The organism is Exiguobacterium sp. s21, from assembly GCF_018617975.1.
GTDB classification, from domain to species: domain Bacteria; phylum Bacillota; class Bacilli; order Exiguobacteriales; family Exiguobacteriaceae; genus Exiguobacterium; species Exiguobacterium mexicanum_A.
The window spans coordinates 57,672-107,679 of record NZ_JACSLF010000011.1 but is presented as its reverse complement, the minus strand read 5'-3'; the positions used below and the strand labels follow the sequence as shown (position 1 = coordinate 107,679).

General features: G+C 52.3%; 51 protein-coding genes and 14 tRNA genes (1 of these 65 running past the window's edge). 51 read left to right on the top strand and 14 right to left on the bottom strand.

Annotation, left to right across the window (positions count from 1 at the left end; all coding sequences use genetic code 11):
- Nucleotides 1-14: 14 nt before the first annotated feature.
- The 13 genes from KNP06_RS12415 to KNP06_RS12355 all read left to right on the top strand — a co-directional run bounded on the left by KNP06_RS12415 (nt 15) and on the right by KNP06_RS12355 (nt 1,153).
- Nucleotides 15-89 (top strand) — tRNA-Asn (locus KNP06_RS12415).
- Between the two features lie 13 nt (nt 90-102).
- A tRNA-Ser gene (locus KNP06_RS12410) sits at nt 103-193 on the top strand.
- A 19-nt stretch (nt 194-212) separates the two neighbouring features.
- Nucleotides 213-287, top strand: a tRNA-Glu gene (locus KNP06_RS12405).
- Nucleotides 288-305: 18 nt separating this feature from the next.
- Nucleotides 306-379, top strand: a tRNA-Met gene (locus KNP06_RS12400).
- Nucleotides 380-387: 8 nt separating this feature from the next.
- A tRNA-Asp gene (locus tag KNP06_RS12395) sits at nt 388-463 on the top strand.
- Nucleotides 464-490: 27 nt separating this feature from the next.
- Nucleotides 491-566: transfer RNA gene (locus tag KNP06_RS12390), tRNA-Phe, on the top strand.
- Between the two features lie 3 nt (nt 567-569).
- Nucleotides 570-653 (top strand) — tRNA-Tyr (locus KNP06_RS12385).
- A 3-nt stretch (nt 654-656) separates the two neighbouring features.
- Nucleotides 657-727 (top strand) — tRNA-Trp (locus KNP06_RS12380).
- An 18-nt stretch (nt 728-745) separates the two neighbouring features.
- Nucleotides 746-821: transfer RNA gene (locus KNP06_RS12375), tRNA-His, on the top strand.
- Between the two features lie 6 nt (nt 822-827).
- Nucleotides 828-902, top strand: a tRNA-Gln gene (locus tag KNP06_RS12370).
- Nucleotides 903-906: 4 nt separating this feature from the next.
- Nucleotides 907-981: transfer RNA gene (locus tag KNP06_RS12365), tRNA-Gly, on the top strand.
- Between the two features lie 8 nt (nt 982-989).
- Nucleotides 990-1,063, top strand: a tRNA-Cys gene (locus KNP06_RS12360).
- A gap of 9 nt (nt 1,064-1,072) precedes the next feature.
- Nucleotides 1,073-1,153 (top strand) — tRNA-Leu (locus KNP06_RS12355).
- A 164-nt stretch (nt 1,154-1,317) separates the two neighbouring features.
- Here KNP06_RS12355 and KNP06_RS12350 read toward each other — a convergent pair.
- The gene (locus tag KNP06_RS12350; protein WP_214712593.1) at nt 1,318-1,977 is read right to left on the bottom strand and encodes a DUF6241 domain-containing protein; all 660 of its coding nucleotides are present in this window, start codon (nt 1,975-1,977) and stop codon (nt 1,318-1,320) included.
- Nucleotides 1,978-2,271: 294 nt separating this feature from the next.
- Here KNP06_RS12350 and desA point away from each other — a divergent pair, with 294 nt between their 5' ends.
- From desA to KNP06_RS12320, 6 genes are all read left to right on the top strand, one after another.
- Nucleotides 2,272-3,291 carry a Delta(5) desaturase DesA gene (gene desA / locus KNP06_RS12345; RefSeq protein ID WP_034776483.1) on the top strand — a complete coding sequence of 340 codons (1,020 nt, stop codon included), beginning with the start codon at nt 2,272-2,274 and terminating at the stop codon, nt 3,289-3,291.
- A 225-nt stretch (nt 3,292-3,516) separates the two neighbouring features.
- Nucleotides 3,517-3,587, top strand: a tRNA-Gly gene (locus tag KNP06_RS12340).
- A gap of 78 nt (nt 3,588-3,665) precedes the next feature.
- Nucleotides 3,666-4,814, top strand: a complete 1,149-nt coding sequence (gene queG, locus KNP06_RS12335; protein WP_138860337.1) for a tRNA epoxyqueuosine(34) reductase QueG — start codon at nt 3,666-3,668, stop codon at nt 4,812-4,814.
- A complete protein-coding gene (locus tag KNP06_RS12330; RefSeq protein WP_052090199.1) occupies nt 4,804-5,238 on the top strand; it encodes a methylated-DNA--[protein]-cysteine S-methyltransferase in 435 nt (144 codons plus the stop codon). Before queG ends, KNP06_RS12330 begins: the two co-directional genes overlap by 11 nt.
- Nucleotides 5,239-5,248: 10 nt before the next feature.
- Nucleotides 5,249-5,722 (top strand): tRNA (uridine(34)/cytosine(34)/5-carboxymethylaminomethyluridine(34)-2'-O)-methyltransferase TrmL, encoded by a 474-nt coding sequence (trmL, locus tag KNP06_RS12325; protein WP_034776487.1) that lies wholly within the window; start codon nt 5,249-5,251, stop codon nt 5,720-5,722.
- A 226-nt stretch (nt 5,723-5,948) separates the two neighbouring features.
- Nucleotides 5,949-6,506: a DUF5366 family protein gene (locus KNP06_RS12320; protein WP_021066738.1), complete on the top strand. Its 558-nt coding sequence runs from the start codon at nt 5,949-5,951 to the stop codon at nt 6,504-6,506.
- 57 nt (nt 6,507-6,563) lie between these two features.
- Here the strand turns inward: KNP06_RS12320 and KNP06_RS12315 are convergent, their stop codons facing one another.
- Complete coding sequence (locus KNP06_RS12315; protein ID WP_251129754.1) at nt 6,564-8,351, bottom strand: transglycosylase domain-containing protein; 1,788 nt, start codon at nt 8,349-8,351, stop codon at nt 6,564-6,566.
- Nucleotides 8,352-8,503: 152 nt separating this feature from the next.
- On the opposite strand from KNP06_RS12315, the gene KNP06_RS12310 reads away from it, so the two are divergent.
- The 4 genes from KNP06_RS12310 to KNP06_RS12295 are packed head-to-tail and all read left to right on the top strand — an operon-like array spanning nt 8,504 to nt 14,699.
- Nucleotides 8,504-9,658 (top strand): glucose-1-phosphate adenylyltransferase, encoded by a 1,155-nt coding sequence (locus KNP06_RS12310; protein ID WP_114166439.1) that lies wholly within the window; start codon nt 8,504-8,506, stop codon nt 9,656-9,658.
- A 34-nt stretch (nt 9,659-9,692) separates the two neighbouring features.
- Nucleotides 9,693-10,793 (top strand): glucose-1-phosphate adenylyltransferase subunit GlgD, encoded by a 1,101-nt coding sequence (gene glgD, locus KNP06_RS12305; protein ID WP_214712591.1) that lies wholly within the window; start codon nt 9,693-9,695, stop codon nt 10,791-10,793.
- Between the two features lie 11 nt (nt 10,794-10,804).
- Nucleotides 10,805-12,244: a glycogen synthase GlgA gene (gene glgA / locus KNP06_RS12300; protein WP_214712590.1), complete on the top strand. Its 1,440-nt coding sequence runs from the start codon at nt 10,805-10,807 to the stop codon at nt 12,242-12,244.
- A 22-nt stretch (nt 12,245-12,266) separates the two neighbouring features.
- Entirely contained in the window at nt 12,267-14,699 is a 2,433-nt protein-coding gene (locus tag KNP06_RS12295; RefSeq protein ID WP_214712589.1) for a glycogen/starch/alpha-glucan phosphorylase, read from the top strand.
- A gap of 17 nt (nt 14,700-14,716) precedes the next feature.
- On the opposite strand, the gene KNP06_RS12290 is transcribed toward KNP06_RS12295, so the two are convergent.
- Nucleotides 14,717-15,535: a sulfurtransferase gene (locus tag KNP06_RS12290; protein ID WP_251129753.1), complete on the bottom strand. Its 819-nt coding sequence runs from the start codon at nt 15,533-15,535 to the stop codon at nt 14,717-14,719.
- A gap of 99 nt (nt 15,536-15,634) precedes the next feature.
- On the opposite strand from KNP06_RS12290, the gene KNP06_RS12285 reads away from it, so the two are divergent.
- The 3 genes from KNP06_RS12285 (at nt 15,635) to KNP06_RS12275 (ending at nt 18,893) form a co-directional block, all read left to right on the top strand.
- The gene (locus KNP06_RS12285; RefSeq protein WP_214712587.1) at nt 15,635-17,362 is read left to right on the top strand and encodes a phospho-sugar mutase; all 1,728 of its coding nucleotides are present in this window, start codon (nt 15,635-15,637) and stop codon (nt 17,360-17,362) included.
- A 125-nt stretch (nt 17,363-17,487) separates the two neighbouring features.
- Nucleotides 17,488-18,246, top strand: coding sequence for a transporter substrate-binding domain-containing protein (locus KNP06_RS12280; RefSeq protein WP_034776504.1), 759 nt, complete (start codon nt 17,488-17,490; stop codon nt 18,244-18,246).
- Nucleotides 18,243-18,893 carry an amino acid ABC transporter permease gene (locus KNP06_RS12275; protein ID WP_214712585.1) on the top strand — a complete coding sequence of 217 codons (651 nt, stop codon included), beginning with the start codon at nt 18,243-18,245 and terminating at the stop codon, nt 18,891-18,893. The genes KNP06_RS12280 and KNP06_RS12275 overlap by 4 nt, the downstream gene beginning before the upstream one ends.
- A gap of 46 nt (nt 18,894-18,939) precedes the next feature.
- On the opposite strand, the gene KNP06_RS12270 is transcribed toward KNP06_RS12275, so the two are convergent.
- Nucleotides 18,940-20,040, bottom strand: a complete 1,101-nt coding sequence (locus KNP06_RS12270) for an ABC transporter ATP-binding protein (protein ID WP_034776508.1) — start codon at nt 20,038-20,040, stop codon at nt 18,940-18,942.
- A gap of 103 nt (nt 20,041-20,143) precedes the next feature.
- Nucleotides 20,144-21,001 carry a PucR family transcriptional regulator gene (locus KNP06_RS12265; protein ID WP_308162323.1) on the bottom strand — a complete coding sequence of 286 codons (858 nt, stop codon included), beginning with the start codon at nt 20,999-21,001 and terminating at the stop codon, nt 20,144-20,146.
- A 70-nt stretch (nt 21,002-21,071) separates the two neighbouring features.
- On the opposite strand from KNP06_RS12265, the gene KNP06_RS12260 reads away from it, so the two are divergent.
- The 6 genes from KNP06_RS12260 (at nt 21,072) to KNP06_RS12240 (ending at nt 25,023) form a co-directional block, all read left to right on the top strand.
- A complete protein-coding gene (locus KNP06_RS12260) occupies nt 21,072-22,163 on the top strand; it encodes a DUF445 domain-containing protein (protein WP_214712602.1) in 1,092 nt (363 codons plus the stop codon).
- Nucleotides 22,164-22,198: 35 nt separating this feature from the next.
- The gene (locus KNP06_RS12255) at nt 22,199-22,570 is read left to right on the top strand and encodes a YlbF/YmcA family competence regulator (RefSeq protein ID WP_034776512.1); all 372 of its coding nucleotides are present in this window, start codon (nt 22,199-22,201) and stop codon (nt 22,568-22,570) included.
- 128 nt (nt 22,571-22,698) lie between these two features.
- Nucleotides 22,699-23,691, top strand: coding sequence for an SLC13 family permease (locus KNP06_RS15345; RefSeq protein WP_251129751.1), 993 nt, complete (start codon nt 22,699-22,701; stop codon nt 23,689-23,691).
- The gene (locus tag KNP06_RS15340) at nt 23,655-24,470 is read left to right on the top strand and encodes an SLC13 family permease (RefSeq protein ID WP_308162322.1); all 816 of its coding nucleotides are present in this window, start codon (nt 23,655-23,657) and stop codon (nt 24,468-24,470) included. Before KNP06_RS15345 ends, KNP06_RS15340 begins: the two co-directional genes overlap by 37 nt.
- 58 nt (nt 24,471-24,528) lie before the next feature.
- Nucleotides 24,529-24,678, top strand: coding sequence for a hypothetical protein (locus tag KNP06_RS12245; RefSeq protein ID WP_214712581.1), 150 nt, complete (start codon nt 24,529-24,531; stop codon nt 24,676-24,678).
- A gap of 15 nt (nt 24,679-24,693) precedes the next feature.
- Nucleotides 24,694-25,023, top strand: a complete 330-nt coding sequence (locus tag KNP06_RS12240; RefSeq protein ID WP_214712578.1) for a hypothetical protein — start codon at nt 24,694-24,696, stop codon at nt 25,021-25,023.
- Between the two features lie 32 nt (nt 25,024-25,055).
- On the opposite strand, the gene KNP06_RS12235 is transcribed toward KNP06_RS12240, so the two are convergent.
- The 3 genes from KNP06_RS12235 to KNP06_RS12225 form a co-directional block, all read right to left on the bottom strand.
- On the bottom strand, nt 25,056-25,274 hold the full coding sequence (locus KNP06_RS12235; protein ID WP_029595983.1) for a YhzD family protein: 219 nt from the start codon (nt 25,272-25,274) through the stop codon (nt 25,056-25,058).
- A gap of 39 nt (nt 25,275-25,313) precedes the next feature.
- Nucleotides 25,314-26,405, bottom strand: coding sequence for a DNA polymerase IV (gene dinB / locus KNP06_RS12230; RefSeq protein ID WP_251129749.1), 1,092 nt, complete (start codon nt 26,403-26,405; stop codon nt 25,314-25,316).
- A gap of 61 nt (nt 26,406-26,466) precedes the next feature.
- Nucleotides 26,467-27,384, bottom strand: a complete 918-nt coding sequence (locus tag KNP06_RS12225; RefSeq protein ID WP_214712576.1) for a magnesium transporter CorA family protein — start codon at nt 27,382-27,384, stop codon at nt 26,467-26,469.
- 172 nt (nt 27,385-27,556) lie between these two features.
- On the opposite strand from KNP06_RS12225, the gene KNP06_RS12220 reads away from it, so the two are divergent.
- Nucleotides 27,557-28,429, top strand: coding sequence for an HD domain-containing protein (locus tag KNP06_RS12220; protein WP_371816325.1), 873 nt, complete (start codon nt 27,557-27,559; stop codon nt 28,427-28,429).
- Nucleotides 28,430-28,466: 37 nt separating this feature from the next.
- Here the strand turns inward: KNP06_RS12220 and KNP06_RS12215 are convergent, their stop codons facing one another.
- Nucleotides 28,467-29,465, bottom strand: a complete 999-nt coding sequence (locus KNP06_RS12215) for a peptidylprolyl isomerase (protein ID WP_034776518.1) — start codon at nt 29,463-29,465, stop codon at nt 28,467-28,469.
- Nucleotides 29,466-29,616: 151 nt separating this feature from the next.
- On the opposite strand from KNP06_RS12215, the gene KNP06_RS12210 reads away from it, so the two are divergent.
- The gene (locus tag KNP06_RS12210) at nt 29,617-29,955 is read left to right on the top strand and encodes a DUF1878 family protein (protein ID WP_308162321.1); all 339 of its coding nucleotides are present in this window, start codon (nt 29,617-29,619) and stop codon (nt 29,953-29,955) included.
- Here the strand turns inward: KNP06_RS12210 and KNP06_RS12205 are convergent.
- Nucleotides 29,939-30,502 (bottom strand): HTH-type transcriptional regulator Hpr, encoded by a 564-nt coding sequence (locus tag KNP06_RS12205; RefSeq protein WP_021066715.1) that lies wholly within the window; start codon nt 30,500-30,502, stop codon nt 29,939-29,941. The genes KNP06_RS12210 and KNP06_RS12205 overlap by 17 nt on opposite strands.
- 60 nt (nt 30,503-30,562) lie before the next feature.
- Nucleotides 30,563-30,919, bottom strand: coding sequence for a hypothetical protein (locus KNP06_RS12200; protein ID WP_235420126.1), 357 nt, complete (start codon nt 30,917-30,919; stop codon nt 30,563-30,565).
- Between the two features lie 174 nt (nt 30,920-31,093).
- On the opposite strand from KNP06_RS12200, the gene KNP06_RS12195 reads away from it, so the two are divergent.
- Nucleotides 31,094-31,423, top strand: a complete 330-nt coding sequence (locus KNP06_RS12195; RefSeq protein WP_251129748.1) for a hypothetical protein — start codon at nt 31,094-31,096, stop codon at nt 31,421-31,423.
- A gap of 50 nt (nt 31,424-31,473) precedes the next feature.
- Here KNP06_RS12195 and KNP06_RS12190 read toward each other — a convergent pair whose 3' ends face one another.
- Nucleotides 31,474-31,902 carry an HIT family protein gene (locus tag KNP06_RS12190; RefSeq protein ID WP_214712566.1) on the bottom strand — a complete coding sequence of 143 codons (429 nt, stop codon included), beginning with the start codon at nt 31,900-31,902 and terminating at the stop codon, nt 31,474-31,476.
- Between the two features lie 131 nt (nt 31,903-32,033).
- Between KNP06_RS12190 and KNP06_RS12185 the strand changes: the two genes are divergently transcribed.
- Nucleotides 32,034-33,083 (top strand): hypothetical protein, encoded by a 1,050-nt coding sequence (locus tag KNP06_RS12185; RefSeq protein ID WP_214712559.1) that lies wholly within the window; start codon nt 32,034-32,036, stop codon nt 33,081-33,083.
- Nucleotides 33,084-33,129: 46 nt separating this feature from the next.
- Here the strand turns inward: KNP06_RS12185 and KNP06_RS12180 are convergent, their stop codons facing one another.
- On the bottom strand, nt 33,130-33,384 hold the full coding sequence (locus tag KNP06_RS12180; protein ID WP_034776523.1) for a GlsB/YeaQ/YmgE family stress response membrane protein: 255 nt from the start codon (nt 33,382-33,384) through the stop codon (nt 33,130-33,132).
- A 167-nt stretch (nt 33,385-33,551) separates the two neighbouring features.
- Between KNP06_RS12180 and KNP06_RS12175 the strand changes: the two genes are divergently transcribed.
- Nucleotides 33,552-34,289: an ABC transporter ATP-binding protein gene (locus KNP06_RS12175; RefSeq protein WP_214712558.1), complete on the top strand. Its 738-nt coding sequence runs from the start codon at nt 33,552-33,554 to the stop codon at nt 34,287-34,289.
- A complete protein-coding gene (locus tag KNP06_RS12170) occupies nt 34,286-35,416 on the top strand; it encodes an ABC transporter permease (RefSeq protein ID WP_214712557.1) in 1,131 nt (376 codons plus the stop codon). The genes KNP06_RS12175 and KNP06_RS12170 overlap by 4 nt, the downstream gene beginning before the upstream one ends.
- 39 nt (nt 35,417-35,455) lie before the next feature.
- Here the strand turns inward: KNP06_RS12170 and KNP06_RS12165 are convergent, their stop codons facing one another.
- A complete protein-coding gene (locus KNP06_RS12165; protein WP_214712554.1) occupies nt 35,456-36,754 on the bottom strand; it encodes an ammonium transporter in 1,299 nt (432 codons plus the stop codon).
- Between the two features lie 128 nt (nt 36,755-36,882).
- On the opposite strand from KNP06_RS12165, the gene KNP06_RS12160 reads away from it, so the two are divergent.
- The 13 genes from KNP06_RS12160 to KNP06_RS12100 all read left to right on the top strand — a co-directional run.
- Nucleotides 36,883-37,188: a MerR family transcriptional regulator gene (locus tag KNP06_RS12160; RefSeq protein ID WP_214712552.1), complete on the top strand. Its 306-nt coding sequence runs from the start codon at nt 36,883-36,885 to the stop codon at nt 37,186-37,188.
- Between the two features lie 115 nt (nt 37,189-37,303).
- Nucleotides 37,304-38,353, top strand: a complete 1,050-nt coding sequence (gene hemE, locus KNP06_RS12155) for a uroporphyrinogen decarboxylase (RefSeq protein ID WP_214709926.1) — start codon at nt 37,304-37,306, stop codon at nt 38,351-38,353.
- Nucleotides 38,350-39,279 carry a ferrochelatase gene (gene hemH / locus KNP06_RS12150; RefSeq protein WP_214712549.1) on the top strand — a complete coding sequence of 310 codons (930 nt, stop codon included), beginning with the start codon at nt 38,350-38,352 and terminating at the stop codon, nt 39,277-39,279. The genes hemE and hemH overlap by 4 nt, the downstream gene beginning before the upstream one ends.
- Nucleotides 39,272-40,657, top strand: a complete 1,386-nt coding sequence (gene hemG / locus KNP06_RS12145; RefSeq protein WP_214712547.1) for a protoporphyrinogen oxidase — start codon at nt 39,272-39,274, stop codon at nt 40,655-40,657. The genes hemH and hemG overlap by 8 nt, the downstream gene beginning before the upstream one ends.
- Nucleotides 40,658-40,746: 89 nt before the next feature.
- Nucleotides 40,747-41,634, top strand: coding sequence for a Cof-type HAD-IIB family hydrolase (locus KNP06_RS12140; RefSeq protein WP_251129747.1), 888 nt, complete (start codon nt 40,747-40,749; stop codon nt 41,632-41,634).
- Nucleotides 41,635-41,702: 68 nt separating this feature from the next.
- Nucleotides 41,703-42,692 (top strand): lipoate--protein ligase, encoded by a 990-nt coding sequence (gene lplA / locus KNP06_RS12135; RefSeq protein ID WP_214712542.1) that lies wholly within the window; start codon nt 41,703-41,705, stop codon nt 42,690-42,692.
- Between the two features lie 157 nt (nt 42,693-42,849).
- Nucleotides 42,850-43,323 carry a PTS sugar transporter subunit IIA gene (locus KNP06_RS12130; RefSeq protein ID WP_214712538.1) on the top strand — a complete coding sequence of 158 codons (474 nt, stop codon included), beginning with the start codon at nt 42,850-42,852 and terminating at the stop codon, nt 43,321-43,323.
- A 103-nt stretch (nt 43,324-43,426) separates the two neighbouring features.
- Nucleotides 43,427-44,974: a fatty acid--CoA ligase family protein gene (locus KNP06_RS12125; protein WP_214712536.1), complete on the top strand. Its 1,548-nt coding sequence runs from the start codon at nt 43,427-43,429 to the stop codon at nt 44,972-44,974.
- 95 nt (nt 44,975-45,069) lie between these two features.
- Nucleotides 45,070-45,372 (top strand): metal-sensitive transcriptional regulator, encoded by a 303-nt coding sequence (locus tag KNP06_RS12120; protein WP_034776552.1) that lies wholly within the window; start codon nt 45,070-45,072, stop codon nt 45,370-45,372.
- A gap of 12 nt (nt 45,373-45,384) precedes the next feature.
- On the top strand, nt 45,385-47,496 hold the full coding sequence (locus tag KNP06_RS12115) for a heavy metal translocating P-type ATPase (RefSeq protein WP_034776553.1): 2,112 nt from the start codon (nt 45,385-45,387) through the stop codon (nt 47,494-47,496).
- Complete coding sequence (gene copZ, locus KNP06_RS12110; RefSeq protein WP_029595964.1) at nt 47,493-47,699, top strand: copper chaperone CopZ; 207 nt, start codon at nt 47,493-47,495, stop codon at nt 47,697-47,699. The genes KNP06_RS12115 and copZ overlap by 4 nt, the downstream gene beginning before the upstream one ends.
- 346 nt (nt 47,700-48,045) lie before the next feature.
- Nucleotides 48,046-48,708: a response regulator transcription factor gene (locus tag KNP06_RS12105; protein WP_034776554.1), complete on the top strand. Its 663-nt coding sequence runs from the start codon at nt 48,046-48,048 to the stop codon at nt 48,706-48,708.
- Nucleotides 48,705-50,008 carry the 5' portion of a sensor histidine kinase gene (locus KNP06_RS12100; protein ID WP_214712533.1) on the top strand. 70 nt of this gene lie beyond the right edge of the window, so only the first 1,304 of its 1,374 coding nucleotides appear in the window; the start codon lies at nt 48,705-48,707; its stop codon lies beyond the right edge, outside the window. The genes KNP06_RS12105 and KNP06_RS12100 overlap by 4 nt, the downstream gene beginning before the upstream one ends.

The following is a 50,008-nucleotide window of genomic DNA, read 5'->3' as shown; positions in this document are numbered from 1 at the left end:
CCAGGCAAGATCGTTCCGCAATAGCTCAGTGGTAGAGCAACCGGCTGTTAACCGGTAGGTCGTAGGTTCAAATCCTACTTGCGGAGCCACTTTTCTCTTTTTGGAGAGCTGTCCGAGTGGCCGAAGGAGCACGATTGGAATTCGTGTAGGCGGCAAAACCGTCTCAAGGGTTCGAATCCCTTGCTCTCCGCCAGTTTTTCAATCCAAGATATGGCCCGTTGGTCAAGCGGTTAAGACACCGCCCTTTCACGGCGGTAACACGGGTTCGAATCCCGTACGGGTCACCATTTAAAGTTTTATATCGTCGCGGGGTGGAGCAGTCTGGTAGCTCGTCGGGCTCATAACCCGAAGGTCGTTGGTTCAAATCCAGCCCCCGCAATTATCAGTGGTCCTGTGGTGTAGTGGTTAACATGCCTGCCTGTCACGCAGGAGATCGCGGGTTCGAATCCCGTCAGGACCGCCATTTTTTTAATTAAATTACTACATACATGGCTTTGTAGCTCAGTTGGTAGAGCAAAGGACTGAAAATCCTTGTGTCGGCGGTTCGATTCCGTCCAAAGCCACCATGTGGGGGGGTAGCGAAGTGGCTAAACGCGGCGGACTGTAAATCCGCTCCCTTGGGTTCGGCGGTTCGAATCCGCCCCCCCCCACCACTTAGGGGCATAGTTTAGCGGTAGAACTACGGTCTCCAAAACCGTCAGCGCGGGTTCGATTCCTGCTGCCCCTGCTTCTTAATATCATTATGGCGATTGTGGCGAAGTGGTTAACGCACCGGATTGTGATTCCGGCATTCGAGGGTTCAATTCCCTTCAGTCGCCCCATTTTATTGGGCTGTAGCCAAGTGGTAAGGCATCGGATTTTGATTCCGACATGCGTAGGTTCGATCCCTTCCAGCCCAGCCATTATGCGGAAGTAGTTCAGTGGTAGAATACGACCTTGCCAAGGTCGGGGTCGCGGGTTCGAATCCCGTCTTCCGCTCCATTCAATTTGGCGCCATAGCCAAGTGGTAAGGCAGAGGACTGCAACTCCTCTATCGTCGGTTCGATTCCGACTGGCGCCTCCAACATAATATGCCGGTGTGGCGGAATTGGTAGACGCGCACGACTCAAAATCGTGTTCCTCTGGAGTGTCGGTTCGACTCCGACCACCGGTATCCGTAGATCCTAGCTGAGGCTAGGGTCTTTTTTTGTGTATCTAAAACCAAGAAGAATGGAGAGAGGGAAACGACGCATAAAGAATAGGGCAGAAGTGTTAAGAAGCTGAACTATGAAAGGTACACTCGTGTTAGAGCTTTTTGCATCAATCAAAAAAGAATCATCATTGAGATGATTCTTTATATGACGTGTACGTCGTTTCTTCCAACGTGTTCAAGTATTCAGGTCCGAAGTTGTTCAAAATAAAGAGTTCTTCTTCATTCTTGGTAGCTAATCCATTCGAGAACCCTCTACTCGCTTGGAGGAAGTGCAACAAACGATCTTGTTCCTTGTCTGCTTGAGAGAAGTCACCTTGCGACCAGTGATCGAGCATCGTTTTCAATTCCGAGTACATACTGTCACCAATTTTGAATTTAGTTTTTAGGAGCTCCAAATAGTCAGCGGACTGTTGTATATTGTCTGGGGTCATCGGAATCGCTCCCCATTTGGAACGGGCCGATATTTTTTGATGTGTCATCAAGTGCATATTTTTAATCAATCCAGTTCGGCTCGGTTTCTCTTCATTGAAGGAGACCTCCAATTCAACACGCGTCTTTGCGGTGGAGTTGCCTCTCCGATCTAATGGGTCTTCTTTAGAAACTTCGATTTGTAACTCTTTGACTCGCTTTGCATATTTGTCATCAAGGTCTTTATTTTCGACGCCTTGACTCAAATTTTTATAGAACGTATAGCTGACAAAGAAGACTGGGATAAGCAAGATAAAGACGCTCGCCATGATGATCAATCGCTTAGGTGTGATCAAATTTTTTATTTTCTGAAACAATAACATTTCCTCCTATCTCTACATAATTGGAGTCTAACACACTTTATATATTAATAGTTCCATATAAGGAATTTTAATGGGAATTATTGAGACTGAAATAATAATTGATTCAATTACTGTTATGGAATGAACGATTTATTCTATATGATGTGATATAATTACCTGGTAATAATATTTTTATGACAAATTGATTCTTATGGCGATGGATGCCGTCGTCACTATCATAGTGTGGTTGGTTTCATATTTCATTTTTGTTGTCGTCAACGCTGTATGCAATTGAGGAGGAAGTTGTACATGAGTAAAGAAAAAATCGCCCAGCTCCGGAAACACGTCTCGCCGTTTGAAAAGGCCGATGTGAAGAAGAGCGTCCGGCAGATGATCAACACGATCCTGCCGTTTCTTGCCGCCTGGATCCTTGCCTATCAGGCGCTCCAAATTTCGGTCTTCTTGACCATCCCGCTCGCCATCGTGGCAGCAGGCTTCGTCGTCCGGATGTTCATCATTTTCCACGACTGCACGCACGGTTCGTTTTTCAAAAATAAGAAAGCGAACGCCATCGTCGGAACGATCATGGGTATCTTGACGTTATTCCCGTATGAGAAGTGGAAACGAGAGCATTCGATTCACCATGCCTCGAGTGGGAATTTAGATAAGCGGGGAGTTGGTGACATTTGGGTCATGACAATCGAAGAATACGTCGAAGCTTCGAAGTGGACTCGTCTCCAATATCGTCTCTATCGTAACCCGCTCGTCATGTTCGGCCTTGGACCTTTGTTCCTGATCCTTATCACGAGCCGCTTCAACCGGAAAGACGCACGTAAGAAAGAGCGCAACAACACGTATCTCATCAACTTGTCTCTCGTCGTGCTCTACGCACTCGTCATCGCGCTCGTCGGATGGAAAGCATTCTTGATCGTTCAAGGAACGACGATGTTCACGGCAGGTGTCCTCGGGATTTGGTTGTTCTATGTCCAACATACGTTCGAAGACTCGTATTTCGAGGACGAGAGCGAATGGGATTATGTGAAAGCAGCAATTGAAGGGAGCTCGTATTACGAGTTGCCTAAAGTGTTGCAGTGGGTGACAGGAAACATTGGTTTCCATCACGTGCATCACTTGAGCCCACGAGTACCGAACTATAACCTTGAACAAGCCCATACGGCGACACCGCCGCTCCAGAAAGCGACGACGATTGGTCTGTTCTCTAGTTTGAAATCGCTGCGCTATAAGCTATATGATGCTAAAAATAAGACGTTCGTCACGTTCCGAGATATTAAACATTTGCTTCGGGAACCAAAAACATCGTCATTGTAATAGAACATCCTGCCGACAGAGTCGGCAGGATATTTTTATACCGCGACGTTTATCTTATAGTGAGATATGGTTTGAAGAAGAGAGATAAGGGAATTATATGTATTCATACACCATAAGTATAGATTTCATAAGCTATCAAATAAATTTCTTCAAAAGTATTGACTTCCTAAAGGTATAGATGTATATTGATTGTAGTCGCTTTTACAGACGACTCATTTGAACCATGCGGGTGTAGTTTAATGGTAAAACCTCAGCCTTCCAAGCTGATGACGAGAGTTCGATTCTCTTCACCCGCTTCATCATCTCTCTGCCGACTGGCGGGGAGATTTTTTGTATGCGAAAATAGACACGAAAGAGGTGATTCGATGAACGGGATGGACCCGGAGACACTCAAACAGAAGATTGTAGCATATGCGACGACGATCGGGATTGACGAGTTGAAAGTGACGACCGCCGACCCGTTCATCGTCATGAAGCAACGTCTCGTGAAGCAGCAAGAGAAGGGATTCGCCTCGGGGTTCGAGGAGCCTGACTTGGACAAACGGACGACGCCGACGCTGTTGCTCGACGAAGCGCAGTCGATCATCGCCATCGCCATCGCGTATCCGAGCAAATTGAAAGATGCGCCGCGAAGTGTTGCCGATGAACGACGGGGCTTGTTCGCCCGGGCATCGTGGGGGCTCGACTACCATCGCGCCGTCGGCTCAAGGCTCGAGCAGCTGCAAGCGTATATTGAACAGCTCGTCCCGGGCGTCCGGACACGCTCGATGGTCGACACGGGAGAACTCGTCGACCGTGCCGTCGCCGAACGGGCCGGAATCGGCTTCAGCGGCAAGAACTGTTCCATCATTTCGCCCGAGAAGGGGTCGTACCTTTATTTAGGGGAGATGATCCTGGACACATACTTACCACCGGACGAGATGATTGAGGACGGCTGTGGCGAGTGTACGAAATGTATGACGGCTTGTCCGACGACGGCACTCATCGAACCAGGTGTTCTCGATGCCAAACGTTGTATCGCCTATTTGACGCAAATGAAGACACTTATGCCACGCGAGTTTCGTTCGAAGCTCGGTGGGCGGCTTTACGGTTGCGACACGTGCCAACAAGTCTGTCCGTATAATCGGAAAAAAGATTGGCGCCATCATGAGGAACTGCTTCCTGAAGCTGAAATCGTCAAACCGTTGCTCGTCCCGTTACTGAACTTGAGCAATCGGGAGTTCAAAGCGAAGTTTGGCCATCTGTCTGGCGCATGGCGCGGCAAAAAGCCGATTCAGCGAAATGCGATTTTAGCGTTGGCCCATTATCGGGAACCCTCGGCCGTGCCGGTGCTCGAAGATTTTATTCGACAAGATGAGCGCGAAGACATGCGGGCGACGGCCGTCTGGGCGATTGGTGCGATTCTCGGAGCCGAAGCCGAGACGATTTATCGACAAATCGAGTCGACGGAGACGTCTGAGCTCGTACATGAAGAGATTCGATTGTTCCGAGAGGAGTGGGACCGTGAAGACCGTGTCATCTAAATGGGGTACATTGGCGTATGAATTGAACGCGCAAGGGAAGCTATGCGCGTTAGACTTTGCGGAGACGGAAGCAGATGACGGATCGGCGCCGAGTTGGCTGACCGACCTGATTGAACGCGTGGAGCAAAATGGACTTCAACCGTCTGACCGCGAGTGGATCGAGATGAAGGGGACCGTCTTCCAACAAGAAGTATGGGACGCGTTATTGACGATCCCATTCGGGGAAACGCGTTCGTATAAACAAATCGCTGAACAAATCGGCCGCCCGAAAGCGGTTCGGGCGGTCGGCCAGGCGCTGAACCGCAATCCGTTGCCCGTCATTTTCCCATGCCATCGCGTCGTCGGCAGCGGAGGGCAACTGACCGGGTTCGGAGGCGGCCTTCATCAAAAACAACGATTACTTGATCTCGAACAAGTGAAGTGAGGAGTAGATTATGGCAATCCATGTAGTAATGTTCCAACCAGAAATCCCGGCAAATACGGGTAACGTCTCGCGCACATGTGCGGCGACGAATTCCGTGCTCCATTTGATTCGTCCGTTAGGTTTCTCGACGGACGACAAAATGCTCAAACGGGCCGGGCTCGACTATTGGCAATTCGTCGACGTCCGTTATCACGATTCGCTCGATGAACTGTGGGCCAAACACCCGGACGGAGAGTTCTTCTACATTACCAAGTATGGGGAACAGTACCCAAGTGACCTCGATGTGTCTGCGGTCGATAAAGACTATTTCTTTGTCTTCGGACGCGAGACGAAAGGGTTGCCGATGGAAGTGATCGAGGACAACCTCGACCGCTGCATCCGTTTACCCCAATCGAACCTCGTTCGGTCGCTCAACGTCTCAAACACGGCGGCCATCATCGTTTATGAGGCGCTCCGTCAACAAGGATATGCTGGATTGAAATAAAAAAAAAGCCGGATTCGTGAGAATCTCGGCTCTTATTGATTACCTTCAGGTTTTCTGTTGTATCCAGCTGTGAAGATAGCTGCGAGGAAGACGACGCTGATTCCGACCATTAGTAACAAACCCATCTAAAAATCCCCCTTTTGTTCTCCGTGACTACGAATATTATAATATACTTGATAATAGATTTGCACTGAATATAAGAAATTCTTGTGAAATTGGAGCCGATATGAAAACAAACGTGTACTTGTTAAGCTATGCCCCGTTGATTGGGATCATTCTATTCTCGATGTCGCTCGCCATTGCCACGAGTGAGTATGTGATTCAATGGCTGACGCGTGTCGGCGTGTACAGCGAAATCATCGCCTTGTTGTCCGTCCAAGAGTCGAAAGTGCTCGTGCTCGTCGTGTTCTTTACCATTTACTTTATGCTGTTCAGCGCCTTCAAGCTCGTCGCCGATACGTTCAACCAACTCGGATTCGCATTCTTTGCGCGTGAGACGAACGGTAGCTCGTTGCATCGGTTGAAGCCAGGGGCGACGATTTTTCTCGTCGGCTCAGGGATTAGCTTCTTGTTTTTAAATTCGTTGCTTGCCGTCATTGCGGTACTGCTCGGCACGTTCGTTCTCTATTTGTTCTATTACATATGGCAAGTCAGCCAGTTGATGTCGACGTTTCGTGCCATCGGTCTACTGTTAATTCAAGCGATGATGTGGGCGATTCTTTTGAGCGGCCTCGCTTGGGCCATGCTCCGCTTGTTTAACTCGGTCGGGGATATCATTTTATGATGATATAAGCTGAATCGACGACCATAAAAAGCCAGGGACAATGCCGTCCCTGGCTTTTTAGCGATGTGCTTCCGTCCAAATGATGGCAGGATAGGCCCGATTGGCGAGTTCCGGGAACGGCCGCGGGGTATCGGCACCGAGCCAAATAGCCGTGATTGTCTCATCGGTCAAGCCGACGTACCACATGTCCTTATGCGAGTTCGTCGTACCGGTCTTGCCGCCGACATAAGGACGTTTGATTTGACCGGCATACCGTCCGGTCCCGTACGTCGTGACGGCGGACAACGCCTCGCGCATCGTCGCGACGGTCGCTTTCGACCAGACAGCCTGTTTTGTCACGCCTGGCGTGAGCGTTGGGGCTCCCGACTCGAAACGAATCTGTTTGATGGTTTGACCTGACACGTACACCCCTTGATTTAAGAACGGCGTATAGGCGGCGGCGAGTTCTTTCGGTGACACACCTTGGGTCAATCCGCCGAGCGCACTGGCCAGGCTGTTATCCGTTTTAGCATCCCATTGGCTGAACATTAGGTCGGCCGTGGCGAACGCCGTTTCCTGGTCAATCGCGGTGAAGGCAGCGAGCGCCGGCGTGTTGTAAGAATACGCGACCGTATCACGGAACGATACATCGCCGAGGACGCGATTGCCGCTGTTCGTCGGACAATAGGTTCCGTAACAGACCGGCCGGCCGTCAAGGATCGTATCGAGTTTCGCACCGGTCTCTTCGATGAAAGGCGCGAAGACGAGGACCGGCTTGATGGCCGAGCCGGGTTGACGGAACGCTTGCGTGGCCCGGTTGAATTCGCCGCTTCGGGTCATCTCTGAATCCACGAGAGCGATGATTCGGCCTTTCGGCGTCACTTCGGCATAGCCGCCGTTTAGACCGGTCGGCAGCTTCGTCATGACTTGTTTTGCTTGCTTCTGCCGAGCTACGGACAGGTAGGTGTCAATTGTAGCTTGGTTGGTCGCTAAATAGTCTTTGGCAGCTTCTTCATCAAGGTCATAGCGTGAGCGGACGAGTCGGACCGCTTCTTTCATGACCGCATCCATATAATCGGGATAACGGACGACATGCTGGCGATAGGTAGCCTTCAGCTTCACACCGTGGTATGTCTCGTAAGCTTGCTTCGATAGAACGCCGGCATCCCGAAGTTGAGTGAGGATTCGGTCTTTTCGTTCGTAAAACCTAGCCGATGGTTCGAGCGGGTCATATAAAGACGGATTGTTCGGAACGGTCAATAAGTAGGCGATTTGATTCCAGTTCAAATCTTCGAGTGAACGATCGAAGTACGTATCGGCCGCTGCCTGGATGCCATAAACGTTATGGCCAAAGAAAATGACGTTGCTGTAAGCAGTCATAATTTCTTTTTTGCTATATTGTTTTTCGAGCGCCCGAGCAAGCAATAATTCTTTCACTTTTCGCTCATACGTTCGTTCGTGCGTCAAATAGACGTTACGAGCCAGCTGTTGCGTGATTGTGCTCCCGCCCTGTAAGGAAGATTCATTAGCGTTGTGAATGAACGCCCGGGCGATTCCGCCGAGATCGTATCCTGGATGGGCGTTGAACTTACGATCTTCGATGACCATGATTGCTTCGCGGATATGAAGCGGGAAGCGAGCGATGGAGACGTCATCTCGTCGGCCGTTTAAATAAAGCTGTTCTGTCCCGCCTTTATACGTCAATGTGACGGCATGCTTCGAAGCGAGCGGGGCCGCATCGACCGTCTTTTCGCCCCACATCAAAATCTGCTTCGTCTGTTCAATCTCTTCTTTCAACGCCCCGCTGATTGCCAGACCGGTGGCTAGCAAACCGGCAAAAAATAGTGTCCCAATCCACGCTCGCATCGTCTCACCTCTCTCTATATTCATTATATCGTCAATCTTTAGATAAAATTCAAAATGTAAACGTTATCATATAATAATTTGAGCAGGAATACATTAGGAAATAGAGAAAGAGGGTAATAGATGATTATATTATGAATTTAGGAGGCTGTACTATGAAGCAAGAAATGGTTGCGATGCTCCTCGCAGGAGGAGAAGGGAAACGACTCGGGCCTCTCACACGGAAGACAGCGAAGCCTGCTGTCCATTTCGGAGGGAAGTACCGAATCATCGATTTTCCATTATCGAACTGTACCAATTCGGGAATTACGACGGTGGGAGTGTTGACACAATACGAACCGCTTGAATTGAACCGCTACCTAGGCATCGGGTCGGCCTGGGACTTGGACCGCCGCAATGGAGGCTTGGCCATCTTGCCGCCATACCAAGCGCAATCGGGTAAAAATTGGTACGAAGGTACGGCCAATGCGATTTATCGGAACTTGAGCTACATCGACGATTATGATCCGGAGTATGTGTTGATCCTGTCGGGGGACCACATTTACAAGATGGATTACGAGAAGATGCTCGATTTCCATAAAGAGAAGCAAGCAGACGTCACCATCTCAGTCATGGAAGTCCCTTGGGACGAGGCACCTCGTTTCGGAATCTTGAACACAAGCGATGACCTTCGCATTAAAGAGTTTGAAGAGAAGCCGGAGAAACCGAAGAGCAACTTGGCTTCGATGGGAATCTATATCTTCAACTGGAAAGTGCTACGGGAGCACTTGATCCAAGATGCGGAAGACGAGACATCAAGCTTCGACTTCGGGAAAAATATCATTCCGAACACGCTCCTCGACGGTTTAGACGTGTTTGCGTATAAATTTAAAGGCTACTGGAAAGACGTCGGGACGATTCAATCGCTTTGGGAAGCCAACATGGACTTGCTCGAAGAAGATCCGCCGTTCGACCTCTATGATCCGGACTTTAAAATCTACTCGGTCAACCCGAACCAGACACCTCAGTTCATCGGCAAAGATGCATGCGTTGAACAGTCGGTCATCAATGAAGGATGTCGAATCGAAGGCGAAGTCCAACATTCAGTCTTGTTCTATGACGTGCGCGTCGGTGAAGGGTCGCTCGTCAAAGACTCGGTCATCATGCCGGGAGCACGAATCGGAAAAGATGTAACCATTCACAGAGCCATCGTCGCGAGCTGTGCCGTCATTGAGGACGGGGCGACTGTCGGCGAGCCGGGTGGTGAGATCGTTGTCATTGAACCACACGAAAATATCGAGAGCGGCACAGTCTTCAAACAACGTGCTTGATTTAAAAAAAGACCGACGCAAGGAGGCGTTACTGTTGACGAATGATTTGTTAGGGGTCATCAACTTAGGGACCGAAGAGGGCTTGTTTCCAGAGTTCACGGGGCATCGCAATTTAGCGGCTGTCCCGTTCTCTGGGCGTTATCGCCTGATTGATTTTACATTGACGAACATGATTACCCAAGGCATCAGCCAAGTGGGTATTTTCACGCTCGATAAGTATCGCTCGCTCATGGACCACTTGGGTTCAGGGAAAGAATGGGATTTGGACCGTTCGCAAGGGGGGCTACACATCTTCCCGCCGGCGCTCAAGCCCGACGGGGAAGCGTACCTCGGCGACTTGGCCAACTTCTCGATGCACCGCGAACACTTCGTACGCAGCAAACAGCCGTACGTCGTGATTACCGGATCGAACGTGTTGACGACGATCGACTTCCAAGACATGCTCGACCATCATAAATCGATGGGTGCGGACATCACACTCGGTTATGCCGCTCACGAACAAAAATGCGGGTATTGCCGCCCAATCCGTCTCGGTGAAAACGACCGTGTCGTCGGTATCGGTGAGCGCGGATACAGCCCGGACGATGAGTACACGTATACCGAGACGATTATCATGTCGAAGAATTTGTTCCTTCGTCTCGTCGACGAAGCGACGTCAAAAGGCGAGTACGACTTGCTTGACGGGGTCATCCGTCCGCAGCTTCACCGTCTGCACGTGCATGGTTATCACTATACTGGCAAAATGCAGGTGATTCATTCTGTCCTTTCATACTATAATGAAAGTATGCGCTTACTTCGTCAGGAAGGAATCATTTATGACTTCCCGCATATCTATACGAAGATCAAACATGAGCCGCCGACCCGTTATTTGAAAGGGTCGAAAGTGAATGAGGCGCTCGTCGCAAACGGCTGTAAAATCAGCGGAGAAGTTCAAAACAGCATTCTCTTCCGCGGTGTCGTCGTCAGTGAGCATGCCCGTGTTAAAAACTCAATCATTTTATCTAAGTCGATTATCGAGGAAGGCGCTGTCGTCGAGAACGCCATTTTAGATAAAGAAGTGGTCGTCAAACGGGGACAAGTCATTCGAGGTACGATCGACGAACCGATCGTCATCGGAAAACGGACAACGGTGTAAAGGGGGATATTATGAAAATATGGTATGTCGCTTCAGAAGCCGCACCGTTCATGAAAACGGGGGGGCTTGCCGATGTCATCGGCTCGCTCCCTCAAGCGGTGTCTGGACTCGGTGAAGAGGTGAGTGTCATCATGCCGAAGTATGGCGCGATCGCTCAGGAATATGTGGACGAGATGGAGTACATGTTCGACCTGATCGTCCCGGTCGGATGGCGCAAACAGTTCGGTGCCGTCCTCAAACTTGAACGAGATGAGATCACATACTACTTTATCGACAACGAATATTACTTCAAACGGGAAGGCGTGCTCTATGGCCATTACGATGATGCCGAGCGCTTCGCATTCTTCTCACGTGCCGTTCTCGAGATGATCGGAAAGCTCGAAGCGGAAGAGGTGCCCGACGTGCTCCACTGCCATGATTGGCAGACCGGTGTCGTCCCAGCCTTCTTGCGGATTCATTATCAACACCTCGAGGCGTATCAACGCATCCGTACCGTATTCACCATCCATAACCTGCAATATCAGGGCATCTTCCCAGAAGCGGTCCTCGGCGAGCTGTTACAGTTTGGTCCGGAGCACTTCACGGCGGAAGGGATTCAACATAACGGTCTCGTCAACTACATGAAGGCCGGCATTGTCCACTCCGATCAAATCACAACGGTCAGTCCGTCGTATCGCGACGAGATTATGGAACCGTACTACGGGGAAGGACTCGACGCGGCGCTTCGATACCGGTCAGTTGACGTCCGGGGCATTTTGAACGGCCTTGATTTGGCGACGAACGACCCGAGCACGGACAAGCGCATCGCGCAAACGTATGACCTCGATACGGTGAAGGAAGGGAAGCTCGTCAACAAGCGCGTCCTGCAAGAGCGGTTTGGTCTCGAAGTACGTGACGACATCATGTTGATTGGCTTTGTCAGTCGACTCGTCGAGCAAAAAGGGCTCGATTTGATCGAAGCCGTGAGTGAAGAGCTCGGAAACTTGGACTGTCAGTTCGTCTTCCTCGGATCGGGTCAACCCGAATACGAGGGCATCGTTCACGAGATGACGGCGACGCATCCAGGCAAGGTCGGGTCGTATATCGGCTTCGACATTGAACTCGCACACTTGATTTACGCGGGATCGGATGCATTCCTCATGCCGTCGCGCTTTGAGCCGTGCGGTCTGAGCCAACTTATCTCGATGCGCTATGGGACGCTCCCGATCGTCCGCGAGACGGGGGGGTTACGCGACACGGTCAAGCCGTATAATGAGTACACACAAGAGGGTACGGGATTTGGTTTCTTGAATTACAACGCCCACGAGATGCTCGCGACGATTGAGAAATCGATTCGTGTCTTCTACGACGACAACAATTGGAACGCGCTCGTCCATCAAGCGATGACCGCGGACTTCAGCTGGAAACAATCTGCAAAGCAATACCGTGAGTTGTATCACCTATTCGCATGACTGGAAGGAGTTTTACACACATATGTTTACAGATAAACAGAGCTTCGTCACTTCATTTCAAGAGAGATTCGTCGCATTAAACGGGAAGTCGTTTGATGAAGGGACCGAGCAGGAAGTGTATCAAACGTTGGCAACGATAGTGCGCGAACAGGCGATCCCGAAATGGATCAACACCCGCGACAAGCACGAAGAAAAACAGAGTAAACAAGTCATTTATTTCTCACTTGAATTTTTACTCGGCCGTTTTCTGTATAACAACCTGCTCAGCATGGACGTCTTAGAAGTCGTTCAAGAGGGGTTAGACGAACTTGGTTTCAACTTCACCGACATCACGGAATATGAACCGGAACCGGGTCTCGGGAATGGCGGGCTTGGTCGTTTGGCGGCATGTTTCCTCGATTCACTCGCCGCGCTCAGCCTGCCTGGGCACGGGAACGGGATTCGTTACCGTTACGGCTTGTTCAAACAAAAGATCGTCGACGGCTATCAAGTCGAGTTGCCGGACAACTGGCTCCGTGATGGCAACATGTGGGAGACACGCCGGACTGACCGAGCTGTCGACGTCAATTTCGGCGGTTGGATCGAGATGCGACAAATTGGGGACCGGCTTCGCGTCGTCCACCATCCGGATGAAGTCGTCCGAGCCGTGCCTTACGACATGCCGATCATCGGCTACAAAAACGATGTTGTCAATACGCTCCGTCTTTGGAACGCCGAGTCACCGTTTGATGACGAGGAGTACATGGAACGGACGAAAGGTTCGTACAAAGACTTGCTCAAATACAAGCAGTCGATTGCGACCATCTCTGAGTTCCTCTACCCGGACGATACGACATATGAAGGAAAAGTGTTGCGCTTGAAGCAACAGTACTTTTTCGTTTCGGCGGGCGTTCAGTCAATGATTGCGTCTTACTTACGTCATAATAAATCATTGAAGCACTTAGGCGACCATTACGCCGTCCACATCAATGACACGCATCCGGTCGTGGCCATCCCCGAACTCATGCGCATCTTGATGGACGACCACGGTTACGGATGGGATGAGGCTTGGCGTGTGACGAAGAGCGTCATGTCATTCACGAACCACACGCTTCTCGCCGAGGCACTCGAGAAGTGGCCGGTCGAGATGTATGAACGGCTATTGCCGCGCATCTATCAAATTATCACGGAAATCAATCGTCGCTTCTGTAAAGATGTGCTCGTCAACTATCCACATCTCGAGCCGCACATGGGCGAGATTGCGATCGTGTCGAACCAACACATCAATATGGCGAACCTTGCCGTCGTCGGCTCGCACTCGACGAACGGGGTCGCCCGCATCCATACCGATATTTTGAAGCAACGTGAGATGCGTCATTTGTATGAGATGTTCCCGCTGCGCTTCAACAACAAGACGAACGGGATCACGCATCGTCGCTGGCTCCTCAAGTCAAATCCGCGACTCTCGAACTTGATCACCGATGCGATCGGTTCGTCATGGATCGAACACCCGAACGATCTTGAGAAGTTGATGGACGTGTCAAAAGACGCGAGCTTCCAAGAGCAAGTCATGAACGTGAAGCAACAGAACAAACTTGACCTCGCCGGCTACATTCAAGCAGAGACGGGCATCGCCGTCGACCCGGAGTCGATTTTTGACGTTCAAGTCAAGCGGCTCCACGCTTATAAACGTCAATTGATGGACGCGATGCATATCCACGCGCTCTATCAGAAGATTCAAGCGGACCCGACGTTCACGATGGTGCCACGGACATTCATCTTCGGTGCGAAGGCGGCGCCGGGCTACTATTACGCGAAAGAAGTCATTCGCTATATCAACGCGCTCGCGGCCATGATCAACAACGATAAGCGGGCGAGCCGCTTCATCAAGATCGTCTTCCTCGAGAACTACCGCGTCTCGATGGCGGAGCGAATCTTCCCAGGTTCGGATTTGAGTGAACAGATTTCGACGGCGAGCTACGAGGCGTCAGGTACCGGCAACATGAAGTTCATGATGAACGGTGCGCTTACAATCGGGACGCTCGACGGGGCCAATATCGAGATTCGCGATGCGGTCGGGGACGATCACATCTTCATCTTCGGATTGACACCGCAAGAAGTCATGAACTACAAGAAGTTCGGCGGTTATCATGCGGCCGACATCTACCATGCGAACACGGAAGTGCGTAATGTCGTCGACGCCCTCGTCAACGGAACGTTCGACAAGGTCGGAGAATACCAATTCCAAGCCATCTTCGACTCGCTTCTCGTCTATAATGACGATTTCCTCGTGTTGAAAGATTTCGCGTCTTACATGCAGGCGCAACGACGCGTCGACGAGGTGTTCTCGGACAAAGCACGCTGGGCCGAGAGTTCAATCGTCAACACGGCCAAATCGGGAATCTTCTCGAGTGACCGGACGATCACGGAATACGCGAACGCCGTCTGGAACATCAAACCGACGAGCGTGAAATAAAAAAAGCGATCCACCCGTTACGGGTGGACCGTGTTTTCTGGATAACTGATCCAATCAGAGTAAGACCCTGGGTACAGCCGGACGTCGTCCTTCCCGAGGGCATGCAACGCCAAAATGTTGACGCAGGCGGTGACCCCGCTCCCGCAATAGAAGATGGGATTTGGGACATCGAGGACGTTGGCGTACAGCTCTTTCAAGTCATGGAAATCTTGGAGCGTGCCGAGGTCGGTGACGGCCTCGGTGTAGGGACAGAGCACGGCGTTCGGGATATGACCCGGTGTATGATCAATCGGTTCATAACTGCCGTCGTACCGGTCGGCCGTCCGTGAATCATAGAGCCCGCCCGTGACCGTGGAGGCACGGACGTCTTCGATCGTCGCAATCATCTCGTCTTGGAACGCTGGGACGTAATCTGAGGCGGGGTAGGACGGAACGTCCGTCGTCGTCTCGCCGCAGTAAGTGATTCCGGACTGAATCCCGCCCTCGAGCACGATGACACGCTCATGGCCGGCCCATTTGAATAACCACCAAGCACGGGCGGCATAAGGGAATCCGTCATCGTAAATGATGATCAAGTCATCTTTTTGAATCCCGATTCGGCGAAGCGTCTCGGTCCATGCTTCTTTTGACGGCAGTGGATGGCGCCCACCGTGTTCGGACACGGGACCAGATAAATCTTCCATCAAATCGAGGAAGACGGCGTTCGGGAGATGCCCCTGTCGATACACATACTTTCCGTATGAGGCGTCGTTTAATGAATAACGACAATCAATAAAGCGAATCGAGTCCGTATGGACGATGTGTTTCAATTCTTGGGCACGCATAGTTGGAAACATAGTATCACCTCGAAGTTTCGTTACTCCCATCGTATACAAGATGGAACAAATTGGCGAGTACTTCGATTGAATTTTTGAATGTCGAAAGGGGAACTGACCATGACATGGCAACAGACATATGACCGATGGAAACAACACGAGGCGCTCGAACCGCACTTGCGCGCCGAGCTTGAGGAAATGGAGCAAGACGAGACGTCGCTCGAGGACGCCTTTTATAAGACGCTCGAATTCGGGACGGGCGGTATGCGCGGGGAAATCGGACCAGGTGCGAACCGGATGAACATATATACGATTCGTAAGGCATCGCAAGGATTCGCGGACTTTATCGCTGCCTCGGGCGAAGAAGCGAAACGTCACGGCGTTGTCATTGCCCACGACTCACGTCACTTCTCGCCGGAGTTCGCGCTCGAAGCGGCGCGTACGCTCGCCTCGAACGGGATTAAGACATACTTGTTCCCAAGCCTGCGGGCCACACCAGAGTTGTCGTTCGCCGTCAGACATTTAAACGCATTTGGAGGCATCGTCATCACGGCGAGCCACAACCCGCCAGAATATAACGGTTTTAAAGTATACGGTGCCGATGGCGGACAGTTGCCACCGGCTGAGGCCGATGAGCTCGTCTCGTACGTCAACGCGATTGAAGACGAATTAAAGATCGAAGTCCAAGATGAAGCCCCACTCCGCGCCGACGGCACGCTCGTCACCGTCGATGCGTCGGTCGATGCGGCTTATATGGAGGCCCTTCAATCGATTCGCATTCATACGGATGTGCAAGGAGACCCGCTTAAAATCGTCTACTCGCCACTCCACGGGACGGGACGTCGCCCGGTCATGGAAGGGTTGAAGGCGTATGGATTTGAACATGTCACCATCGTCGAGGAGCAGGCCGAGCCAGACGGGTCGTTCCCGACGGTCAGTTATCCGAACCCGGAAGAACGGGCCGCGTTTGAGCTCGCGATGCAGTACGGCGACCGCGTCGGCGCCGACTTGCTCATGGCGACGGATCCGGACGCCGACCGTGTCGGTTTCACGGTCCGTGACCGCAACGGCGAATGGTTCGTCTTGACGGGGAACCAGACCGGGGCGCTCCTCATGGATTACATTCTGTCTCAAAAAGTCGAGACGGGGACGCTTCCGACGAACGGTTTCGTCGCGAAGACGATCGTCACGTCTGAACTTGGGGCGGCCATCGCTAAGGCGTATGGGGTTCACCTCGAGAATACGCTCACCGGCTTCAAGTTCATCGGTGAGAAGATCAAACAATATGAAGAATCTGGTGAATATACGTTCTTGTTCGGCTACGAAGAGAGCTACGGTTATTTGATTGGAGACTTCTGCCGTGACAAAGATGCCGTCCAGGCGTGCTTGCTCGGCGCAGAAATGGCGGCTTTCCATAAACAACAGGGACGCACGTTGTACGATGCCCTCCAAGCCGTCTATGAGAAGTATGGCTTCTACGAGGAGTCGCTCCAATCGATGACGTTGAAAGGGAAAGCCGGTCTCGAACAAATCGGTCGAATGATGGAGGCGTTCCGCGCCAATCCGCCACAAGAAGTCGGCGGCTACGAAGTCGTCCGCTTCGAGGATTACAAGCAACAAGTCGCGACGAACTTGCGTCAAGGAGAGACGCAAGCAATCGAGTTGCCGTCGTCGAACGTACTCAAGTTCATCTTCGAGGATGGCTCATGGTTCTGCCTGCGTCCGTCTGGAACGGAGCCAAAAATCAAGTTCTACTTCAGCGTCCACGCCGATAGCGCCGAGAAGACGACGGTTAAACGAGAGGCAATTGAACGAGATGTTATGAAACAAGCGAAAGCAATCGATTAAGCGAGGACCACTACCCTGACGAGGGCAGTGGTTTTTGTTTGACATTGAATGCCCCCGTCAGTATGATGAGTGTATTGTTCAAAACCATGTAATCATATAAGGATTATCAGGAAGGTGGAATTCATATGAAAAAATCGTTAACAGCAGTACTCGCTATCGGCGCATCGTTCGGGGTGCTCGCAGCATGCGGCACAGAGACAGACAGCGGTTCAGAAGAAGCCGTCATCACAGTCGGAACAGAAGCGACATACCCGCCATTCACGTATAAAGATAAAGGTGAAATCACAGGGTATGACATCGATGTGTTGAATGAAGCGGCCGAGCGTGCCGGTTACACGGTCGAATACGAGCCGATGGACTTCAAAGGACTCGTTCCAGCCCTCGACGCGGAACGCATCGACATGATCGCCAACCAGATGAGCATCACGCCAGAACGTGAAGAGAAATATGCGTTCTCAGACCCATACGCCGTCTCAGGCGCACAAGTTATCGTCGCTTCAGACAATGAGGACATCCAAGGCATCGACGACCTCGACGGCAAAGTCGTTGGCTCGACACAAGGATCGGTCTACGCCAAGCTCGCTGAAGAAGCTGGAGCTGAAGTCAAGTTCTACAAAGGCGCGAACCAAGTGCTGCAAGATCTTCAAGTCGGACGTCTTGACGCAGCGCTCAACGACCGTCTCTTCATCTTGACGGAGCTTGAGAAGACAGGTTACGACGTGAAAGCGGTCGGTGACGTCTTCAACAAGAGCGAAGCGGGCTACATGACACGCCAAGACTCGGACGTGCTCGATAAGTTGAACGACGCGCTCGCTGAGATGCAAGAAGACGGTACGATGGCTGAAATCGGTGAGCAGTACTTCGGTGAGGATATCAGTCAATGAGTGAACTGATCACGACCGTCATCGAGAACCGTTCGGCCTATGTAGAAGCCGTACAATTGACGTTGATCGCCAGTATCCTGTCGATTCTCCTCGCCTTGGTGCTCGGTCTGATCATCGCATTACTTCATAGCAGTCCAATCAAAATCGTCCGTTTGTTCACGCGCACGTATATCTCGTTCTTCCGCGGGACACCGCTCTTGTTGCAACTTCTCATCTTGTACGTCGGTTTGACCGGATTCGTTCAGTTGAGCGGGATGCAGGCGCTCATCTTCGGGTTAGGCCTTCACTTCGCGGCCTATATCTCGGAAGCGTTCCGGGCGGCGATCAATTCGGTCGACCAAGGACAAGTCGAGGCGAGTGTCGCCCTCGGCATCCCGCGTGCGAAGCGCTTCAAGGATATCATCTTCCCCCAGGCGCTATCGCGTGCGATCCCACCGGTGTCCAACTCGGTCATCGATATTATCAAATCGACGTCGCTCGGTTCGGTCATCGCCGTCCAAGAGTTGACGTACGTGTCGGACCAAATTGCCGCGACGACGTATCTCGTCATGCCGCTCCTCTTGTTCTCGGCATCGATCTATTGGATCTTGTCGACGCTCATCCAGGCGGGGCAGCATCGTCTCGAACGTCGGTATGCGATTCGCTGACACAAAGAAATCCCTTCGATTGCAACCAATCGAAGGGATTTTTGTATTAACGGATGACTTGTTCTGTTTCCGTGTCGAAGAAATGAGCTTTCGTCATATCGAGTGCGAGTGTGACGTCATCACCCATGTGGATGTTCGAACGTCCATCGATGCGAGCCGTGAACTGGTGGCCGCCAAGTTCAGCGTACAAGTATGACTCAGCGCCCATGAGCTCGGCGACGTCGATATGTGTGCGGAACGTGTGCGTCGTTGGTGAGTCGATGTAGATCGGCTCATCGTGGATCGATTCTGGACGGATTCCGAGAACGAGCTCTTTACCGACGTAACCGCGGTCACGAAGACCTTTCATTTTGCCTTCAGGGACGTTGATTTCTTCACCACCGACGAGGAACTTCCCATCAGCCAATTTACCGCGGAAGAAGTTCATTGAAGGTGATCCGATGAAGCCGGCTACGAAGATGTTGTCCGGGTTTTCATATACTTCTTTCGGCGAACCGACTTGTTGGATGATTCCGTCTTTCATGATAACGATGCGAGTCGCGAGTGTCATCGCTTCCGTTTGGTCATGGGTAACGTAAATCGTCGTCGTGTCGAGACGGTTGTGCAATTGGATGATTTCTTTACGCATTTGAACGCGAAGCTTGGCATCCAAGTTTGAGAGCGGCTCATCCATCAAGAACACTTTGGCATCACGAACGATGGCACGGCCGATGGCGACACGTTGACGCTGACCACCTGAGAGTGCTTTCGGCTTACGTTGAAGGTATTCTTCAAGTCCGAGGATACGGGCCGCATCTTGGACGCGACGATCGATTTCATCTTTTGGGAACTTGCGAAGTTTCAAACCGAACGCCATGTTGTCATACACACTCATGTGCGGGTAAAGTGCATAGTTTTGGAAGACCATGGCGATGTCGCGGTCTTTCGGTGCGACGTCGTTCATGCGCTTGCCGTCGATGATGAAGTCGCCGCTCGAGATTTCTTCGAGTCCGGCGATCATACGGAGTGTCGTCGATTTACCGCAACCTGAAGGTCCGACGAAGACGATGAACTCGCGGTCCTTGATGTGCAAGTTAAAATCGCTGACTGCCTTTGAGTCGCCACCTTCGTATATTTTATCAATGTGGTTCAATTGAATTTCTGCCATGTCGTTAGCCTCCTGGGAATCTGTTCTTGTATAATAGCGCTTACAAGATTGATTATACGGTGAAACCGCTTGCATTGGATATGTACACGTTGCACAAAAACGATTACTCAGATTTGTGCAACGTGACAATGAGTTGAAGCAAACTCGCATCATAGAATTGGCGGGCATCGTATCCCGTCAGTTCGTACAGCCGATCGAGCCGATAATTGAGCGTATTTCGATGCATGAACAATGCTTTAGCCGTATGGGATACGTTTAAAGAGTAGGCGAATAATGCCTCTAACAGCTCGATGTTCGTCTTGTCGAGCGTCGTATATACGGCCTCAATCAATTGGAGACGTTCGGCAAAAGTCTCATGGTCTTCTAGCAAGTAATGGTATAATAGTTGACTAGCAGGGTAAGCTTTAGTAGAGAGTCTCGCGAACGGGCGCAGCGTTTGATGTTGTTGGTACAGTGTCCCTAACACACCGAGCGGTCGCTCGCTATAGATGACATGGGCCTCAACGTAGCAATCGCTCGCCACGGCTCGTAACACGTCCTCGAACTCGGACAAATCGACGAGTTGATTCATCTCGATGATTTCCACGTGATGTCGCGTCATGACGACGATTTCCGCTTCAGGCATGAAATCGTGCAATATCTCTAAAAATTGCTCGAGCGATTCCGGCTCTTGATAATGGAGCGACAGCGACAACAACCGAAATGGCTGGGCAATCCGATACGAATCTGTGAGCAAGCGGTCTTGCCATTTCTCTTGACGCGGATCACGCGTCGTCACAAACGGTGTCGCCGACCATTCAAGTAGCTGTCGTTCACGCTCGCTCAATTCCATTTTGGGTAGTCCAAACACGGTCCCATCGTGTGCTTGGTACCAGATGTAGTCTCCGGATGCATCTTCCGACCGATGGACAACGGTCGGGAAAATCGATTTAATACGATCATACGTAGTCAATACAATCACCTCTTCAAACAATGTATCATATTTCAGAACGGAGGCAGGCAGTTTGGACAGTCTACTAAAAATATTCATCATGATCGCCATCGGGGCGACAATCGGGGGAGTCACGAACTTTCTCGCTATCAAAATGTTGTTTCGGCCCCATCATCCTAAATACATCGGGAAGATGAGAGTTCCGTTCACCCCGGGGTTGATCCCGAAACGTCGCGACGAATTGGCAACGAGCCTCGGGAAGACGGTCGTCAAGCACTTGTTGACGCCTGAAGGGATGCGTAAGCGCCTGCTCGATGAACAAGTTGGTAATCATATTACGCACTTCGTGCAAGGTGAGGTTCGGACGATGCTTCGTTCAGACAAGACGATCCGTTCGCTCATCGAACCGCTCTATCCCGATGCGGAGACACGTGTGTTGGGAGAAGCGGATACGAAGCTCCGTCAAGAGCTCCGACTTGTCCTTGCGGATGTGAAGTCGCGTCAACTATATGAGCTTCTCGGTGAAGACGGGATGGACCGTGTCCGCGGCATCATCCCCGAAATCGTGGACGCCCTGCTCGTCAAGTCAGAAGAATACTTTTATTCGGCTGAAGGCGAGGCGCAACTTCGGCACATGGTCGACTCGTTCGTCCAACGTCGGCTCGGTTTCATCGCCGGGTTCGTTCAAAACTTGAATTTCGTCGAAATGATTCGTCCGGAGATTATCAATATCTTGCGAGGTGGCTCGACTCGGTCTGGCATGGCGACGATGATCACGCGCGAATTCGAGCGGTTCAGTGAACGCTCGGTCGATACACTGCTCGACGACCGATTAGAGGAACGGTTGATTGACGGTGTGACGACGGAAGTCGTCTCGCGTCTCCCGGTTGGGGAACTGCTCGATCGGACCGTCCACTCCTATACGCGGGACGTCGAAGACCGTGTCATCGAAGAACTCGTGCCGAACGGCGTGAGGCTCGTCATCACGCGTTTCACGGATCAAATGGAGACGGTCATGGATCGCCTGAAAATCGATCAAATCGTTCAAGAGCAAGTGAGCTCGCTCGATACCTCGTACCTCGAAGAGATCGTCCTTTCGATCTCAAAACGAGAGTTCCGGGCAATAACATGGCTTGGCGCCTTATTAGGTGGTATGATTGGATTGATTCAAGGGTTGATTGCCATCGTTTGATCGGCACGCCCTAATAGTTTTTAGGAGGACGTCACATGTCACAATCAAACTTGTACGATCATGCTTACCAATTGGAAAAAGCACTTCGCGATTCTGAGGAGTTCACAAATCTCTCTTCACTATACGACCGTGTCAATGCGGATGCAGAAGCGAACCAGTTATTCGCTGACTTCCGTGATATCCAAATGACGCTTCAACAGAAGCAAATGCAAGGCGAAGAAATCTCTGAACAAGAGATGATGGATGCGCAGACAAAAATGATGGGCGTTCAACAAAACGAATTGATCATGGAGCTCATGCAAGAAGAGCAACGCATGCATCAACTGGTCACAGAAGTGACGAAAATTATCATGAAGCCACTTGAAGAGCTCTACGCTCCGATGGTGAATGATAACGAAGTTCAATAACAGTGAAGCGGATGGCAATCGAGCCATCCGCTTTTTTGTTGCCTAGATTGTCACCCAATTCATGATAGCGCTTACATAAAGCGTGGTATACTCTATTTGTAGGTCATTCACAAGGAAGGGTGGACGCCATGGTCACCTTGGTGATTTTAGCCGTCATGATCATCGGTTTTATCGGAGGTTGGCTCCGGGCCGACTTGGTCGCGCTGATTGGTCTCCTCTTGCTCGTTTTGACAAATCAACTGACACCGGTCGAAGCGATGGCCGGTTTTTCGAATTCGGTCGTGCTCATGATCGCCGGACTGTTCATTGTCGGTGCCGGGTTGTTTCACACCGGACTCGCCGAACGGTTAGGGGCCGCTCTCATCCCGTACGCGAAAGGGAGTGAAGTACGTCTCTTTCTCGTCCTCATGGTCACCGTGACGTTTCTGTCGAGCCTGATGTCGAACACGGGAACGGTCGCTTTGTTGATTCCGGTCGTGCTCGCCATGTCAAGGCAGATGGGTACGAGCCCGGCGAAATTGCTCATGCCGCTCGCCTTTTTCTCAAGCATCGGTGGGACGATGACACTTATCGGAACGCCACCGAACTTAGTCGCCGCGGAGACGCTCCGAGGGGCGGGGGAAACGCTTGGATTTTTTGCGCTCTTGCCGATCGGTCTCGTCGTGGCTGTGGTCGGACTGTTATATTTCTATGTCGTTGGGAACCGTCTGCTCGGGGCGGGGGATATCCGTTCGTCGGCGGCTCATCCGTTGATGATACCGCAAGTAGCCGTCTATGCGCTGTCCATCACGAAAGGACACCGCCTCGTCGGTCAGACGCTTAGTGACGTTAAGTGGTCACGAGACGGCTTGGTCGTCGTCGGCGAACACCGAAAAGGAGTGGTCCATCGGTTTATCACGGCCCGAGCCGACACGGTGCTTACGGAAGGGCGTGTCCTCGTCAGTGGTGATGAGACGGATGTCCACCGCATCGCCCGACAAGAAGGATTGGTCGTCGAGCCGGTTAACGTCAAAGATGTGTACGCAAAGAGTCGGGCGTCGCCGTTTTCACGATTCCGACCGACAGCCCGCTCGTCGGTCGCTGTTTGTCCGAGAGTCGGTTGCGCAATGAGTATCGATTGAACGTGCTTCAAGTCGTACGCCCGAACGAGGAAATCGCCATCACCCGATTGAAAGATGTGCCGCTCGAACGAGGAGACATGCTTGTCGCCCAAGGGGAGTGGGCCGACTTAGAGCGGGTCGGAAACGAGACGCATCTCTTGCTTGCCAATGAGCACGTGACCGACGTGGCCAATCGGGCCGTATCCGAACGTCATCAACTAGCAGCGGGATTGATCATGCTCGGAATGGTCACGCTCCTTGTGTTCGAGTGGGTCGACCCGACGGTAGCGGTATGGCTCGCGGCGCTTGCCATGGTGCTCACCGGAGCCGTCCGCCAAATGGACGTCGCGTATCAATCGATTCAATGGTCCTCGCTTCTTTTGATCGCAGCGATGATCCCGGTCGGCCAAGCGCTCGACAATGCTGGGATCATGACGTGGCTCGTCACATGGATCAGTGAGTCGTTCGGGCAGGCTGGTCCGGTCTGGGTGCTCGTTGCGCTCTTCGTCGCGACGATGGTGCTGAGTCAAATCATCTCGAACACGGCGACGGCCGTCTTATTCGCTCCGCTCGCACTGTCGCTCGCCTCGGCACTCCAAGTCAGTCCCGTCCCGCTCGTCGTCGCCGTCGCCATCGCGGCCTCGCTCGCGTTCATGACACCATTCGGGTCACCGACGAACGCGATGGTGTTCGGCATCGGCGGCTATCGCTTCTTCGATTTTGTCAAAGTCGGCTTGCCGCTTCAGGTCGTGACGGCGGTCATCGCCATCTTCACGATTTTGTTCATCTTCCCGTTTTGAAGGAAATGTTGTTTGCTCTGCCGAATGTGTAAAAAAATGCTAAACGGTGAGGTGAGAGATGATGTGGAAACGAGTTGGGATGATTTTGGCTGTGTTCTTGCTTGCGGCCTGCTCGAATGAGAGCGAACAGCCGGCACCGACGCTCGGGGCGGACGCCAAAGTGGCCAAGACGTACTTAGAGGAGCAAGGCTATGACGTCGTCTCTTAAAAAGGGAATAGAACGTTGAGCTTTGAAAAGGCAGATCTGCTTGAGTTGCCAACGCAAAGTACGTGGCAAGTCCAGATGACGCCGCCGGATGACTATATTGGACGTGACATTCGACATGAGAACTTCATCGTCCGCAACCATCCGCTCGATGAAGTCGCAGAACTCGGCCAGACGAACGTCTCGGTCATGATGGTGGACGGCGAGATCATCGGCGGGACGTCATATCCGGATTCGGCCGAGCCGCTTACCGGAGCGAGCTATTCACTCGATGGGAAGACGGCGGAAGAGCTGCATCCCGATTACATGGAGTGGCGCAGCGAGTGGGAAGCCAAATATAGCGAATGAACAAGCGCCTCGGGATTCCCGAGGCGCTTCTATTATGAGGCCGTGCCTTTCAGTTTTCCTGGCAGTTTACAGCGCTCGAAGTAGATGAGTTGACCGCGACGTGCGATGCGGGCCCCTTTATGGAGGTGCCCGGCTTCCTCGAGCATCGCGAGCCCTTTCGCTTTCGCCTCGTCATCGCTTGCCGCGGTAAATGAATCGTTCAAGACGACCGTGCCGTCGTTCTCGAACGCTGTAATCGTATACTGTTCCATCCGTTCGCCCCCTTTGCTTCCATTGTACTGAATGACTATTCATTCTTCAAGCGAAGGTTTCGTCAGCTCTTCGAATGTGAGTTGACGTGCTGTTTCGGTACGCGGAATCAACTCCGAGACCGTCATCCCGATCAAGCGGACCGGTTCGGTGATCGCCATCTCGTCGAACAGACGGCGGGCGAGCCGTTTAATCTCGTCATGGTCGTGCGTCGGATGGTTCAATTTGATTTGATGGCTCCGGGCCTGGAACTCGCTCGTCTTGATTTTGATTGTCACCGTCTGACAGCTGAGCTCACGGCGGTCGAGCTGATGGAGCACGTCTTCGATTTCCGGGATGACGCGTTCGTACACTTCTTCCGGGTCGTCGAGGTCGAACGCGAACGTCGTCTCGGAGCCGATCGATTTTCGTTCCCGGGTCGGGACGACGGGGCGGCTATCCCGACCGTGGGCGAGCTCATATAACTGATTTCCTCGGTCGTGGCCGAAGATGGCCTTCAACTGCTCGGGGCGGGTGCCCTGCAAATCGGCGATCGTATGGTAGTCATGCTTGAACAACGTCTGCGCGGTCACTTTGCCGACCCCGTGCATCGTCGTGATCGGGAGCGGGGCGAGGAACGCCTCGACGTCATCCGCCTCGACGACCGTCAGTCCGTTCGGTTTGTTGAATCCTGAGGCGATTTTGGCGACAAACTTCGACGGGGCGACCCCGGCCGAAGCGGTCAGTCCGGTCCGGCGTTTGATTTCCCCAAGGATGTAGCGCGCGATATAAGGGCCGGACGTGCTCATGAGCGTATTCTCCGTCACGTCCAAGTACGCCTCGTCGAGCGAGAGCGGTTCGACGAGCGGCGTGATCGATTTGAAAATGGACATCACTTGTTGGCTGACGTGCCGATAGACGTGAAACCGCGGTTTGACGAACGTCGCCTGCGGACAGAGTGCGAATGCCCGACGTGACGACATGGCGCTGTGCACGCCGTATTTTCGCGCCTCATACGAACAAGTGGCGACCACCCCACGGCTGTGAGGGGCGCCACCGACGATGACCGGTTTATCGCGTAAGTCAGGGCGGTCGCGTTGTTCGACCGAGGCGTAAAACGCGTCCATATCGACATGGATGATCAATCGTTCCATGAACATCACCTTTCTGTATCATTTGCTCCTTTCAGTATACCGAACTTTTGTTCGTTTTTTGCTAGTTTTGCTTATTTCGTTTGTTGCGCTGTTTATCCAACTTTTCTTGGCTACGGATTTGATTCGGGAATTGCAGGAGTGACCCAATCCAATTTTTTTGCTTCAACCAGAAATAAATCAAAACCGTGAAGCCGATGATCATAAGCCAGGCGAACAAATAGCCGAGCGGCCACTCGAGCTCGGGCATTTGTTTGAAGTTCATGCCCCAGACCGCACCGAACGCGACGACGGGCGTCGTCAAGGCCGTGAAAACGGTGAGCGCCTTCATGATCTCGTTGCCACGGAAGTTTGACAACGTCGCGGCCAAATCGGTCATCGCGATGATGTCTTCCTGGTAATGTTCAATCAACGTCAGGAGCCGATTGACGCGATATTTGGCGAGACGATACGCTCTCAATTCGTTTAGGTCCATGTCGAGAAACGCCTCGCGCCCGGCCATGAGCAGTTCGCGGTACGGGACGACGGTATCGGACCATCGTTCGATCTCGCTGCGGAGCCCGAAAATCTCATTCATGAACTGGGGCGGCACTTGCCCGCTCATCTCGCGCTGGGCGACCATCAACCGTTCTTCATATTCATCGATGCCGTGAAAGTAATAGTCCATCTTTTCAGCGAGCAAATCATAGAACGCCTCGATTGGTGTATCGTATTGCTTGGCCGCCACTGACTGACAATAGATGTCATCAAACCCGATCGTCCATAAGAAATCCCGGGTCACGAAGTAGTGCCCGATCTTTTGCGGTTCGCGCTCGAGCTGTTCATAGTCGAGCGTGAGCGAGCCGTACATATAGTCTTGCGCGACAATGATTTTTGTGACTTTCGCCGTCGTCAACTGCTCGAGCCAATACGTGTACGCTTCTTCATAATGATTGTCGACCTGTACGATTTCTTCGGGTCGTGTATACCATTTCCAACTCATCTTCCATTCCCCCAATTTCCTTCTCCCTCAAGTATTCCCGCTTTCCTAAGAAAGTTGGCATCTCACGTGAACTTTCGTTAAGATGAAGGTACTGACAAGAAGAGAGGTGCTTTTTTTGACGACTACTAAAATCGGTCAGCTCAAAGTGGGCGACACGTTAAACCAATATGTCATGATCAAACAATCCTATCGAGGACTCGCCGGAAATGGCAAACCATATTTGACGCTCATTCTTTGCGATGAGAGTGGAGAGATTGAGACGAAAGTATGGGATAGCGCCGACACGGATAAATATGCGACGAAAAAAATCGTCCACGCTTCCGGAGAAGTGATGGATTACCGCGGGCGGACCCAACTGAAGCTCAAACAAATCTCCATCATCGAAGGGGAGACGGACATCGCGCCTTACGTCCGTTCGGCACCTGTACCGAAGTCGGAACTCGAGACGGGAATCCGCGGCTATATCGATGCAATCGGACACGCGGGCATGCGTGAGCTCGTGACTGCGCTCGTCGACCGGAACGAAGAGGCTTACTTCACGTATCCGGCCGCGGTGCGACACCACCATGCGGTCTATTCGGGCCTGGCGTTCCATGTCTTGTCGATGCTGAAACTCGCTGAAACGATGTGTGACCTGTACCCGCAATTGAATCGTGATTTGCTCGTCTCAGGTGTCGTGCTCCACGACTTGGCGAAAGTGATCGAGTTGTCGGATGCGATCACGCCGGAGTATACGCTTGAAGGTAAACTGCTCGGCCACTTGTCGCTCATGGCGTCTGAAATCGAGGTCGTGGCCCGAGAACTCGGAACCGACCGCGAAGTCGTGACGTTGCTCCAACATCTCGTCCTCAGTCATCACGGGAAACCGGAGTGGGGATCGGCGAACGCGCCACAGCTCCCGGAAGCCGAGATGTTGTTCTTCATCGACAACATCGATGCCCGGATGAACATGTTCGAGAAGGCGTTCGAGGGGATTGAACCCGGAGCGTTCACTGAGCGGGTCATGCCACTCGATAACCGTGCGTTTTATAAACCGAAGCTATGAAGGCATAAAAAAAGACGTCCCGCGGGACGTCTTTTGCTTATTGCTCGGTCGATTCTTCGGCCGGTGCTTCTTCTGTACCTTCTTCTGACGCTTTGATGGCGTCTTTCACAGCGTCGAACTGTGTTGAAGCTTTCGCATCTTTCACGTCGACGTTATATTTCTCGATCAACTCGGCGTAGATCTTGTTCGCGTCGACAGAGGCTGCTTTTTCAGTTGCCAATTCTTCACGGATGCGATCTTTCTCGTCTTCGAGTTTAAGATCTTTTTCTTTACGATCCATGACTTTGATGACGTGGAAACCGAATTGTGATTGGACCGGCTCAGATACTTTGCCGACCACGTCTTCTTGGAACGCGTATTCTTCAAACTCTGGGACCATGGCGCCGGCTGAGAAGTAACCGAGGTCGCCACCTTTTTCACCAGAACCTGTGTCTGTCGATTTCTCTTTCGCGACGTCTGCGAAGTCAGCGCCATCGTTCAATTCTTTGATGATCGCTTGGGCTTCTTCTTCTGTCTCAACGAGGATGTGGCTCGCTTTGACTTCGACGTTCTCTTTCGCGAATTGTGCCTCGATGTCTTCGTCCGTCACTTCGACGAGTTCTGACTTCGCTGCATCGACGAGCATTTGTCCGCGGAGCGCTTCTTTGAACTCGTCCGTGTCAGTCATGCCAGCTTGTTGAATCGCTTGCTCGAACTCTTCTTTCGAGTTGAACTGCTCTTCAGTCTTGCTGAACTCTTCGTCAACTTTGTCTTGTTCGACTTTGTCGCCGTATTCTTTTTCAAGCAACTCGTTCATCGTTTCTTGGAAAGCTAGTTGTGGGACCATACGGTCGTAGCTCATGTCCGCGATCTCGCCGCGTGTCACTTCGCCGCCTTCAAAGGAAACAACTGCTGAGTTGTCCGAAGACCCGCCGTTTGTCGCCGCATATGTGCCGCCGACACCGATGAGAAGTGCAATCGCTGATGCGCCGACGAGGGCGCCTGTTGAAAACTTCTTGTTTTGTTTGTTCGGTTCGTTCGTCATTCCGTTTGACATATATTCCACCCCTAAAAATCTATAAGTTTCTAAATCCGACTATACCACATTTTGTTAATGATAACAGCTGTTCTCTTGCCTGTGTAGTATCATAGCACAGAAACGTGTCGTATAATGATAAAAGAGAATGTGAAATGATGGGGTGGAGAACGTGTCGTTAGAAGAGAAAATCAATCAATTATCGTTTCAAATGGAACTGTTGCTCGGGGCGGTCGATTGGTCGGAGCGGCCCTTTGAACATGAGGTGCTCAAGGCGAATCTGACACGGCAAGAAGTCGTCGCGTTTTTCGCACTGCTTGATGATATTCGAGAACGACAAAACGAGCAAGCGCGCTACGGTCTGTCGTCCATAGAGCCTTTGCTCGTTCATTTCGTCGGCATGCTTCATCCTCATTTAGAGGCCGAGACGATTCTCGCGGCGTGCGTGCGCCAAGGGATGGCGCTAGACGTCACGGAACCGCTGTATCGGCAGGTCAAGCTTCTTTACTGATCTCGTCGTCCTCAGGGCGACGTCCGGCTTCTTCTGTGATCATCTTCGACGTTTCAGCGAAGATGTCCATGAAGTTGTCGCCATACAAGCGGCGAACGATCGCGGTGATGTCCGTCAAGTCCGGGAATTTCCCGTACAATTCTTGGAGCGGGAGGGAGGCGCGGAAGACGCCGTTCTCTTCCGGATCGAACGCATGAATCGTCTCGAGCAAGAGCGCTTCGCCTTCAGGCGTCAATTGGACGTACGTATTTCGTTTGTCCGTCTCCTTTTTCGAGAACGTGAGCAAACCGCGGTCTTCGAGTTTCTTCGAGAAGTTGAACGCCGTCGATACGTGCATGACCCCATATTTGGCGATCTCTGAGATCGAGGCGCCGCCGAGGGCGTGAGCGATCCATAAAATATGGTGTTCGTTAATGTTCAAATCGAACGGCTTGATCCAGTTCTGCCAGTCTTTCTCGACCGTCTTCCACAATGCCTTACTAAGTTGAATGATTTTATGACTATAGAGCATGGCCTCAGGGCCAGTGAATTCTTTTTCATGTTCCATGTCGATCCATCCTTTCCGGATACAATGTGACTAAAACGACGGGCGATGACAACAGACCGGTCAGTTGGTCTTTTCCGCTTTCGCTTCGGTCATGTCTGACTGTACGTTCGAAAGCTCGTCTAGGTTTCCTTGGATCCGCTCGATTGAAGGCTGAATGTCTTGTTGATAACGTTCGACTTCGGCTTTCACTTGATCCGTCAATTCTTTCCCTTGCAATTTACCTGCCGCGGCTACTTGCGACGCGTCCTTGGCAACTTTTTGGAATTGTTCTTTCAACGTAGTGATTGTGGACGCCCGGTGTTGATTGGCCGCGGCATCATTTGCCGTTCCACGGGCGATTTTCTTCACGGTCGCAACCCCTAAAAACGCTACGACGAAGCCAAATGCAACCCACTCTCGACGATTGTGACTCGACAATACATTCCCCTCCTCAAGCACACTGATGCTACAATACATTCTTTTCATATTATTTTACCAAAAAAGAGTGATTAAAAACCTATATCTTAAATAAAATTTTTCAGAACATTCAATTTTGACCGAAAAATCATTTTATTTTAAACTATGGGTAAAGGAAGGTGACCTCCAGTGAACATGCAAAAGCGTTGGGTTGATGACATGCTAGACCTGTATAACGCGGCCAAGCGACTGGGAGATGACCCTTGGGCACAGACAATATTGGAAGCACTCGAGGCGGGATATGAAGCGTCGGAACAGAATGAACAGACGCGTAAACAAACTTTGCTTGAAAAGCGACTCGTTGAAATAGACGCCCGTCTAAATTTGTTAAGAAAAGAATTCGAACAAGCGGAATCTGTCAAATCGCGGCAACAGTTGTACGAGCAAGCGATTAAATTACAAGTCGAACGGGCCCAAATCGAGGAAGAGCGGAAACGTCATCTCGATTCGATCAATTCGTCATAAGGGCACATAAGACAATGGACCGGTCGCTCCAGGAGCGGCGGTCCATTTTTTCATAACTTCGCTTTGATGCCGGCAGCGATGGCTTGCATGTCTTCAGTGGAGTAATCGTCTTGGTGCGTCTCCCATTTTGCGTCAAATCCATCTGTCTCGCCATAGCGTGGCAACAGATGCATATGGAAATGGTAAACCGTTTGTCCGGCGATTGCTTCGGCGTTCGATAGGATGTTCATGCCGATCGCGCCCGTCTCGCGCTGGATGGCGTTTGCGATAGCAGGCACGGCTTGGAAGACGTCCCGGGCGACATCGGCTGGCAGTTCATAAATGTTTCGGGCGTGATGTTTTGGGATGACGAGCGTGTGGCCTTTCGTGACCTGCGAGATATCGAGGAACGCGACGACGGCGTCGTCCTCGTATACCTTATAAGAAGGAATCTCGTTTTGGACGATTTTACAAAAAATACAGTTGGCTTCAGTGTGCATGTGGGTTCCTCCATTCGTAAATGACTATTCCACTTCATCATAACATGGAAATTCAGGCGGAAGAATGATTGTCCGGGAGGATGAATCGTCTTAGACTAGAAACAACAGCAATCAAGAGAGGAAGTAAACGGATGGCGTATGTACGATCGAAAAAAACGGTACGGCGGAGGCGAATCTATTATGTCCTCCTTGCGACAATCGTGCTCGGGCTGATCGCCGGGGCCGTCTATCGCTGGGGATATCAACCGGCAGCCGCCAATGACAAGATTCATGTCCGGTTCAAAGAGGCGTTGTTGAACGAGGACGTCAGCTTCTTCCAGGAGAACGTCGAGTATGAATCAGAACCGCTGACACGAGCCGAGGCGCTCCGCTTCATGGGCTGGTTGAATGAAGAGAAGACGATTCGGGGCGAGGCCATCTCGGAAGTAGCGCAGGACCGCGCCGACCGGGAGCAAGGTATGGAGACGGATGGGTTGTTCCGGCTCGTCGATACGGGGGCAGGACGATTTGGTTTCTCGGACTATCGGATTGAATTGTTGCCGAAGACGCTCGTTGTGACATCGGACGTACCGTTGACGAACGTGTGGGTGGACGGTGCACAAGTCGGTCGAATTGATGAAGGGGGCGGTGAGGTGGCACTCGAGCGTATGCCGGGTCGTTATGACGTGAAAGCCGTCGCCGTCATCGATGGGTCGACGGTGACCGAGACTGAGGTCGTGACGCTGACAGAAGACGATGACTTGGCGTTTGCCTTGTTGCCGGAACAAGCTGAGACCGTCGCCGGGCAGTTCGATCTTGATCGGGCCGAGTTGATTGAAATCGAAGTCGAAGCTCAGACAGGTCACTCGATTGAGACGATCGAAGGGCTGATGAACAAACGTGAACAAACCGTCCTCGACGAGATTGGTGAACCGATGGAGCGAGGGGACGTTTGGCGCTATGAGGGGATGGAGTTACGGTTTGTTGACGGGCGCGTCGAACGCATCGACATCGATTTACAGAAGCGGCCGGATGACCTCATTGCGCTTTTAGGTGAACCGAACGAACGAGTCGAAACGGACCTCGGTGTCGAATGGCGCTACGACCGGACGCTGCTCGAGTCGATTTTCACGTTTTTGCGCTGGGAGAGCGAGAAACGATTCATCGAGCGGGATGAGGCCCTCTATCTCATCCTCACATGACAAAAAACGGGACCCTCGCCGAGGGTCCCGTTTTTCTAGCACTGGATTAGCGCTTTTTGTTCATTGACTTCATAACGAACGATACGATCAAGATCAAGATAATCGCACCGAGAAGTGCTGGGATAATCGCGATGCCGCCAACTGCAGGACCGAAGTCTCCGAAGATGAGACCACCGAGCCAAGCACCGATGATACCGGCAATGATGTTCCCGATGACGCCACCTGGTACATCCTTACCTAAAATAAGACCTGCTAACCAACCGATAATACCCCCGACGATTAAAGTGATAATCCAACCCATAAAAACATTCTCCTTTCTGTTTTGTCCATTGTTCTCACTAGCAATTTTATGGAACAATGGAAGTATTGAATAAGTTTTAAAATGCCTTACAGTTCAGATTATTCCCATGTGACAGCTTTTAAAACATATATCACGAAAAAAAGTTGAAAATGAGGGGTGGAGTTTTCATGTTGCACGTCGACCAGTTGAACGGCGGTTATATAGGTAAACAAGTGTTACACGATGTTTCGTTTGAAGTGAAAAAAGGTGAGCTCGTGGGGCTCATAGGGCTAAACGGCGCCGGGAAATCGACGACGATCAAACATATTTTAGGATTGCTTGATCCGATTTCGGGATCGGTCGAAGTCGATAGTGAGACACTCGCTTCTTCGGAAAATAACTATCGTAAAAAAATAAGTTATATACCCGAGACCCCTATTTTATACGACACATTGACGTTGCGTGAACATTTGACGCTAATCGGGAAAGCGTATGACATCGATGCGGCCGACCTGAAAATCCGGACCGAAAGACTGGCCCGAGATATGCGGATGGAGAAGCAGTTGGACTGGTTTCCGTCCGTTTTTTCAAAAGGAATGCGTCAAAAAGCGATGATCCTCTGTGCACTCGTGACAAAGACGCCGCTCCTCATCGTCGATGAACCGTTCGTCGGGCTCGACCCGCTTGCGATTCGCCAACTGCTGCGATTGTTTGATGAGTATAAGGAAGATTGCGCCATCTTGATGTCGACCCACATCTTGGAGACGGCGGAACGTCACTGCGACCGCTTCGTTTTCTTGCACCAGGGGTCGGTCATCGCGACCGGGACGGCGGCGCAGTTGCGCGAGACATATGGTCTTCGTCCGGACGCCACGCTCGATGACATTTATGTTGAGGCGATTGATGCCGAGGAGCGGAAGCAATGAACGTGTTCAAACAACGATTTGGCGTCTGGGTGGAGGACGTCGTGAAATACAGCCGGTACGTGGCGAACGGCGGTTTGTTGTTCACACTTTATTTCACGCTCATTTACGGAGCGTTCGTTTACAACCAGTTCTTGATGGACTTGGACCCGGCATTCCCGAGTGAGTGGATTGTGGCGCTCCTCTGGTTGCTTCTGCCGCTCGGGCATCGCCCCCGCACATTGATTCAAGAAGCGGACCAAGTATTTTTATTGCCACGACTCGGTGAGATGCAAGCGTTCATGAACGGCGTTCGACTATTCAACGTCGTCTTCGCTGCCGTCCGTGCCGTTCTCATCATGCTCGTCGTGTTGCCGCTCTTCGTCCGGACGCAAGCGCTCACCTCGGTCGAAGTCGGGGCCATCATTGCGACGAGTGTCCTGATTTCGGTGGCGGGGCGGCTCGCCAAGTTGGATGGGGTCAAATATGTCGTCTTGCCGAGCGCGCTCGCGAGCGGTTTTCTCATGCTGTTTGGTGTGCCGATGTTGACACCGGTGCCGGCGCTCATCCCATTCATCTTGCTCCACGTGCGACGAAATCGACGCATCCCGCTGTTCGATTGGCTCTTGCTTGAAGAGAAGAGCAAATCCCAGTTCAACCGGGTCGTCAGTTGGTTCGTCGATGTCCCGGTGATGCGGGAAGATGTGCGGGAACGATCGCTCATCGTCAGCCTGCTCGAGCGCTCGGTCTTGAAACGGGCCGATGCGGCCCGGTACGTCTATGGCCTCCGGGTCATGCGCTCGAACGATTCGCTCGATCTCGTGTTGCGTCTTTCCGCCGTCGCGCTCGTCGTCATGTGGCTCTCGGGCGGGTGGTACGTTGGGTTGGTCGTCCCGCTTTTCGTCGGGTTGACTGCCTTGCAACTCGTCCCGTTGTTTAAACGACTCGACACGGTGTCGATGGCGTCGTGGTTGCCGATCACTCGTGCCGAGCGGCTCGTCGCCTATAAATGGTGGGCGACACGGCTGTTGTTCGCGCAAATGCTCGCCCTTGGCGCGGCTTCGCTCATGTTCGGGGCGACGTGGGACGCGCTCGTCGGTCTCGCGCTCGCATATATGGTCGTCCGGTACTATTTGAGCCGACTGACATGAAACAGGGACACCCGCTTTGGGTGTCCCTGACTGTTGTCGTTATTTCTTCGGTGACATGACCGATACACTCGACCCGAGAATTTTCGGGAGGCGTGCCGGAGTTTCAGGTTCTGTCTCGACTTCACCGTATGCGGATACACCGTGCTCGGCGATGTCGAGGCCCATATCTTCTTGTTCTTCCGTGACACGAAGACCGATCGTGACGTCGAGCAATTTCAAGAACACGTAGCTACCGCCACCAGCGATGACCATTGCGATCAAGACCCCGAGTGCTTGAACACCGAGTTGACCCAAGCCGCCGCCGTAGAAGAGGCCGGCCGAACCGATGCCCGTGATTTCGACCAAACGAGGCGAGGCGAAGAATCCGAGCGCGAGCGTCCCGATGATTCCGGCGACCCCGTGTACCGAGAAAGCACAGAGCGGGTCATCGACATATTTTGCCATGAGGATGCTCGTGCCGTATGTGGAGATCGAAGCGACGGCACCGATGACGACGGCGGCCCATGGTTCGACGAAGGCACAGGCAGCAGTGATCGCGACGAGCGCCCCGAGCACACCGTTGACGATCGTCGGGATGTCCGCTGTCTTCTTATGCATCATGACGATGGCGAGGGCGCCGAGGGCACCGGCAGCCGTGGCGAGCATCGTCGTAAGAGCGACGTAACCGAAGAAGCCGTCTGCGACCGACATCGTCGACCCGGCATTGAATCCGAACCAGCAGAGCCAGAGCACGAGTCCACCGACGACCGTCAAGACGTGGTTGTGACCGGCGAGTGATTCGGTTTTACGACGTGGTTTCAAGATGATCGTGGCCATGAGGGCGGCCATTCCGCCTTGAAGGTGGACGACGGCCGAACCGGCGAAGTCTTGCATCCCCATCGATCCGAGGAGTCCACCGGCCCATACGGAGCGGGCGACGATCGGATAGAGGATGGCGACGAAGAAGATACCGAACAAGACGTACGCGGAAAGTTTGGCCCGCTCTGCGAAACCGCCCCAGGCGATGGCGAGTGCGACAGCGACGAACGACAACTGGAACAAGAATTTGATGTCGATCGAGACGTTGGCCCAATCAAGGCTCGTGAACGATCCGTTCATGAAGAATCCTTCCGTCCCGAACCAGCGGGTCCCGTCCCCGAAGGAGAGGCCGAAGCCGACAGCCCAAAAGGCGAGTGCCGCCACAGAGAGGCTGATGATTTGTTTGACTGCGACGTGCCCGGCGTTTTTAGCCCGGAGCGTCCCCGTCTCGAGCAAGCCAAAACCAAGTTGCATCGTTAAGACGAGCAGTGCAGCGATGAGTACGAACAGCGTGTCCATATAATATAAAATGTCTTCCATGTTGCGATTCCTCCTTTTTGCGATTGATGATTCAAAAGTTGTTTTCAGTGTAAGACGAAAAATTCGACTTGGATTGCAATTTGTCAGATTATCTGACATAGTTTTTTTATGAAGGAGGAGGACGAGGGATGGACTATAAGTCGAAGAAAGTAATCGGGATGGGCGTCATCACTGATCTGACAGGACTTTCGGAGCGACAAGTCCGTTATTATGAAGCGAAAGGGCTCGTCTTTCCGGATCGGACAAAAGGTGGATCACGTAAATATTCCTTCCATGACGTCGAGCGATTGGTCGATGTAGCGTCGAAACTTGAGGATGGCTGGAGAATTCAAGACATCAAAGAGCGCGAGAAGCGTTTGTCGACGAAACAGCGTGACGATTTGATTCGTGGTCAGCTCAATTCGGCATTCCGCACGTATCCGCCAAAGAAATGACACAAAGAAAACACAATGAAAATGCTTCACATTAGCATTATTCTAATTAATTTCTGTATAATGTTTTTGAGTTCACATACCTATAGAAGAGAGTGTAGGAGAATTATAGAGGGGAATGACGCGACGTATGAACGATACTATTTTGAAGGCGTTTAAAGGAGAGGCGACAGACTATGTGCCCGTCTGGTACATGCGCCAAGCCGGACGCTACCAACCAGAATATCGTGAGATCAAAAAAACGAGGACACTATTCGAAATCACGCATGATGCCGAATTGTGTGCCTACGTGACAGAGCTCCCGGTAAAACAACTAGGGGTCGACGCGGCCATTCTGTATAAAGATATTATGACGCCACTCCCGTCGATGGGCGTGGATGTGGAAATCAAGAGCGGCATCGGTCCGGTCATTGATAACCCGTACCGGACGATGGAAGACGTGGAACGCTTAAAACCGCTCAACACGGACGACATCTCGTACGTGTTCGAGACGATCCGTTTGCTTCGGGAACGTTTGGAAGTCCCGCTCATCGGATTCTCAGGCGCACCGTTCACGCTCGCGAGCTACATGATTGAAGGTGGTCCTTCGAAGAGCTACCACCGAACGAAAGCACTCATGTACGCCGAGCCGGACGTGTGGAACGCGCTCATGGAGAAACTGGGCGACATGGTCATCACATATGCGACGGCACAAGCAGAAGCCGGGATCCAGGCGTTCCAATTGTTCGACTCATGGGTTGGGACGCTCAGCCGTAAGGATTATGTCCGTTATATCAAACCGACGACAGAACGAATCTTCACCGAGTTGCGCAAGCTCGACATCCCGCTCATCATGCACGGTGTCGGAGCGAGCCATCTCGTCGAAGAGTGGCAAGACCAGCCGCTCGACGTCGTCGGACTCGACTGGCGCCTATCGATTCAAGAGGCGCGCGACCGCGGCATCACGAAAGCGGTCCAAGGTAACCTTGACCCGTCATTCTTGTTGGCCCCGTGGCCGGTCATCGAAGCGAAAGTGAAAGAAATCCTCGACGAGGGGATGAAACAACCTGGATACGTCTTCAACTTGGGACATGGGGTGTTCCCGGAAGTCGATCCGTCCGTTCTCGTCAAATTGACAGCATTTATCCATGACTACTCACGTGAAAAAATGGGAGGCAAATCATTATGAAAACCGTCGGATTACTCGTAATGGCTTATGGGACACCATACAAACCTGAAGATATCGAGCGTTACTACACACACATCCGCTATGGCCGTAAACCATCACCGGAAGCACTCCAAGACTTGACGGAGCGCTATGAGGCCATCGGTGGCGTGTCACCGCTCGCGAAAATCACCATCGACCAAGCGGAGACGCTCCGTGACATCTTGAACGAGCGTCACGCCGGTGAGATCGACTTCAAGCTCTACATCGGGCTCAAGCACATCGAACCGTTCGTAGAAGATGCGGTCGCGCAAATGGCGAACGACGGCATCAAAGAAGCGGTTTCGGTCGTATTGGCGCCGCACTACTCGTCATATAGCGTCAAGTCTTACAACGGGCGGGCGCATGAAGAAGCCGCGAAATACGGCATCGAGATCCGTTCGGTCGAATCGTGGTACGATGAGCCGAAATTCATCAACTGGTGGGCAGAAGCGATCAAAGCGACATTCGCGAACTTGCCAGTACCGGCCGAGAAGGCTTGCTTGATCGTCTCGGCGCACAGTCTGCCAGAGAAGATTTTGGCAGGCGGCGACCCGTATCCGGATCAATTGAAAGAAACGGCTGACAAAATCGCCCAAGCGGCGGGCGTACCGAACTATGAGGTCGGTTGGCAGTCAGAGGGCAACACGCCTGACCCATGGATCGGACCGGACGTCCAAGATTTGACGGCTGAACTTTATGAAAAGCATGGTTATGAGGCGTTCGTCTATACGCCGGTCGGATTCGTCGCGGATCATCTCGAGGTGCTCTTCGATAACGACGTGGAATGTAAAGTCGTTTGTGACCGCCTAGGCGTCCACTATGCACGTCCAAACATGCCAAACGCGGAGCATAGCTTCATTGAAGCCATCGCCGATCGAATGGAAAGCGTGATTGTACGTCATGCGTAATGTAACGATTGTCGGTGGTGGGATCACAGGTCTCACCGCCGCTTTTTATGCCGAGCGTTATTTGCCGGAAGACGTCACCATCAAGCTCGTCGAAGCGAGCGGGCGCTTAGGTGGAAAAATCGATACGTTCGAGACCGGGGAATTTGCGGTCGAACGAGGGCCGGATTCGTATGTGTTCCGGAAAACGGCGATGACCGACTTGATTCATGAGGTCGGGCTCGGCGATGAGATCGTCCGGAACGGCGTCGGCCAAGCGTACGTGCTCCATCATGACGGATTACATCCGATTCCGAAGCAGACGGTCATGGGCATTCCGCTCGACGTCGATGCGTTCAAGGATACGACACTCTTGTCCGAGGAAGAACACGCCACGCTTCGGAAGATGCTCTTATCGCCACCGGACGTCGAAACACCGGAAACGGACGTCTCGCTCGGTCTGTACTTGCGGGAGCGGGTCGGGGACCCGATCGTCGACCGGTTAATCGAACCGCTTCTTTCTGGGATTTACGCGGGAGACATCGATCAGATGAGCGCATTGTCGACGTTTCCTCAGTTCATCGAGGGTGAGAAGAAATACGGGAACTTGTATGAAGGGATGCGTCACTTGCGCCCCGAACAGCGAGTCGCGGAAGTCGGCGCCAAGAAAGTCGGACAGTTCGCTTCACTCAAACGGGGGTTGAAGTCGCTCACCGATCGTCTTGCCGAGCGGTTAGAGCGCACCGAGATCATCTTGAACTGTTCGGTCGAACAAGTCGAGGAGATTGAGGACGGCTATCGCCTGCTGACGAACCGGGGCGATATCGAGTCCGATTACCTCATCTTGACGGTCCCGCCCCGGCTCATCCGTCAGTTCTTACCAAAAGTCGAGAGCGATTTCTTAGCCGAAATGAAACCGCACGCGACGGCGACGTGTTCGCTCGTGTTCAAACAAGACGATATCGAGTTACCGTTCGTCGGGACAGGTTTCGTCACGAGCCAAGAGGCGGATGTGACAATCACCGCGTGCACGTTCATCGACCAAAAATGGCCGCACGCCGTGCCGGAAGGGTATCACGTCCTGCGCGTCTTTCTCGGTCGTCCGGGCGCCGATGAAATCGTCGATGCGTCCGACGAGGAAATTGTCGCGACGGCGTTACATGACCTCGGTGGCTTGATGACAATCAAAGCGGCGCCGATCGAGACGATTGTCAGCCGGCTCCGGGACGGGTTGCCGCCCTACGCCGTTTTCCATTCCGACCGGGTCCGCGCGCTGCGCGCCGAGATGGGTCGCGTCTATCCAGGCATCCTGCTCGCGGGCATTGCCTATGACGGTATCGGCATGCCGGATTGCATCAAGAGCGTCCATGAACAGATCAAGGCGCTCTCGGAAGAAGATTAAAGATTTATGAAGGGAGGTGTCGGATTATTCCGATGGCCTCTCTTTTTGTTATAGTTATAAGCGAAACAGAAAAAGAGGAGTGGATGTTGATGACAACGTATAAATTGTTCGTATCTGATATGGACGGCACGATCCTGCACAACCACACGAAAATCGCACCCGAGACGGCAGAAATCGTCCGTGCGGCAGAAGCGCAAGGGATTCGCTTTGCGATTGCGACGGGACGCAATTACTTCAATGCGAAAGAAATCCTCGATGAGGTCGGCCTCACGTGCCCGATTGTCTCTTCAAACGGCGGACGAGTGTTGACGGAAACCGGCGACGTGCTACATGAAATCGATTTGACGATGGAAGAAGCGCTCGAGGTCGTATCGGTGTTGCATCAAGACCATAAATACTCGGACGTCTTCTATGAGATGTACTCAGAGGCGGGACTCGTCGCGAGTCGACTCGACTTGATCGATGCGACGATGGAGAACTTGAAACAGAACGGAGACAATCGGTCGCTCGAGATGTATGAGTTTTTCCGCAAACGATATTACGTTAACGAGGACGTTCGTCTCGTCGAAGACATCGAGGACTTCATCAAGAATGAGGCCGGACGCGTCTATAAATTCATCGCTTTCTCGAGCCACTTTGAGAAGATGTCATCTCTATGGGCAGAAATCGATGAGCGCGTAGAAGGGGTATACGTCACGTCTTCAGGCAAAGATAACATCGAAGTCATGGCGAACGGGGCCGATAAAGGTCACGGCGTGAAAAAACTAGCCGAACATTTCGGTGTCGATTTGTCAGAAGTCGTCGTCATCGGGGACAACTTGAATGACGTCCCAATGTTTAAAGTCGCCGGCAAAGCCATCGCGATGGAAAATAGTCATGAAGATTTGATTGCTATCAGCCACCACGTCACAGAGCGTCATGACGAATATGGCGTCGCGAACGCATTGAAACGCGTCATGACAGGAGAATGGAAGTAAACAAGTTGTAGCGCCGGGCCGACGTCTCGTATAATACAACTAACGAACATCCTTAGGAGGAACTTACTGTGAAATTTATTTTCAACCCGGACATCCGGGACCCAAAACTCAACTTGGCGGTCGAGGAGTACATCCTCAAGCATTTGAACGTCGAGCATGAGGATTATTTCTTGTTCTATATTAACGGCCCGTCAATCATCATCGGTAAGAACCAAAACACGTCAGAAGAAGTCAACTTGAAGTATATCGAAGAGAACGGGATCGACGTCGTCCGTCGCCTCTCGGGCGGCGGGGCCGTCTATCACGACGAAGGGAACTTGAACTTCAGCTTCATCACAAAAGATGACGGCAACTCGTTCAATAACTATAAGAAGTTCACGCAACCGATCGTGGATGCCTTGAAACAGCTCGGCGTCGAGGCGGAGTTGACGGGACGTAACGATATCCAAGTCGGCGAACGCAAAATCAGCGGTAACGCCCAGTTCACGACGCGCGGCCGCATGTTCAGCCACGGGACGCTCATGTTCAACTCAAACATCGAGGAAGTCGTCAACTCGCTCAACGTCTCAGAAGAGAAGATGCGCTCGAAAGGAATCAAGTCGGTCCGGAGCCGTGTCGCCAACATCACCGAGTTTTTAGAAGAAGAGATGGCGATGGAGCACTTCGTCGAGGCACTCCTTCACTCAATCTATGACGGACAAGAGCCCGAGCGTTACGTGCTTCGCGATGAAGACTGGGAGATCGTTCAGGACATCTCGAAAGAACGCTACGCGAACTGGGATTGGAACTTTGGGAAATCGCCAACGTTTGATGTCGAGTCGAAACGTCGTTTCCCGATCGGCACGATTGATGTCCGCTTGAACGTCAACAAAGGGACGATCACGGAAGCAAAAATCTACGGAGACTTCTTTGGCGTCGGTGATATTCATGATGTCGAACAAGTACTCGTCGGGACGCGATTCGAACGCGGCGCGATTCGGGAACAATTGTCACAGCTTGACGTCAAACATTACTTTGGCAACGTCGAGCTCGAAGAACTCGTCGATCTCATTAGCTGAAGCGGGTTTGAGGGAAGAAGGGGCTCTGAACAGGGTCCCTTCTTTTTGGCGTTTTCGTGACATCTTGTGTGGACCGTTGCGCGTCGTTTCGACGAGGCGTATCATAATCAATGCAAGCGCTTTCGTAAATTGGGTTCAACCAATAGGAGGAAACAATATGTACCGATTTATCACAGAGTGGATGGACGCGAATTGGATGTGGGTGACGGAGCAACCGACGTTTAACCTCGCTGTCCGCGCGATCGGTCTTGAGTTAGAAGGAAGAGGGATTGTCGATGAGTCATTCGCGCGCGTCGTCATCGAACAAGAGCGGACGATCCCGTCTGGCGTGACAGATGTCGCCGTACCGGTCGCTGTCGTCGATGTACCGCTCCACGTTTCGAAACAAGATGGAATCACGTTGTTACATCTTAATCACCCGTTTGCGATGCAGACGATTGCTGCTGAAACCATTCGGGCCGAGGCGATCTTTTTCATCACGGCAACAACCGAAGCGAAGAAGTCGGCGCTCCACAAATTGATGGACGATTTGCTCATGGATGACGAGACACTGCAGGCGCTCGTCCACGTACAGAGCAGGACCGGTTTGTATCATTTGAAGACGATGGACTTGAAAGCGTTTTCTTATTGAGCCGTTTCATGTACAATGAAGATAACTGAAAAAGAGCGCGGATGCCGTGCTCTTTTTTACGGCTCAAAAGTGAATAGTCATTCATTTTCAAAGGGGGATTACCATGGCAAACTTAGTCACGGCACTACAGGGCGTTGTGGCCGCGCATCCGAATAAGGCGGCCTACGTGTTTGGGGAAGACACGGTCAGCTACGGACAGTTTTTCGGCCAGGTCGAGGCGATGGCGGCGACACTTGAGCAAAAAGGGATTGGACAAGGCGACCACGTCGCACTCGTCCTCGGCAATAGCCCGGCATTCTTGATTTCCTATTTTGCGGTGCTCGCACGAGGTGGGGTCGTCATTCCGATCAACCCTACATACACGCCAGATGAGATGGCCTATATTTTAGTCGATGGGGATGTGAAGGCAATCGTCGCCTTGTCACCGCTCGTCGCGCAAGCAGAAGCCGCGCTCACGAAGTTACCGCAACTCCGCCTCGTCATCTCGGTCCCGTACGCGGACGTACCGGCGTTGAAACGGGACGGGGACATCGAGTTCTTGCCGTTCGAGGAGGCGTTCGCGACGACGAAAGGGGAACTCGTCACGGTCGATGAGGAAGACGTCGCCGTCATCCTCTATACGAGTGGGACGACCGGGAAACCGAAGGGAGCGTTGTTGACGCATCTCAACTTGTTCTCGAACGCCCATTCGATCGGCGAATATTTGGAGATCACGCCGGAAGATAAAGCGCTCGCGGCGCTGCCGATGTTCCACGTCTTCTGTCTGACCGTCATCGTCAATGCCCCACTCCTTCGCGGGGCGACGATTGTCATCTTGCCGAAATTCTCGCCGCAAGACGTGTTCGACCTCATCCCGAGACACCGCGTCAGCATTTTCGCCGGGGTGCCGACGATGTACAACTTCTTGTTACAGACGGCGATGAAAGTCCCGGCCTACGCCTCGGCACTCAAGCACGTCCGCGTCTTCGTTTCCGGTGGGGCGAGTCTGCCGGTACAGTTGCTCGAATCGTTCGAGCAAAAGTTCGAGTGTAAGATCCTTGAAGGGTATGGCCTCTCGGAAGCGTCACCGGTCACCTGTTTCAACCCGCTCCATGGGGAGCGGAAGGCAGGTTCGATTGGTCCGTCGATCGTCCACGTCGAGAACAAAGTCGTCGACGAGCTCGGGGAAGAGGTCGGGATCGACGAGGTCGGTGAACTGATCGTCCGTGGGCCGAACGTGATGAAAGGGTATTACAAACTCCCAGAAGAGACATCGATGACACTTCGCGACGGGTGGCTCTATACAGGCGACTTGGCGAAACGAGACAAGGACGGTTACTTTTATATCGTCGATCGGAAGAAGGATATGGTCATCGTCGGTGGCTATAACGTCTATCCGCGCGAAGTCGAAGAAGTGTTGTATCAGCATCCGGGGATCGTCGAGGCGGCCGTCATCGGGGTGCCAGACGCAGAACAAGGGGAAGCGGTCAAAGCGTTCATCGTCACTCGTGACGAGCAGGTGACGCTAGACGAGATCCGAGCGTTCGCGGCGACGAAACTGGCGAAGTATAAACAGCCGACACAGATTGAAATCATTGATGAACTGCCTCGGAACACGACCGGGAAAATTTTACGGACCGTCTTGAAGAGCGAGGCGTTCCAACGCAATTGATTAGGGGGAAGAGCGACAAATCAGTCGCTCTTTTTTTGATTAAATGATTTGACACCATTACGGGGTAGGGGTATACTGAAGGTGAGGTGATAACCATGGAAGAATTCATGCATGACGAACCGATCGTTCCGCGCGAAGACGCGGAGCGTGAAGCGCTCAGCAAACGGCTGCGCCGGATTGAAGGACAAGTACGAGGGATTCAAAAGATGGTCGAGAGCGACCGTTATTGTGTCGATATTTTGACTCAGACGTCAGCCATTCAAGCTGCGCTCAAACAAGTCGAGATGCAACTGCTCGAACGCCACATGCGCAAATGTCTAGTCCATGCCAGCGAAACGGAAGACATGGACCCATACATTGACGAATTGATGACAATCGTCAGCCGCATCAAAAAGTAAGGAGGTGGACCGATGAAAACCGTCGAACTGTCGATTCAAGGGATGACATGCGCCGCATGTTCGGCCCGAATCGAAAAAGTGTTGAATAAAATGGACGGCGTCGAAGCGACCGTTAACTTGCCGCTTGAAACGGCGACGATTCGCGTCGAGGAAGGTATCACTGAAGAAGAGTTGATTGCCCGAATCGAGAAGATCGGCTACGGCGCAGAACGGAAAGCGGAATTGACCCCGAAACACGACCTCCGCCCGCTCGAACGAAAAGTGCTCATCTCGGCGCTATTGTCAGCACCGCTTCTGCTCGTCATGATTACGCACATCCCGGGTGTGACGTTCCATGCCGATTGGCTCATGAATCCGTGGTGGCAATTCGCGCTCGCCACACCGGTTCAGTTCTGGATCGGGGCCCAGTTTTATAAAGGGGCGTATAAGAGTCTGAAGAGCGGCGCGGCCAACATGGATGTGCTCGTGGCGACAGGGACATCGGCGGCTTACTTTTATTCCGTCTTCGAGATGCTCGTGCATCCGATGCATCCGTCGCTCTATTTTGAGACGAGTGCCGTTTTGATAACGCTCGTATTGCTCGGGAAATGGTTAGAGGCCCGAGCGAAAGAAAAAACGACGGACGCGCTCAAGTCACTTTTATCGTTACAGGCGAAAGAAGCGATTTTACTTGTTGACGGTGTGGAACGGCCAGTCGCGATCGACTTGGTCAAAGCCGGTGACGTCATCGTCGTCCGCCCTGGCGAAAAAGTGCCGGTCGATGGAAAAATCGTCGAAGGTGAGACGGTCATCGATGAGTCGATGTTGACCGGGGAATCAATCCCATCTGAGAAAAGTGTCGGCGCCGATGTTGTCGGCGGAACGATTAACCGCTCGCACCGGGTCTTGATGGTCGCCGAACGTGTTGGCAGCGAGACGATGCTCGCGCAAATTGTTCGTGTTGTTGAACAGGCGCAGACGGACAAAGCCCCGATTCAACGGCAAGCGGACCGGATTTCCGGTGTGTTCGTTCCAATCGTCGTCGCCATCAGTGCCTTGACGTTCGCCGTATGGACGCTTGGCTTCAATGATTTGGACATGGCGATCCGGGCCTCGATTGCCGTTCTCGTTATCGCTTGTCCGTGTGCGCTCGGTCTCGCGACACCGACATCGATCATGGTCGGGACGGGCCGTGCCGCCGAACGTGGTGTCTTGTTCAAAGGTGGCGGTCAGCTCGAATCGTTGAATGGTGTCGATATCGTCGTCTTCGATAAGACGGGGACGCTCACGAAAGGTACGCCGGAAGTCGTGGCGACGTTCGGAGAGACGTCGTTCTTGAAACAAGCCGTCATGGCCGAACGTCAGTCGACGCACCCGCTCGCCGAGGCAATCGGTCGGGGCGAAGGGGACGGTCAGGTCGAACGCGTTGAAGAGTTGGCCGGTCGAGGATTGAAAGCGGTCGTAGATGGGAAACCTCTTCTTATCGGCTCGGTCCGTATGATGCAAGAAGCCGGATTTGCATTACCGGAGTGGGACATGCAGGCGATGACGCCGGTCTATGTGGCCGACGAGTCTGGGGTCGTTGCGGCGTTCGGTCTGCAAGATCGGTTGAAAGACCAAAGCCGTGCCGTCGTCCAACAACTTGCCAAGACGAGACAAGTCTACGTCTTGACCGGTGATCGGAAAGAAGTCGCATTCGACGTCGCCCGTCAACTCGGGATTCCGGAAACGAATGTCATCGCCGAGGTATTGCCCGTCGAGAAGGCGGATCATGTCGAGGCGCTGAAACGCCAGGGCCGTGTGGCCATGGTCGGGGACGGGATGAATGACGCGCCGGCGCTTGCTGTCGCTGACGTCGGCATCGCCTTCGGAAGCGGGACGGATATCGCCCTTGAGGCGGCCGATGTCACCGTGATGGGGCAAGATATCGATGGGGTGAACCGTGCCATCGAGATGAGTGCGTTGACGATGCGTAACATTCGTCAAAATTTGTTCTGGGCGCTTGCCTATAACAGTCTCGGTATCCCGGTCGCAGCGGCCGGGTTGCTCGCTCCATGGATTGCCGGGGCGGCCATGGCGTTCAGTTCGGTCTCGGTCGTCTTGAACGCGTTACGATTGAAAACACAAGGAGGAACATCCAAATGAATGAAACGACATTAAAAGTAGAAGGTATGACATGTAATCACTGCAAGGCGGCGGTCGAAGGCGCCTTGACAGAACTTGAAGGCGTCGAGTCAGCGATCGTCTCGTTACAGGACCATCGGGTCGATGTCATCCACAACGATAAAATTTCAGTGAAAACGATGATTGAAGCCATCGAAGAACAGGGTTACGACGTCAACGCATAATCGAGAGCTCCCGCCTAGCATGGCGGGAGTTTTTTTTGTCATGTTCATGCTAAGAAAAGTATGCTATATTATAGGTGATAATGAGAATCGCTATCAGTAGGAAGGTGGAACATGATGGAACTCATGATGATCAGCGGTGTACTGGCCCTCCTTAGTGGCGGCACGGTATTCCTCGCACAACAGATGCGCACTCGGCCGACGCGGTAAGGAAGGGGGAACCCTTCTTTTTTTGTGAGCTTGTTTGCGTGTCGTGAACACATTGAGCGCGGAGGAAACGGCTGCATTCCCATCATTCATCCACAATTGTTTGATATGATAAACAAAAAACGTTGCAGAGGTGACTGGAATGTACACAATCTATTTAGTCGATGATGAAATCAATTTAAATAAGATGCTCGTCACGTATTTAGAGCAAGAAGGGTATCAGGTCCGTTCGTTCACCGACGGGACCTCGGCCCAGGCCGCAATTAAAGACGAACCAGACTTATGGGTGCTCGATATCATGCTCCCGGACCTCGATGGGTTCCAATTACTGAAACAAATCAAAGCGAAAAACGCGTTCACGCCGACGATTTTCATTTCGGCGCGAGATGAGGATATCGATAAAATTATCGGACTCGAGATGGGGTCGGACGATTACATCGCGAAACCGTTCTTGCCACGGGAACTGGTCATCCGCGTCAAAAAATTGATCGACCGTGTCTACGGTTCGAAATCGAATGAGCATATCGAATATGGAGAATATACGATTTATCCTGAGAAACGTCTCATCAAGCATGAACAAGATGAAATCGATTTGACATCAAAAGAGTTCGACTTGTTGCTGCTCTTCCTCGAACATCCGGGGTCGGCCTTATCACGCGAACAGATTTTAGAAGGGGTATGGGGCCATGACTATTTCGGCTCGGACCGCGTCGTCGATGACTTGGTACGCCGTCTCCGGAAGAAACTGCATCGCCTTGAGCTCGAAACGCTCTATGGCGTCGGTTACCGACTCGTTAAGCCATGAAGCTCGATCGTCTCCAGCCGAAACGGCTCATGTGGAAGATTTGGGTATTGATCCTTCTGATCATCGTGACGCTCGCCTTGATGATTTTGTTGACGATTCGTTCCTCGATCACGCAGTTTATCGATGAACAAGTGTACGAGACGTTGCAAGATGTGGATTATTACCTGGGGAATACGAATGAGCTAGAAAACATTCCGCAAAATCCGATTGAGTATGACCGTCGCCAACAAGAATCCCGATCGGTCAACCAGCTCATCTTTTTGCCGAATGGACGCATCATTTATGGTTCGGCCCCGCTTGAATTGACGAACCGGATGTATCAAGAGGCGCTCACACAGACGAGCGAGGTCGCCAAATACCAGACGACGATTGATGGAGAGGACGTCTACTATATCATCCGGCAGAACGAGTATGATGGGGCTCTGATCTACCAAGCTTCCTACGCCTGGGACGCTTACCGGCGTGAACTTGTCTCGACGCTCTACTGGCGCATCTCGATTTTAATCGGCGTCATCAGCCTGTTGTCGTTAATCCCGGCTTTATGGATGTCGCGAGAGTTGACGAAACCGATCGTCGAGATGGAGCGGGCGGTCGAGAAAATCTCGAACCGACAATGGGAGACGGTGCTCCCGCTCGCTCGTCAAGATGAGCTCGGGCAGTTGGCCCGCTCGATTGACGCGATGCGGCAAGAGTTGCAAGAGCAAGACGCGGCCCAACAGGCGCTGCTCCAAAACATCTCGCACGACTTGAAGACACCGATCATGGTCATCCGCGGCTACGCCCAATCCATCGGGGACGGGATTTATCCGACCGGGGATTTGAAAGGGTCGGCCGAAGTCATCGACGAAGAGGCGTCCCGACTCGAGAAGAAAGTCGTCGATTTGTTATATGTCACGAAGCTCGAATACTTCAAAGGCCAAGAGATGCGGCTTGAACCGATCAATCTCGATAAGTTGATGGAACTGCTCGTCAGCCGATTCAAATTGCGCGGCAACTTGGACTGGTCGGTGACAGGACATGCCGGCGAGATGCTCGGGGACGGAGAACAAATCCGTGTCGCCTTCGAGAACGTGCTCGATAATGCCTTGCGCTATGCCGAGTCGACGATTCGAATCGAACTGACACGCTCCGAGGCGGGTGTCGACATCACCATTGAGAATGACGGTCCCCCGGTCGACGCGAACCTCGACTTGTTTCATCAGTTTTCGCGAGGGAAACAAGGGAAGTTCGGTCTTGGCCTGTTCATCGTTCAACGAATCGTGACACTTCATGAGGGGACGGTCGCCTTGGGAAATACAAA

Coding starts and splice junctions, on each gene's coding strand:
- desA (WP_034776483.1), top strand. CDS start 2,272: ATGAGTAAAGAAAAAATCGCCCAGCTCCGGAAACACGTCTCGCCGTTT.
- queG (WP_138860337.1), top strand. CDS start 3,666: ATGGACCCGGAGACACTCAAACAGAAGATTGTAGCATATGCGACGACG.
- trmL (WP_034776487.1), top strand. CDS start 5,249: ATGGCAATCCATGTAGTAATGTTCCAACCAGAAATCCCGGCAAATACG.
- KNP06_RS12320 (WP_021066738.1), top strand. CDS start 5,949: ATGAAAACAAACGTGTACTTGTTAAGCTATGCCCCGTTGATTGGGATC.
- KNP06_RS12315 (WP_251129754.1), bottom strand. CDS start 8,351: ATGCGAGCGTGGATTGGGACACTATTTTTTGCCGGTTTGCTAGCCACC.
- KNP06_RS12310 (WP_114166439.1), top strand. CDS start 8,504: ATGAAGCAAGAAATGGTTGCGATGCTCCTCGCAGGAGGAGAAGGGAAA.
- glgA (WP_214712590.1), top strand. CDS start 10,805: ATGAAAATATGGTATGTCGCTTCAGAAGCCGCACCGTTCATGAAAACG.
- KNP06_RS12295 (WP_214712589.1), top strand. CDS start 12,267: ATGTTTACAGATAAACAGAGCTTCGTCACTTCATTTCAAGAGAGATTC.
- KNP06_RS12290 (WP_251129753.1), bottom strand. CDS start 15,535: ATGTTTCCAACTATGCGTGCCCAAGAATTGAAACACATCGTCCATACG.
- KNP06_RS12285 (WP_214712587.1), top strand. CDS start 15,635: ATGACATGGCAACAGACATATGACCGATGGAAACAACACGAGGCGCTC.
- KNP06_RS12280 (WP_034776504.1), top strand. CDS start 17,488: ATGAAAAAATCGTTAACAGCAGTACTCGCTATCGGCGCATCGTTCGGG.
- KNP06_RS12275 (WP_214712585.1), top strand. CDS start 18,243: ATGAGTGAACTGATCACGACCGTCATCGAGAACCGTTCGGCCTATGTA.
- KNP06_RS12270 (WP_034776508.1), bottom strand. CDS start 20,040: ATGGCAGAAATTCAATTGAACCACATTGATAAAATATACGAAGGTGGC.
- KNP06_RS12260 (WP_214712602.1), top strand. CDS start 21,072: ATGATCGCCATCGGGGCGACAATCGGGGGAGTCACGAACTTTCTCGCT.
- KNP06_RS12255 (WP_034776512.1), top strand. CDS start 22,199: ATGTCACAATCAAACTTGTACGATCATGCTTACCAATTGGAAAAAGCA.
- KNP06_RS15345 (WP_251129751.1), top strand. CDS start 22,699: ATGGTCACCTTGGTGATTTTAGCCGTCATGATCATCGGTTTTATCGGA.
- KNP06_RS12245 (WP_214712581.1), top strand. CDS start 24,529: ATGATGTGGAAACGAGTTGGGATGATTTTGGCTGTGTTCTTGCTTGCG.
- KNP06_RS12235 (WP_029595983.1), bottom strand. CDS start 25,274: ATGGAACAGTATACGATTACAGCGTTCGAGAACGACGGCACGGTCGTC.
- dinB (WP_251129749.1), bottom strand. CDS start 26,405: ATGGAACGATTGATCATCCATGTCGATATGGACGCGTTTTACGCCTCG.
- KNP06_RS12225 (WP_214712576.1), bottom strand. CDS start 27,384: ATGAGTTGGAAATGGTATACACGACCCGAAGAAATCGTACAGGTCGAC.
- KNP06_RS12220 (WP_371816325.1), top strand. CDS start 27,557: ATGATCAAACAATCCTATCGAGGACTCGCCGGAAATGGCAAACCATAT.
- KNP06_RS12215 (WP_034776518.1), bottom strand. CDS start 29,465: ATGTCAAACGGAATGACGAACGAACCGAACAAACAAAACAAGAAGTTT.
- KNP06_RS12205 (WP_021066715.1), bottom strand. CDS start 30,502: ATGGAACATGAAAAAGAATTCACTGGCCCTGAGGCCATGCTCTATAGT.
- KNP06_RS12195 (WP_251129748.1), top strand. CDS start 31,094: ATGCAAAAGCGTTGGGTTGATGACATGCTAGACCTGTATAACGCGGCC.
- KNP06_RS12190 (WP_214712566.1), bottom strand. CDS start 31,902: ATGCACACTGAAGCCAACTGTATTTTTTGTAAAATCGTCCAAAACGAG.
- KNP06_RS12185 (WP_214712559.1), top strand. CDS start 32,034: ATGGCGTATGTACGATCGAAAAAAACGGTACGGCGGAGGCGAATCTAT.
- KNP06_RS12180 (WP_034776523.1), bottom strand. CDS start 33,384: ATGGGTTGGATTATCACTTTAATCGTCGGGGGTATTATCGGTTGGTTA.
- KNP06_RS12175 (WP_214712558.1), top strand. CDS start 33,552: ATGTTGCACGTCGACCAGTTGAACGGCGGTTATATAGGTAAACAAGTG.
- KNP06_RS12170 (WP_214712557.1), top strand. CDS start 34,286: ATGAACGTGTTCAAACAACGATTTGGCGTCTGGGTGGAGGACGTCGTG.
- KNP06_RS12165 (WP_214712554.1), bottom strand. CDS start 36,754: ATGGAAGACATTTTATATTATATGGACACGCTGTTCGTACTCATCGCT.
- KNP06_RS12160 (WP_214712552.1), top strand. CDS start 36,883: ATGGACTATAAGTCGAAGAAAGTAATCGGGATGGGCGTCATCACTGAT.
- hemE (WP_214709926.1), top strand. CDS start 37,304: ATGACGCGACGTATGAACGATACTATTTTGAAGGCGTTTAAAGGAGAG.
- hemH (WP_214712549.1), top strand. CDS start 38,350: ATGAAAACCGTCGGATTACTCGTAATGGCTTATGGGACACCATACAAA.
- hemG (WP_214712547.1), top strand. CDS start 39,272: ATGCGTAATGTAACGATTGTCGGTGGTGGGATCACAGGTCTCACCGCC.
- KNP06_RS12140 (WP_251129747.1), top strand. CDS start 40,747: ATGACAACGTATAAATTGTTCGTATCTGATATGGACGGCACGATCCTG.
- KNP06_RS12130 (WP_214712538.1), top strand. CDS start 42,850: ATGTACCGATTTATCACAGAGTGGATGGACGCGAATTGGATGTGGGTG.
- KNP06_RS12125 (WP_214712536.1), top strand. CDS start 43,427: ATGGCAAACTTAGTCACGGCACTACAGGGCGTTGTGGCCGCGCATCCG.
- KNP06_RS12120 (WP_034776552.1), top strand. CDS start 45,070: ATGGAAGAATTCATGCATGACGAACCGATCGTTCCGCGCGAAGACGCG.
- KNP06_RS12115 (WP_034776553.1), top strand. CDS start 45,385: ATGAAAACCGTCGAACTGTCGATTCAAGGGATGACATGCGCCGCATGT.
- copZ (WP_029595964.1), top strand. CDS start 47,493: ATGAATGAAACGACATTAAAAGTAGAAGGTATGACATGTAATCACTGC.
- KNP06_RS12105 (WP_034776554.1), top strand. CDS start 48,046: ATGTACACAATCTATTTAGTCGATGATGAAATCAATTTAAATAAGATG.